This window comes from Nostoc sp. LEGE 12447, assembly GCF_015206985.1.
In the GTDB taxonomy this organism is placed as follows: domain Bacteria; phylum Cyanobacteriota; class Cyanobacteriia; order Cyanobacteriales; family Nostocaceae; genus Nostoc.
In genome coordinates this window covers 1-57,671 of sequence record NZ_JADEXT010000012.1, presented here as the reverse complement: position 1 = coordinate 57,671, position 57,671 = coordinate 1, and the positions used below count along the sequence as shown (strand labels likewise).

Here is a 57,671-nt window from a genome sequence, read left to right as displayed (position 1 = left end):
CTATGAGTAAGAATAATTACAGCCAAGACTTAAATTTTGGTACATATTTGCAGCAAATAATACTATCAAATTCATTGATAAAAAATGTTAATTTTATCTGCCAGTAACTGCTATTAAATAGAAATAACTAAATAGTAAAAGCATAAAATTTTAATACCTAAGAAATTGCTAATTATATTTGATTCCTCCCGTCACTTTGATAAGTTATTAAAACTTAAGAGTTAATTTTTTGTTTGCTCTCATAGTACTTATCGCTCTTCTCTGGGTTATTTATGCAAAACACCAAAATCCCCAGCAAATAAAATTTGTGAACTACAGCATTAGATGCGATGAGCTACGCCCCGCAAAGAAGCGCGGGTACGCCATCGCTATTCCTTAGAGGTTGTTTGAAAAGTTCTCGTCTTGGTAACAAAAGTTTTAGATCCCCCTAAATCCCCCTTAAAAAGGGGGACTTTAATTCCGTTTCTCCCCTTAAAAAGGGGGGATCTCAAAGACCTAAAGTCACAGCGAAACACTGTTCAAACAACCTCTTAGTGTGACTCATTTCGAATTATTAATGTTCTAATCTCAAACCTCTTTCCATAAGCATCTGAGGTTCGATATTCTCAACTTTAGGTATCGCTTCTAGCTGAGGAATCTTTGCGATCGCATCTGCAATATTACCTGATTGGGCACGCAACCAAGCAGCGTGAGGCGCATAATCAAGGCTTTTTACTACTTCATAACCCGCTCGATTAATTGCTTCGTGCTGAGACTTTACATCAACGCCTTCAGCAAAGCGGATGAAAACCAGTCCAGTTGGTACTGCTAAAGAACCATTGGGTTCTATTGTGTAAACTGGACTCAGTTTACCCTGCTCTGATTGATTGGGTTCGCCTGGAAAAACTGCGTAGGCGTAGCCCTTCGTAGACATCGCACCATCGTTAAGTTGTAAAATTGCTCCTGGTGCTACCGTCTTGGGTTGATTATTATAATGTATTGCATAGTACCCAGACTTACGAGTATAAGATATAGCAGTGCTATCGCTGCCAACCCGAATTTGTTCAGGATACTCAGAAAAATAGTCGTTTTGAAATTTCACTTCAGCAATCAGGGGTAAAGAGTACACCTGTAGAAAATACTCAGCCGGAAAATAAAACATCTTTCTCAAGTTCTAATGATGTTATAGCGTTTTCAGTGGTACAGAATACAAATCTTTTATCGGGATGCAAGCTATATATCCCTAGTGATAGTGAAGATTCGTAAAACAGCCTGACTTTGAATTCCTCTTTTCTGGAAAGACGAATTGAAGGCTTGTATGAACTTTAGAGAGATTAAATTCTGTTGCAGCTGGATCTTTTTAATGTCGTAATACACATATAACACATGAAATAAAAACCATCCATAAACGCACACTGCGTATAGCAAGCTTTACAAGTAGTGCATAATACGATTTCCCAATGCCCAATTTTTAAGACAAATATCCCAGGAGATTAAGCTATGGTTCAGGTTCGCTATGGTGGACAGAACGGTCAACAGTATGAACTTGCTATCAGTGACGAACACGTTGTAGTGCGTACCGAAAGCCGCAGTACTCTAATTGGTGCAAGACCGTTTGAAGTCGCACCTGTGTCACCCACAGCTCGTAGCATCCTCAATCAATTCGAGTTAACAATGCGGTTTCGGCAAGCGGGTGTAGAAATTTTGCGTGCGAAAGTTCCGACTCAGGGTGTTGCTTTGCGCGATCGCGCCCGTGAAATTCTCAACCAAGAGTCTCAAGTCCAATTTGCCGGACGTGTCTTGATCGATCCAGCCTCCAGCCAACCGATAATTTACACCGAAAACCTCTTTGTTAAATTCGATAATGAAGAAGAATCAAGGGTCTGCCAAGAGATATTGGGACGTTACGGCTTAACAATTAAACGTCAACTTGAATATGCGCGAAATGCTTATTTTGTCAATGCACCTACAAATACTGGTATAGCTATCTTTGACATCGCCGAGAGACTTCTGAATGAGGAATCAGTCGAACTGTGCCATCCTGAACTAGTGCGTGAATCACGCCAACGTCAGGTTTTCCCGCAGCAGTGGCACTTAAAGCAAACAACAATTAACGGTAAGGTAATTAACGCCCATGCCAACGTTGAAGCAGCTTGGAAATTAAGCGATGGCACAGGAACAATTATTGCAATTATCGATGACGGTGTGGATCTCGATCATGAAGAATTCCGTTCCTCTGGAAAGATTGTTGCCCCGCGCGATGTCACACGTAAAAATGACAATCCCAGACCAGGAAACGACAATAACCACGGGACAGCTTGTGCAGGAGTAGCTTGTGGCAACGGGAAATTTGGTGCATCAGGTGTAGCACCAGGTGCAAAACTGATGCCGATTCGTTTAGCTTCGTCGTTGGGATCACAGGATGAAGCAGATGCTTTTATTTGGGCGGCTCAAAATGGTGCTGATGTGATTTCTTGTAGTTGGGGCCCAGCAGATGGGACTTGGTTTGAGCCAAACGATCCTCTACACAAGCAAAAAGTACCTTTGCCTGACTCCACAAGATTGGCTATGGACTTTGCAATCAATAAAGGACGTAACAGCAAGGGATGTGTAATTTTATTCGCGGCTGGCAATGGTAACGAAAGTGTGGATAACGACGGCTACGCCAGCTACCAAAAGGTAATTGCGATCGCAGCTTGTAACGACTTTGGCACAAGAAGCGCTTACAGTGACTTTGGTCAAGCGGTGTGGTGTGCCTTTCCCAGTAACAATGGTGATAGTTCTCAAACCCCTGGAATTTGGACAACCGATCGCGTTGGTGTACTTGGTTATAATTCCGGTAATGTAAATCTGGGTGATGCCGGAGGTAACTACACGAACGAATTCGGCGGGACTTCTAGTGCTTGTCCTGGTGCAGCTGGTGTTGCAGCATTGATTATTGCCAGAAACCCAAATCTGCGTTGGGACGAAGTACGAGACATTATTAAACGCTCTTGCGATCGCATCGATCAAGCTGGAGGTAAATATGATGCTAATGGTCGCAGCCCATTCTACGGTTACGGTAGAATCAATGCTCTCAAAGCTGTAGAATTGGCCAAGCCGGCGCAAACATCGCCCATTAGCATATTCAAGGCAGTACAAGATATCCCAATTAACGATTTGCAAACATCAACATTGTCGTTGGCGATCGCTAATACCAGCCTGATGAAATCCATCAAAGTTAATGTAGACATCGAGCATACTTATATTGGGGATCTTGTAGTTACTCTCCTTCCCCCAGTGCAAATAGGCATACTTCCCATTATTCTGCATGATCGCCAGGGCGGAGCTACAGATAATATCAAAACAACCTATGACGAGGTAAATACCCCAAAACTTGCTGCCTTTAAAGGTAAAAGTCCCCAAGGAACCTGGACTCTGGAAGTTGCAGATAAAGCTACCACAGATACCGGAAAGATTCGCAGCTTGACCATTGAAATTGGGTTTTAAGTCAATACGTTTGAGTTAGGGAGTGTAGGGATGAGGGAGGAGGGGGAGCAGGGGAGGCAGGGGGAGCAGGGGAAGAAAAATTATTGACCAATGCCCATTCCCCATTCCCCCATGTCTGTTAGCTTTGAGTCACAGGCTCTTTCGCCAAGAACTTCTCTAATTCTGTCAGCGCATCAGCATCAACCTTAGTTTGCATTGGGCAGAACTTAGGCCCACACATCGAACAAAACTCAGCAGTTTTATAGATATCTGCTGGTAAAGTTTCATCGTGATATTCCTTAGCTCTTTCTGGATCGAGTGATAATTCAAACTGACGGTTCCAATCGAAGTTGTAACGCGCCTTGGAAAGTTCATCATCTCTATCCCTTGCACCAGGGCGATGTCTAGCAATATCAGCCGCGTGAGCTGCTATTTTATAGGCAATCAACCCATTCCGCACATCTTCGGCATTTGGTAGACCTAAATGTTCTTTGGGTGTTACATAGCACAGCATTGCAGTACCGTACCATCCAGCCATCGCTGCTCCAATGGCTGAAGTAATATGGTCATAACCGGGAGCAATGTCTGTCACCAATGGCCCCAAAACATAGAAAGGTGCTTCAGAACACTCTTCCATCTGCTTACGGACGTTGAACTCAATTTGATCCATTGGCACGTGTCCTGGCCCTTCCACCATTACCTGGACATCATCTTCCCAAGCTTTGCGAGTTAGCTGTCCCAGGGTTTTCAATTCAGCTAATTGTGCTTCATCTGAGGCATCATGAGTGCAGCCGGGACGTAGAGAATCTCCTAAACTAAAGGAGACATCGTACCTTTTGAAAATCTCAATAATGTCTTGGAAGTGGGTATAAAGTGGGTTTTGTTTATGGTGATGTAGCATCCACCGCGCCAAAATACCGCCGCCGCGAGAGACAATACCGGTGATGCGGTTTCTCACCAAGGGCAAATGCTCAATCAAAATCCCTGCGTGGATAGTTTGATAATCTACCCCCTGCTGGGCGTGCTTTTCGATGATATGGAGAAAATCATCAGCAGTCAGATTCTCGATTGTGCCGTGGACGCTTTCTAAAGCTTGGTATACTGGCACCGTACCAATGGGAACTGGCGAAGCCTTAATGATGGCGGTACGAATTTCATCCAAATTACCGCCGCCTGTAGACAAATCCATCACGGTATCAGCACCGTACTTCACCGCCAGATTCAGCTTATCAACTTCTTCTTGAAGATTAGAAGAGTTGGGAGAAGCGCCGATATTAGCATTAACCTTACATTTAGAGGCGATACCAATAGCCATCGGCTCTAGATTAGTGTGATTAATATTAGCGGGGATAATCATTCGCCCCCGCGCCACTTCATCACGAATGAGATCGGCAGGGAGATTTTCCCGTTGGGCGACGTAGTGCATTTCTTCGGTGATGACACCTTGGCGGGCGTAGTGCATTTGAGATACATTACCCTGCCCACGCCGTTTAGCAACCCATTCTGTCCGCATATTATGATTCCTCAATAAACAGCTTCCCTCCGCTGGTATTACCCAGACTCAGGTGTTAAGGGTGTGATCTCAGCCTGGTTATGTAGGCACCCCTAGCATGGATGTAGTGTATCACTTTCGTTATGTCTGGGAGCAAGGGTGTTAACAATTTATGAGGAGAGGGCGGTGTTAAGCTCTTTTTTCGGAGTCTGGTGTAGGTGCAGCCCGTCGTAGATATCACTGTTTCTGTTGAATAATGTCTAATACGTTTCAGACATGGTGGATGATAATCACTTTACACACCACTACTTTTGTAAGTTTAAGCATATCCACTGAGAGTTAACGAATTAGACAAGTTACATAATAGCTGTAATTATAGTTATTAGGAGACTTTTCAATGGTTAATTCAGTATCTGATAATTCGGATGAGCAAGAGTTTTGGGAAAATGTAAATACTCAATTTGAGGAAAAAGTTCAAGATTTTTCTAAAACTTTAAATATGGCTGTCATTGGAAAAGTTAGTTCTGGCAAAAGCTCATTAATTAATGCTTTACTCAAAAGGAGTCGTAAAAAAGCCATAGCCGAAGTGGGTGCTGAAGCTGGTGTAACCACAAAATTAAAAATATTGCGCCTTGATGATAAAGTTAGGCTAATCGATTCACCAGGGCTTGATGATGTCCGTTCTGAAAATAGTGATATTACACGAGAATTTCTCAAACATATTGATGTAGGTATTTTAGTTGTAACCGGAGCCGCAGATGCGTCTCAGAAAAGATATTTAGATGACCTTCTAGCACACTGTCAATCTGTATTTGTTGTTTTGAATAAAATTGATGAGTGGGATAAGCATTCTCCTTTGGCTTTAGAAAAGGTTATTACTCAGTGGAAAGAGGTGCTTAAGATAGAAAAAATTTACCCAGTGTGTGCATTCGGGTATGATGCTGATTGTCTCCCTGGCACTCCACTAGATATTCGTGGTGTATATGGGCTTCGGGAGGATATAGAAAATTTTTTAGTCTCAAAGGGAAAGGATCTACTACTCGCTCGTCACATGGGTGAGAAAAAATCTTATGCGGTAGGTATCATAGCAACAGCATTAGTTGCAGTTGCTATTCAAGCATTTATTCCTGGCAGTGCAGCTTATATAGCAGCTACACAAGCTGCCGCGATTGTCTCCTTATCCTATTTGTATACTGGTGAAATTCTTTCATCAAAAGCAGCCTTTGCTTTACTTGGTGCATTTGCAAGGGAGGCAGTTACAACAACGGTGTTTTTGTTCTTTAAATCCTTCCTACCACCAACTGGAGTTATTGATATTGCAGCAGCAGTTATTGCTGTAAGTATTACCCTTGCAATTTTAGCGACTGTCAACTCTGTACTTGAAAGTGGAGCAAAATTAGAGGAAGAAGAACTTCTTAAGTCAAAGTTCCCAACTAAGCGCAAACAGGCAGAGTCGGCTTTAAAAGGTTTAGCCGTGGCAGATTTAAAAGATTTACTATTTTTGAAAGGAATTATCGAGAAACTTTTATAACAAATGTTCATTAATCCAAAAAAGGCGATCGCATCCTTTACACCCTTCAACTAAAAACTTTTAACCACAAGGTACTATGGAGCGATCGCTTTGACTTTGTAAAATTAAACAACAACAAAATTAGTTGCACTTAGTGACAATCCATCGCTGAGTTGCGCGAATTGTACCTGAGTAAACGCGCCACCGCTACCATCTTGGTCAAAGAACAGCGCACCTGTACCATTGTCGTAGATAAATCGTTGAGCGTCTGTTGTCGCGGCTGAACCGATGGTAAACTCACTAGTCGAGAGTGCGCCTGTTACTAAAGATCCGCCGAAACCAGCAGAGGATACCTGAATAACTTCAGCAATCGGGTCGAAGTCATAAAGACTATCAACACCTTCATTATAATTATTGAAGGCAAATGTATCAGTGCCCTCTCCTCCAAATAGATAATCATTGCCTCTCCCTCCAGCCAGTAGATCGTTGCCATCATTTCCGAAAAGGAAATCGTTACCATCACTGCCTAGAATAGTGTCAGTGTTAGCTGTACCAGAAATATCTAATTGTTCAATATTCTTATAGCTAACTTGATACGTCCCAGCTGTAATTGAACCTTGGTTAGTGACTGTATCGAAAGTTGAGGTGATTCCCTCAGTAGTAAAACTGCCATAATCGATAGACAAATAGTCGTCGCCCGTACCTCCATCTACCGTTTGAGTCACTAAAACATCAGGGGTAACAGATGGGGCGCTCAAATGGAATGAGTCGTTGTCACTCCCTCCTTTAAGGGTGTTGTTGCCAGTAGCACTGTAAGCATAAAGTTGATCGTTCCCCAAGCCACCGTCTAAAAGGTTATTTCCAGAAGAGGAAGAAATATCCAACACATCATCCCCAGTTCCTCCCTTAAGGGTGTTGTCGCCACTGGTGTTAGAAGCATAAAGTCGATCGTCCTCAGAGCCACCCCTTAAAAGGTTATTTCCAGAAGAATGATAAATGTATAGATAATCACTTCCTTCTCCCCCATTAAGGGTGTTGTTGCCAGTGGTATAGGAAGCAGAAAATGCATCATTCTCAGAGCCACCGTCTAAAAAATTTTTCCCAGAAGAATTGTTAATATTAAAATAATCACCTCCAGATCCCCCCTTAAGGGTGTTGTTGCCAGTGGTATAGGAAGCATAAAGTTGATCGTTCCCCAAGCCACCGTCTAGGCTATTATCTCCTTCACCACTATATAAGATGTAATTACCATCTCCTCCAGAGAGGCTATTATTGTTAGTTGTACTGTTCATAATGACATCATTAGCATCAGTACCATTAATATTTGCCATAACTTCTATTGACCTAAATTGACTTTTCAGAGGCTTGCTGTTTTAATGCACATAAACTATACCAAGAGTTGACACTTTCGGTATAGTTTATGTCGCGATTGAGAAACACAACTTTTGACTTTGACCAGCCTTTTGACAGGCTGAAAAGGACTTTTTGGCTAACTTACTGACACAATACAGTTGATTAATCTAATCACTATAGTGTTTGTTTAGTTGAGTGTCACTACTTGGAATAGCATTTTTTTACTGTTTATATTTAGTATAAAAATCTTATAAGAATTACGTATTTATATCTTGAAAATCGAAATAAGTTACTGATAATAAAGGATAAATAAGAAAAAAGATTTTATCATACGTTGTGTACCCGGATGAATCATAAATCTTGGCACAGCCTACATTCTAGTCTAATACAAAGTTAATGGGTGTCTCTTGGATAAGTCAAAATTATGCCCTCAGACTGGTAGGTTGAGGGCTACTTACAAAAGTGAAAGATCCTAGCGGAAATTACTTAAATGAGCTATCTATGCGTTAATTGAACCGAATTCGGATTTGATATTACAAATTAGACAACAAAAAAATTAGTTGCGCTTAGTGATTATCCACTGCTGAGTTGCGCGAATTGTACCTGAGTAAAAGTACCACCGCTATCATCTTGGTCAAAAGCCGCACCTGAACTAATGCTAAGTTATCAATATCCTATTATTTAGTACATCTGTTTCAGCAAGTAGGCACAGCTAATTTGGCGTGTTTGTTAACGTAGTCCACAAATAATTGCCTCAGTCGGGGACTCACGCCAGCGTGTTCAAAGAATCCAAAACCCAGATTCTTAGCTCTTGCTAAGGTTTCTTCTGGTGTTAATCCTTCCTGGATAGCGATACTTAAGAGTGCGATTCCAGTCGAGCGCATTCCGGCTGCACAATGCACAACTGCTGGTTTAGGAATTTCTTCGAGTGTTGTGAGGATTTTGGTAATGGCCTCTTCATTCAAGTTTTTTAAATCTACCTTGAGTGGAACATTCTTATAATGCAGCCCTAATGCTTCAGCTACTTTTTGCTCATCCTTGGAAAATCCTAGCTCATCAGGCGATCGCAAATTTAGAACGGACTTAAAACCTTCTTGGATAGCTTGCTCAAGCTGTTTTGGTATAACTTGTCCTGTTGTCGTTAAGTTTTCGTTAATCTGTATGGCGTTAATCACATTTACTCCTTTTGACTTTCTAATGGCTTCCAGCTTGGTAAATAGTCGAATCAGCAAGCTTTGAGAAGTTATTTAAGTAAGCAGTGCAAAATTAGCTAAATATCAAAAGATATTGCTTGATTACTTCAAAATATGCTTTTTGAAGTTGGTTATTTTATTGCTTTATCCATAATATACGGTTTGTCGATAGATTTAGTGGTAATTGGAGCTTATTATGATTTTCACCGATAAAATTATCAGAGCTTATATATCAGCAGTCTGTATTGGTTCTCTGTTACTGGCAGAGGGCAGGTATTGATTTTGGGCTGGCGATTTGCGGAAGCGATGTCTACGACGGACTACGGATGCGAGTCACACAGAAAATTAGACGACAAATTGTTCAGCGAGTTGTGACTCAATTGGAAACTGCTAATATCAGTAAAGCAATTGAAAATTTGGCTAGTTGATCTTGATCTGTTGCGATATCTACGACGGGTGGTTCCTGAGCGCGGTCGTAAAGCCTGCGGCATAGCTACGCTTAGCGCGCAGCGTCTCCGACAGGAGAAGGGCTACGCCTACGCAACTAAAATGTCCATAACATGCCAAAAAGTCAAACAGACATGTAATCTGAATGTCAGTCATGAACCTATGAGCGCTAACGAAATATCTCTTCGACCTGCTCTAGAAACAGATGCGTGGGTGCTGAGTGCAATTCATATTGCTGCTATCAAAGCTCTGCCTGCAACTTTCTACACCGAAAAAGAACTTTTAGCTTGGCGTAATTACCGCGACAAACCGGATGGTTCAAATATCTTGAAGACCATGAAAGTGGAAACTTGCAAAGTTGCAATTAAAGGAGATGTTGTTATAGGTTTTACTAGCTTCATTGTTGATGAACTCATCGGGCTGTATGTCCATCCTAAACATCAAGGGAAAGGGATTGGACGTGCTTTAGTTCAACATTTTTGTGACGAAGCAACCGATCAAGGTATAGATAAGGTAATTACAACTGCTAGTCTTTATGCTGAAGGATTTTATTTACGACTGGGATTTACTGCCATCCAAAAAGCACCTCATTATTTAAGAAAGGGGATAGTTGTCCCAGTTACGAAAATGAGTAAAACATTAGCTACCGCACCGAGATAAATTTAAGTCGATACCAGATTTTCAATAACTTTAAAAGTACTGGTATCAAGATTATTTTTATTTAATTTGCAACAACTTTGGAGACATAACTTATGATGAAAATAAGTACTTGCCAGTATAAATGAATAAAAGCATCCGTTCACCAACTCTCACCCGTATACGTTTGATAGAAGCCGCCTCGCAAGTATTTGCCAGTTTAGGTGTTCAAGGAGCGACTACCCGTGAAATAGCTCGTGTTGCTGGTGTGAATGAGGTGACTTTATTTCGTCACTTTGCTAGCAAAGAACAACTTCTGGGAGCAGTGATCAAAAATGCTTTGGCACTCCAGACTGAAGCCCTTGCATACCCCGAAGCGTGGACACAGGATCTAAAAATTGATTTAAGGCAGTATGCCCATCTTTATAATACTATGCTAGAAGCACAGGAGGACTTAATTCGTACATTTATTGGAGAAGCTAAACGTCATCCTGAAGCAGCTAAACAAGTGATTCAAGAAGCCGCCAAGCCTTTAGGAGAAAAACTGGTCGCTTATTTGCAATCGAGTCAAAAACTAGGCACTGTGAGAGTAGACCTCGATCCATTTCCAGCAGTCGATATGTTTACAGGAATGCTGTTAGCTGGAATGCTATGTCGCAGTGCAAAATTCAACCAAGGTAGCTATAGCTGTGAGGACTATATCGAAACCTGTGTAGATATTTTTGTGCGTGGTATCAGTACCTCTAACAGTTCTCAATGCGGCTGTAAGTTCTGAGCTAAAGTAGATAATTTATGCCAATAGTATTGATTAAAAATGTTTAAAATTAACGTTTGGGGATAATTATTTTTCACAATTTAAAATCTGTTCCCAACTCAATTATTTTATTTAACTTGAAGTTCACAACAGTTATTTATAATTAGTAGTTTCAGTAGAGCCGCCATTAACTAAAAGTGCTTGTTGTTTTGCCAGCACTTGTTTGCGTAACAAGAGCAATTTTCTATCTTTTATACCTTCTGCGATTAATCCATCGACAGTTTTCATGAGATAATCAGCGCAGGAACCCAATTTTCCAGATGCGGTGGCAATGCTATTAACAGTAGTTGTTAATGGTACTTGATGAGCATACCTGGGATGCTGACGGTTAGCAACAAAGGCGATCGCTTTAAATTCTTGCGTACCATCAAATACTCTTACCCAACGGGCAACGTAGACACCAGCTAACATTTCCCGTCGCCAAATCAGCAATAATTCGGATGCTACATCAGCAGCAGCAATTCGATAAACAATACCACGACAACTACCCCCGCGATCGAGTCCCAAGAGTAATCCGGGATTCTCTGGAGTACCGCGACCGAGAACCATCCATGTACAGAAGCGCCGATGCCAACCATAAATGATCCCAGCACGGCGCTCGACGTATGTGATTAGGGGATTCCAAATCAAGGAACCGTAAGCAAATATCCAGATATCAGAATTTGGTAGTTGGTGTTGTAGTATTTTATGGAGCGATCGCTGTAACTCATCTTCGCTCAGGGTAGTTAACTTGATTCCAGAGTGTGATGCTTCTAAGAGTCTCGTCTGTGCATTTCCGGCTTCGAGGTCGCTACGACTGAGTGACATAATGTAGATTATTTCCTTTTCTGCAAATATTCAGTAATTTTACTATATCCTTAAGATAAATTAATCATGTATCGCCTCCTTCTCCGTAGGATTATAGAGTAAGCCTACGGAAAAGGAAGCAGTATCTTGATGACGCTAATCCACGAAATAAGGAGCAACCTTTGTGGCATCTGCGACATGGTATAACAGAGCTTTAATGCATACAGTTCAGATAAGACCAAAACACTTGTAGAGACGGCGATTTATCGCGTCTCAAAACCCACGATTTTGTACAAGTAGCGCTTTGAACCGTATTGAGCTTTAATGTTCTTGTCCTGTTGGCCGGATAAGAATTTCGTTGACATTAACGCGCGACGGTTGCGTGACGGCATAAACGATCGCAGCAGCAACGTCTTCGCTATGCAGAGGTGTAATTGCCTTGCGCCGCTCCTCAATACGTTGTTTGGCAACTGGATCGGTAATTTGGTTGTCAATTTCCGTATCCACTAAACCAGGTTCAATAATGGTGACGCGAATGTTGTCCTTGTGGACTTCTTGGCGTAAAGCTTCTGAGAGGGCATTAACGCCCCATTTGGTAGCATTATAAACACCAACACCCGCCCGTGCTGTCCGACCTGCCACTGAGGATATATTGACTATGTGCCCTGATTTTTGCGCCTTCAACAGAGGTAAAACAGCGTGGGTAGCATATAGCAGTCCTAGTACGTTGATGTCGAACGATCGCCGCCAGTCTGAGCTATTTCCCGCTTCAATGGTTCCGAGTAAGGCAATGCCTGCATTATTCACCAGGATATCGACCCTTCCCAATTCTGCATTGGCCTTTGCCACCAAGTTATTTACCTGGTTTTCATCAGTCACATCAGTGACAATGGGCAATGCCTTGCCACCACTAGCTTTAATACGTTCTGCTAATGCCTGAATGCGATCGCCACGCCTAGCAGCCAGTACTACTGTTGCTCCTTCTGCCGCCAATGCGATCGCAGTTGCTTCTCCAATTCCTGCTGAAGCCCCAGTGATAATTGCTACTTGTTCTTTTAATTTACCTGTCATTTATTTAATTCCTTAGTGATTAGTAATTGGTAATTATTAATTGAGATTAGTTATTCTCCCCCTGCTCCCTACGCCCTTCCCCCTGCCTCTTCCCGATCCTCAATACGGATGCGACTGCTGCCCCACAAAGTATTAGGGCTGCGAAGCGAAAAGTTCCTTGGAACCCCGCAACGATCGCATCAGGAGGGGCAACAGAAACATCTGCACCCGCAGACATGCTAGCGATTAATGCTCCAAATACTGCCCCGATTAAAGAAACTCCTACTGTATTCCCTGATGTCCGTGACAAAGATAGCAGCCCAGAAGCAATCCCTAGCCGCTCCCTTGGTACTGCTCCCATAACAGTGCTGTTGTTGGGCGATTGGAATAAACCCAGTCCAATACCGTAAATAAAATAGCGTGACACATAGCCTAGCTCAGTAATTTGGGCATCAAAGGTGCTAATGCCCAAACAACCACCTATCATTAACCCCAGTCCAATTGGGCTGATTAGTCGAGCGCCAAAACGGTCTGAAAGTATTCCCCCTAATGGAGCAATTAACCCACTAAGTACAGGTGACACAGCTAGTAGCAGCCCTACTTTTACCGTCGAATAATGCTTGACGCTCTCTAGAAAGAAAGGGACGATGAGTAGCGAACCGCCGATAACAATGAATGCTAGCCAGCCACTTAGCAAACCCATACTCAACTGAAGATTGCGAAACAGGTGTAGTTCTAGTAGCGGCTCTTTTATAACTGTTTCAACTACCAAAAAAATTATGAAACTTAAGGTAGCGATCGCTAATAATACTAGTGCATTGGTACTGCCAAAGCCCTGACTTTGCCCTAGCGTCATACCCAGACCAAAACTACCCAGAGTCAACAAAGCCAATACAGCTCCAAAAAAGTCAAATTTCTGTTTACCCTGAATGCGTACAGAAGGTGGCACTACCCGAGCTATCAAGAAACTAGCGATAATCCCTAACGGTACATTGATGAAGAATATACTATGCCAGCCTGATAAGCTTAGGAGCAGCCCCCCTGCGGAAGGGCCAAAAGCAATTCCCAGTGATACAACACTACCGATAACGCCAACAGCGCGACCTCGCTCCGAAGATGGAAAAACTTCTGTAATGATTGCCAAACCAAGCCCAGAGATGAACACAGCACCCAGTCCTTGAAGTGCGCGAAAGGCAATCAACCACTCAATACTAGGTGCAAAACCACACAACAGCGAACTAAAAGTAAACAGAACAAGTCCCCCCTGATATAAGGACTTCTTGCCCCACATATCTCCCAAGCGGGTTGCCCCCAAAACTAAACCGGAACTGACCAACTGGTAACTCAATACAGCCCATTGGGTCGTCGGAAAACTGGTGCCAAAGGCTTGCACTAATGTGGGTAAAGCAACATTGATGATGCCCACATCAAGGGTAGACATGAACACCCCAAGTCCGACACCGAGTAAAACCCAATTTTTCTGAGCGTCTGACAAAGCCAGAGGTTGTGTTTCCAATTCTGCCAAGGTTTAGCCTCCGCCTTTGACTTTACGGTTATGAATAGTTTGCATACGTATATTCATTATCCTCACTATCTGTTCGCTGCGATCGCTTTGTTGCTCAAAAATACTCTGGATAAATTGCCAAATTCAGGTTTATTTCAGGCATTATCTTCTCAATCAGCAACACTGGCTTTTCTAGTCATATATTTTGGTAAAGTACTTAGATAGTCTTAACCCCAAGCTCCTTCGGCTATATCAACAATAGTATTTAGTAAAATACGGTAACTCGATAAATTCACTGTATTTTATACTAGTTAGCAAACTATCATAGACACCTCTAAGAATCAAGTCCTAGAGATTTTCGTATAAGCAATGACTCAAAAAGCTGCCTTATCTCGATTTGCCCTAGCATTTATTGCAGGCTTTGTGTCTGTTTTGCTATTTCACCAAGGTATGTTGGCGTTGCTACATACACTGAATTTCACGCCTCGCACTCCTTATCCAACTGCACCAACACAACCATTTGGAATCCCGCAAATTTGGTCAAGTGCATTCTGGGGAGGAATTTGGGGAATGATTTGGGTAGCAATCGCGCCTCGTTTTCAAAATAATAAAAGCTATTGGTTAGCAGCATTGGTATTTGGTGCAATTGTCCCAACGCTAGTAGCTTGGTTTGTGGTCGCACCAATCAAGGGTCAGCCCATAGCTGGAGGCTGGAAACTTGTGGGAATAGTCACAGGTTTATTGGTTAATGGTGCTTGGGGGATAGGAACCGCCGGGTTGCTGAGATTATTCTCTAGAAGGCAATTGTTCAACAGCTAGATTTTTTAAGACTTCTACCAGTTTCTGAAGAGACTCGCCATTTATTCAGTCAGCCAGTAAAGTTATTCCCCAGACTTCCCGGCTCAATCCGCGCCCCAAGCTGAAGAACTCGTCCGAGATCATCAGCGTTTCGCCAAGTTTCAACTATCTTCCCGTCAACAATCCAATGAATGAACATAGCCGTGAACGTCTGCTCTCGACCATGACTAGGTATTCCAAAGAAACTTTCCTGAGCGCAGGTATTAGTTGCACGCACCACAACTTTGTCACCTTCAGCAATTACGTCTTCAATTGTCCATTTCTGCTCGATAGCCCCAAATGAGCCAAAGAGTTTACGTACTCCATCCGGCCCTGGAGGAAGCCCAGGTAAAGCACCGTGCATCCTCCAAGTTGGGGCGGTCATCTCGCAGATATCTTCAATTCGATGCTCGCTAATGAGTTCAATCCAGCGTCGAGCAATTAATTTATTGTCTTCAACATTAGACATTGCTACTCCTTTTTGCTTAAAACTAAAAATAATATTTACTTATCAGTGATTAATTCTGGGCTGATGCAAGTTCAAAAATAAATTTTTGCTCCGTGCATTATTGCTAATTTTTTGAAAGACAGGCACTCCCGCTTTGGGCAGCCCCAAATATTATTGCATTTTAGACAGCATCCCAAACGCTCTCATTACTGGTACACTGCCACCTACTTTAATCGAATGTCTTAACGCACAGGACATTTTTGGGAAAAAGCAAGTCTACAGCATGGGTTTTGACGATGCAGACAAACAACGAGTAATATTAGTATCATCCAAACTAAGCAAAATCCCTTGCTCCTTGCCCCAGTATAAAGTGTAAAGATGTGTATACTAATAATGATTCGAGAATAATAGCTCAGAAAATAACGAGAATATTATTTGCGTTACTCAGTCATTGCAAGAGACAAAGGATTTATCAAAATGGATTCCTTCGGTATCTACACCCTGGCTAATGATGTGGTGTTTGACCAACTAGTAGCTTTGCTAAACAGTATTGAGGTGAATGTTAGCGCAGATATTCCTATTTGTATAATTCCATATAATGATCAAATAGATTTAGTTAGGAAAGAAATTAATAATCGAAAAAATGTAATCTTATTTGATGATTGGGACGTAATTCAATACTGGGAAGAATTTGCTCATCAGATTTGGGCAGCACATCCAAGGGAAAAAGAGACAAAATTATCACGTCCTAGTTGGTACAAAAGTCATTTACAAAGAAAGTTTGTTGCCTTTGAGGGTATTTTTGATAAATTCGTATTTTATGATGGTGATAGTTTGGCAATGAAGCCACTCAATAATGTAATTGACAAGCTAGAAACATCAGATTTTGTTTTTGATGATTGGGAACACCTTAAGGATAGGTCTGTTGCAGCGTTAAATATTTCAGTTATAGAGAAAACTGGGCTGTATACAGAAGCAGATATACGTCCTCAACTGCATTGTTCTAGTTTCTTTGGCTCTAAACGAGGATTGTTTACTGTTAAAGATATTGAGATAATGAAGGAGCGATTAATTACCCAAAAAGAAGTTGAGTGGATTAATGGACATGGATGGTGGGATGATTCTTTTTTGTTTAACTATATGACCTTGCGCTGCGATCGCCCACTTTTTAACTTTACACTTAGCCCCAATGGTGAAGATAGAACAGGTAACTGTGCTAATGCAGATCCCTTTGTCAATATTAATAACGTTCTTTATAATCAAGATGGCTTAAAACCAATTCATCGTATCCATTATATGAGCTATTCTTCTCGTGATTTTGCCCAGTTATCTCAAGGACAAGATGTCAATATATGTTATGGAGATGAATTTTTGCACTATCGCTTTCTTAAAGAACCAGAACAAAGACCAAAACAGCTTAAACCAGCAAGTATAATTACTAAAACTAATAATCTCTTTAACAAAACAATGAATAAAATTCAAAGAACTCTCCGTTAAATATAGCTTTATTGGTGACGCGTTAAATTAGTATTCTATTTTCTATATTTTCTAGTTACTAGTATAAAATATGCCTAAAATTACTGTTTGCGTTCCTACTTTTAATCGTGTTCATCTTCTTCCTTATGCCATTGACAGTGTACTGAATCAGTCTGAGCAAGACTTTGAGCTAATTGTTTGTGATGATGGTTCTAGCGATCGCACACCTGAGTTAATGTCACAGTATACAGACCACCGGATTAAATATATCCGTCATCTGCAAAATATTGGTAAAAGTAATAATATGCGCTCTGGCTTTGATGCAGCCAGTGGTGAATATTTTATTAAATTTGATGATGACGATCGGCTCACACCCGATTTTCTCGCAAGTACCGCAGCGATTCTCGCTCAAGACTCGAGCATTGATTTTGTTGGTACAGACCATTGGATAATTGATATTAACAATGTGCGGGATGAGGCAAAAACTCAAGAAAATACTCATTGCTGGGGTAGGAAGAATTTACCAGCAGGTGTTGTAGATAATTTGTTGGAAGTTGTATTTGTTAACCAAAGCTTTCAAGTTGGCGCAACATTATTTCGCCGCAAAACCTTGCAAGATTTAGGATTTATGCAGCCAAATATGCAAAATTGTGAGGATAATGATTTATTTGTGCGTTTAGCTTTGGCGGGAAAAAAGGGTTATTATTTACCAAAATTATTGATGGAATATCGCACTCATGCAGAACAGCAAGGTATAAATAGAGCCATTCCTTATTTATTTGATAAAATGCGGTATTTAGAAAGTTATAAGTTTGATTCTGAAAAAATAGAGACAATCAGGAAAAATCGTTTAACTGAAACGCAGTTATTATTAGGTTTGCGTTTAATTGAAAAGGGTGAAACGCAAAAAGGCAGAGAGCTAGTTTTGGCAGGACAGTCTTTTTCAACTCCTAAAGCTTGGACTGGTTTAGGATTATCATTGTTACCCGTTGGGTTGCGAGGTAAAGCGTTTAATGCACTGCGACAGGTGCGGGGTTAAACATTGACATATTGCAATACGGTTCAGTTAGAGCCAAAAATATTAACCTGCGTAGGTTGGGTTGAGGAACGAAACCCAACATTAAGCTTTAATTGTTGGGTTTCACTTCGCTCAACCCAACCTACGATTCTAATAACTTCTTGACCACTCATCAATAATAGTCAAAATTGTTTTATCACCCAAGTTTTTAACAGATTTTACTACATCACGGTAATCTTCAAATTTTTGCTTTGGCTTTTTATGTCGAGCATCTTCTATAGCTTTAGCAAGTTTTTCTGCTCCAGAAATTCTAGAGCGTTGTAATTTTATAGATAATTCATCTTTATCCAAAGAATTCAATAAACTAAGTGGATTATTTTGTTCACCCTTTTGGGGAATAAGGTTTTCAAGTTGCTTGAACTGATTCTCTATTCTCTGTCTTTCTTGTATAAATTCTGACTTAAATTCATTGAATTGCTTCTCAAGACGTAATTCTAAATTTGTCAGACGTGGTTCTAACTTTGTTGTTTCTGGCTGTGGTGCTACAGGTTTAGTAGAAGAATCAATTCCTTTGAGAGATGCAACTTGCTTTAAAACTAAATTTTCTAATTTTGGGGCAATGACAAAGGCATTAACCATTTCAGCTTGCCGAGGATTTTTTTCTCGTGCCCTGACAGCAGCATAGTATTCAAAATGTCCATCAATTACCGTATAACTCTCTACTCCTGTCACTTTCACAACTAATGGTCTGATAATTCCTCCTGTTTCTATAATTATGTCTGCGAGATTTTCCAAATCAGTCTCTGAAAAATTTGATCGAGGTTCATTAGAAGTAATACTTTTTACATCTACTAAAGAGAAATTCATCATTTATTTAACCCTATTCCTGTTAATACTTCGTCTGCTAGGATTTCAAATTCCATAGCAGATTTTTGAGCATCTGATTTTAATTCTTCTGCATATTTCATAACAGATTTTGGATCAGGATATTCTAAATCTCCAACTGTTATAGTCTGATTCATACATTCTGATAGCACAGTTCTATCATAAATTACTGCTTCCATCAAAGGCAGATTGTAACGTTCTAAAATTACGCTTCTTTGCTTAGGAAAAGTATATTGTAAAAATTTAGAATTAGTAGAGATTTTTGAAGCCAAGATACCCATTAATATAATGTCTTGTTTTCCTATCATTTCTCTAAATTCATTAACTTCTATAATAAAGTTTTTAACACTTAACAACCCCTGGTTTGCAAATGGCTTTAAATCTGAAGGTATTATCAGGTAATCAGCAGCTACAAGTGCAACTTTCGCATATAAATCTCTGGATGGAGGCGTATCGATAATAACAATGTCATATTCTTGCTCTACTTTTTTTAATTTCGTAACTAATCTAGTTTTACTAGCATCAATTTGATTAAGTTTATACTGACCTTCTATTAAATTAATATGTGCAGGAATAACATCCAATTCAGGGTTGTTAAAGTAATGTGATTTTCGAGTAACATCGGGTATTAAGTAAAAATCCCCTGATTCTAATAAATGATAAATGTTAGAATCTCGTAAGTCATCTTCTTCGTCAAATTGAAATTTTATTAATCCTGTAGCAAAAGTAGTATTTGCTTGAGAATCTATATCAATCAAAAGAACCCTTTTACCTTTTTTACGTAATGCTGCTGCCAGGTTGACTGCAACAGTAGTCTTTCCAACGCCGCCTTTATTGTGGTAGATTGCAATCGTTTTCATTGAATGTTGCCTGTTTGTTTCAAAATTTGAATTATTTTCTATCTGAATTTTTGATTTATCTACTAGCTGTCCTTCTTTCAAGCTTTCTCTACCAATTAGAGTTTTAATTTCATCTATCTTTATCTCAACTTCTTTCCCAGAGCATTGAAATATTAACTGAATATCAGCCTGTAATTTTTGATAAATTCTAATCTCTTTGCCATTAGTCAGCAATCCATACCTGACATTCAAGCTGGTCAAATAATGCCTGAGTCGGGGAACATGATTATTTAAGTTTTGTTTGGGATGCTTTGCCTCCATGACGACACTCAAGGGTGAGTTGGCATCTAAGACAAAGGGAATCACCTGTGCAGCAAATGCTAAGAAATCTAAGCGGATGCTACCAACTGCAACTTCTTGATGCCAGGTGTCAGGAGTATAACCTAGCTGTGGTAGCAAATATTGCACTATGAGTTTGCTTTCAACTTCGCTTTCGTTACGGCACAGCTCAGGATTAAAAGGCAATATTTCTCTACCTCTAAATAATTATTGGACTTCGGGCAAAACCTCATATTTGCTAGATTATGGCATAGCCTTAATTATATTGAGTAATAGAAATCACTTAGAAAAATATAAATAATCTCATAAAATTAGTACTTCTACTGTTAAAATAACCATTTCTGAGAGCTAGCTATATTCAAAATTAACAGGCTACCTATGTATTTACCCATTACCCTTGTAAATGGGTAGAATCAAAGTGTTTACCTATTTGCCCTAAAGGTTTTGGCTACTGTATCTTGTCCCCACTGCCATCAACTCGTTGATAGTCAAGCTATTAGTTGTCCCTATTGCCGGACTACACTCAAAGCTTACGGTCATCCCGGTATTCCATTGCACCGCGCTACTGGGGATGGGTATCTGTGCGACACCTGCACCTATCACGCTGATGATACTTGCAATTTTCCTCAGCGTCCCTACGCCAAAGACTGTACCCTCTACCAAAATATTGAACAGACAAAGTTAGAGTTGGAACAGCAGCGTTACACTAACAGTTTTGCTGTAACTGTGAAAACTTGGGTAAAACGCAATCAGGCTTTGCTGTTGCTATTAGGTTTATTATTGCTCTGTTTGTTGCTCGTGATATTAAGGTCTTGATTGGTGTTTACTGGGGATTGGGAATAGGAAATGGTCGAAATTAACAACAATGCCCAATCCCTAAACTTTAGACAGTGGTGATTGTGGATGCTTCAGTAATAGCTTCAACTTGTATCGGTGGCGCTTTTTCCTCAAAGGCGGCTAAGTCAAACCAGAAAGTTGTGCCAATGCCAACTTCACTCACTAGATGGACTTTACTACGATGTCTGTCGATGATATTTCTGACAATCGATAATCCTAAACCCGTGCCTTCTAAGGTGTGAACTCGGTTTTCTACGCGAAAGAAGCGTTCAAAAATTGAGTGCTGGTCTTCTGTAGCAATCCCAATTCCAGTATCGGAAATTTCAATCCGCACTGGAGAAGATTGGCTGTAATTGGGTTTGAAATCTAGTTGGTAAGCGCGGATTGCTACTTTACCACCAGCTTTGGTAAATTTGAGGGCATTACCAATTAGGTTGCCAAAAACTTGTACTAACAGATCGTAATTACCCATTACCAGGGGTAAATTAGCAGCAACTTCCTGAAGAAGTTCAACACCTTTATCTTTTGCATTGAGTTGGTAAGTACGCAATGTTTGCTCGATCGCTTGGGCTAGATCCACTCCATCGAAGTTATACTGACGACCAGATTCGAGTTTTGATAAATCTAAAACATCGTTAACTAGGCGGGTCAGGCGATCGGTTTCATGGTTAACTGTTTGCAAGAACTCTTGCCGTTCTTCTAATCCTAAGTCTTCGCCGTAGTCATGCAGGGTTTCAATATAGGTTTTGATGTTAAATAAAGGCGTTCGCAGTTCGTGAGAAACGTTGCTGATAAATTGGCTTTTTGCGTCGTTTAATTCCACCTCACGGGTTATGTCTTGGACGGTAATCGCAATGCCTTTGATGCTTTCTCTTTGCAGGTTGAGTACTGTCGTCAAAAGAATACGGATCGTCCGAGGGGTGGGTTGGTTAAGAAAAATGCGGAATTCGGCACTTTCACATTCGCCTGCTGCCATTTCATACAATGGGCCACTGATTTCCATTTGTACTGCTGACGGTAAGTGATGCAACACATTGCAGCCGACCACATCAGCCGTTTCCCAACCAAAAATTCGCCGCGCTGTGGGGTTGACTAATATCACCTGCATGTTGTTATCAATCAACACAGCGCCATCTGCGATCGTGGAAACTAGGGTTTCTAGCTTGGCTTTTTCGGCTGTCAGTTCTTCAATATTCTGTTCTTCATAGCGTTCTAATCGCTCTGCCATCTCATTAAAGCTTAAAATTAACTCCCCTAGTTCGCCCCCTAAAGGTAAATCAATGCGCTGCTTGAAATTCCCGGTAGCAATTTCCTTTACCCCAACTAGGAGTTCTTTTATTGGTTTAGTGATGGTCAAAGCGTTTATTACTCCTGCCAAAATCACCATTACCCAAATCGTGATAAAAACGGCAATGGTGACATCGCGGGTAAAATTGGTGGAGATAACAGCAGTCTGATTGGGGTTGATACCGATCGCTAATACACCTAAGTATTTCTTATTAACGATCAGAGGAATAAATACATCGGTAACAACTCCATCTGGGGTCATGTGTTGCCGCACCATCGGCTTTTCCCCATCACCAGGGTAATCTTCTGGCAGTTGTATTCGCCGTTTAATGGTGAGGGAATTTTCTACCTCGGATTCCCAAAAAGGTATACCAAAGAAGATTTCCCCGGTTTCATCAGCGTAAAGCATATAACGCACGCTAGAGGTGCTGCTGTAGAAGCGTTGAGAAAATTGGGCAACCTCCGTGAGATTATTGTCAGCAACCAAGGGGGCAACATTGGCAGCAAGCAGCAAACCCAAGTCACGCCCGAAGCGGGTGTCATTCATCCGCGCGTCCTGCTGGATTGTATTCACAGCCCAGAAGGTCAAACCACTCATCACCAAGGAAACCACCAATGTAGCCACAGCCAGCAGCTTAGTCTGGAGGGTAAACTCAGACCACCAACTTGCGATCGCATGTCGAATTGTTTTTAACAGAGTTAGCATCTTAAATAAAGTTGTTAGTAGTCTTTGTTATAAAGCCCAACAACTAAAAAATTAACAGTTAATTTGACAAACATGTTAGGGAAGGGGGAATAGGGGAGTTTCAGAGGATATCCCTGTTAAGCTTGTCTTAACGAATTTACCTCATTTGGGCGATCGCAGTTGATATCCAATTGAGGATTAAGGCGTTAAACCCCATTTTTTTATATTGGTTACGCACAGGTGAGTAGTCTAACAAAAATCCCACCTGTTGGGATTTTGAGCGAGTTGCCCGACTGAAGTTAGCGGCGGCTAGGAAACTGCTCGCACTTTTTTATAGCTATCAAAAGCCTCTGTTTCTATCCCCTGGATATAATATTGGTTAGAATCAAAGGCTCCATGCGTGGCGATCATCATGGCATGAATCAATGCCTTTGCTTTCAGGAGTGTTTCTTGAAACTCCATTTCAGGATCGGAAAGCGCCACAATGCCGCCGCCAATGCCAATTGAGGTTTGTTCTGGAGTCAGCACAGCAGTACGAATGACAATATTCAAATCAGCCGAACCATTCAATCCCAAAAAGCCGATCGCTCCTGAGTAAACTCCCCGTGCTTCTTGCTCTAATCGATCGATAATCTCAAGGGTTCTGAGTTTGGGAGCGCCTGTCATCGAACCGCCGGGAAAAGCGTTGCGAATGCAGTCTGTGGCGTTCATATCAGCGCGTAAATGACCGCGAATAGTCGTCACCAGTTGATGCACAGTCGCATAGGTTTCTACATCCATCAATTTGGGAACATGGACAGTGCCGACTGCACAAACCCGTCCTAAATCATTGCGAAGCAAATCCACAATCATCAGATTTTCAGCCCGATCTTTTTCACTGTTCCGCAATTTTTCACGCAGGATAAAATCTTCGTTGGGTGTTTTTCCTCGTGGTAGCGTTCCCTTAATAGGCTTTGTTTCCACCCAGCCTTGGCAATCAATGTGCAGAAATCGCTCTGGAGATGAGCAGGCGATCGCCACATCGCCAAAGCGCAAAAATGCAGAGTATGGAGCAGGATTAATGCGGCGTAATGAACGATAGAACACTAGGGGATCGGGTGTTGTGTCTGTGTGAATCTTGTTTGTTAAACAAACTTGATAAGTTTCTCCTTCGTGAATTTCTTGCAAACACATCTGAATATTATCAAGATAAGTCCTTTCAGACCGACTTAATCGGAAAATAACAGGTGTCTGAACTTCTGGTGGAACAATAGGCGATAGGGGAAGAAGATGGTCAAGCTGGTGTTTTATCCATTCAAACCAGGCTTCTGCTAAGTCGTATTGTCCCTGCTGAATTAGGCAAAGCAGATAGAGTGTTTGCTCCTGGTGATCGATTGCAATCATCCGATCGGCTAACAGAAACATAGCATCAGGTAAGCTAGAGGCGTGATTTAATTTAGACCCGCACTCTGCTTTTAGTTCATAGCCAAAATAACCCACAAACCCGCAGTTGAAATCGAAGGGTAAATCATCAGATGGGCAATGTCGCCGTTCAATTTCATGCTGGAGATATTCAAAAATCCCCTTTGTCTTACAGCTTATGGTATCGGACTGTGTAATTGTAAGTTCCTGCGTTAGCGAAGCGCTGCCGCCTACGGCAGATCGCGTCTGATAGCGAATTAGCAGACTGTTTTCGCCACCGCTATCTCCCATAAAGGAAAAGCGCGAAAGACCAGATTCAACCAGACTGCTATCTAGCCAAAAGGTATTTGGTGATTTGCCAAACAAATGCACAAACATTTGTTCGGTATCGGGATACAGATTCAACTTCTGCGTACAAAGTTGAAATTCCTGTTGCTGTTTTTGGGAAGAAGAACTTGGAGGTATGGGAGCAGCACCACTATCTCCTACCCAATAGTGTTTTCTCGGACTATTGCCTCGCTCTTGGGCAAATTTTAGGGTAATCTCTCTAAAATTCTCGAATAAGGTTTGTCCATACTGAGTACAGATTGACTCTGGATGAAACTGCACACCCCATAGCGGCAAAGATTGATGGCGCATTCCCATCACCAGATTGTCCTCTGTCCACGCTACTTTTTCTAAACAGTCTGGTAGGTCATTTGCAACCAGCAAAGAATGGTAGCGCACAACAGAGAAAGGGGAAGGAATTCCCGCAAATAAATCAGTACCACTGTGATAAACTTCACTGATCCGACCATGCTGAACTTCGGGTGCATGAATAACTTTTCCTCCATACTCGTTACCAAGTCCTTGATGTCCAAGACAAACACCTAGAAGTGGCACTTGGGTATTTTGAATAGCTTGACGACAGATCCCAAAATCTTTTAGATTTTCAGGACGACCTGGCCCTGGTGAAATCACAATGTTGTCAAATTCCCAATTTTGCAGTTCATCCCATGCAAATTGATCGTTGTAAATCACAGTGGGATACTCTGCATTTACTTCTGCAATTAATTGGTAAAGATTAAAAGTATAAGAGTCATAATTGTCAATAATTAGGGTTTTCATCTTGGAAGTTTCGGTGTTGTTATGCTTGTTGGTCTATACACTGGCACAAAGACAAATACAAGCAGCTTTATTCAAGTCTAAATCAACGTTAAAAATCAGTTTATTTACCTAACTGAGTGACCGGGTTTTTGCTGGATATTTCAATGCTTTTAGTCGATTTATTTAATGTTATTTAATACCCAAATCCAGATTTTAATTTCAATTAAATAAAAGTTTTATATTGAAATTTTGCTGAAATATTACTTACCTTATATAACTATGTCACCTAAATATTTTCTATATTTCTTATACGATTAATTAATTGGACTTTTTATTCATTGGCTAATCAATTTAATTGTTCTGCTATTTTATTCCATTACAATTGTAGACAATTTTAGCATTGTAAAGTGATGCTCTCTCTAACCTACGTAAGATTAAAACCCCTAGCCAATAGCTGAATTAGACAGCGATTAACTAGGGGTTTTGATCGTTGGGAAACTGGCAAAAGTCTAAATTGAATAAGACACAGGGAAGGATTTCGCATCCTTTGGCTTGACATATATACGCTGTTTCGGTTCTAACTCTAAGTCATTAAAGCGATCGCGCGTTAAATGGGCCATCACCACTTGCCCATCATCGAAAGTTAATTCTACCTGAATTTCCCAACCTAAATGTATCAATCGGCTCACTGTTGCAGGTGTAGTGGCACCGTTAGCAGCCTTTTCTAAAATCACATCTTGCGGGCGCAAAAATACTTGTGGATGTGGCGCATCAAACCCGCTACTTTGAAAAATCTTCGAGTTGCTGGGTAATACATTTACCGGGCCGATGAAGCTCATCACAAATGCGGTGGCAGGATTATCATAAATTTCCGATGGTGTCCCCACCTGTTCCACGCGCCCTTTATTCATGACCACAACTTCATCGGAAACTTCCATTGCTTCCTCTTGGTCGTGGGTGACAAAAACCGTGGTAACATGAACCTCATCATGGAGGCGGCGTAACCATGCCCGTAAATCTTTGCGGACTTTAGCATCAAGTGCGCCAAAGGGTTCATCTAGAAGTAATACTTCAGGTTCTACTGCTAATGCCCTTGCTAAGGCTACCCGTTGTCTTTGACCACCAGAAAGTTGTGATGGGTAGCGATCGCCTAATCCACTCAATTGCACCAACTCTAGTAACTGTTCTACCTTTCCCTTAATCTTCTTTGGCTGTGCCTTACGAATTTCTAAGCCAAAAGCAATATTCTGCCTGACAGTCAAATGCTTAAATAGGGCATAGTGCTGAAATACAAAGCCAATATTGCGCTGCTGTACGCTTTGGTATGTAGCATCCTTACCGGTAAGCAGGATTTTGCCGCTATCTGGCATTTCTAAACCTGAAATTAACCGTAGTAGCGTAGATTTACCCGACCCCGACGGTCCAAGTAACGCAACTAGCGAACCACTCTTAATTTCCAGGCTAACCTCATCAACTGCCTTGAAACTCCCGAATTGTTTGGAGACATTTTCAACTACTATGCCCACTGCTGCTATACCTCTGCAACTAAATCTACAGATCCTTGGTAGGATTACTGTGTCTTACATATACCATATATCGTTATTTATGGATGAACAAGATTTAGCTACCGCAACTGCCACAGTCGAGGAAGCTACAATCAGCGCCACTGCAATCTAAGAAACTACAATCTGGCGAACCACAATCAGGGGGACTACAATCAGGAGCAATATTAAGTATCTCGGCACAATTGCAGCCCAAATCGGCACAATCAAAACATTCAGTATTGTTGCTGTTAATAAATGAGGATGTTTGACCAACTTTACCAGATGCTTGTTTTCGTTGCTGTGTTTCTGCTTCTTCCTCTGTGGATTCTTCGGAATTTTCGATTGACATAGAAGTTACGTAGCGGAAAGCTACTACGCGTTTACGCAAAATATGGTTAGCTTCTTTGCAAGCTTGAAATCGTTCACGACTATTGACAAATACTACTTTTAACCCTTCATTAACAATTACCCGCTTGATATATTGAGAGCAAGATTCGCCGCCATATAATATTCTGTGGGCACAAGCAAAACCTTTGTGTGGGGAAATGTGCTTTTGATATCCGGTAATTACGGCGACACTAACTTGTCTAGTAAAAGAATCGAACAAAGAAATCTGCATATTTTGGGATTGGGGACTAGGCAATATTCTTCATTCTTCCCAATACCTAATCCCTAATTCCCAATCCCCAATGCCCCATTCCCAATCCTCAATTCGTATCGAAACATTAAGGAATATTGCATTTAAGCATAAACCTGGAGGAAAACCGCCAAATCACTAGAAAGACCGTGGTAGTATGCTCTCGGTAAATGTGAAGATTTGGGAGAAAGACCTTTGACACTACGGGTTGCTGTTATTGGGTCAGGCCCTGCTGGTTCATCTGCCGCTGAAACACTGGCAGCCTCTGGGATTGAAACCTACCTATTTGAGCGGAAGCTAGACAATGCAAAGCCTTGTGGGGGCGCAATTCCCCTATGTATGGTGAGTGAATTTGACTTACCACCAGAGATTATCGATCGCCGGGTACGGAAGATGAAAATGATTTCACCTTCTAATCGGGAAGTTGATATCAATCTGGTAAATGAAGATGAATATATAGGAATGTGCCGCCGGGAAGTGCTGGATGGCTTTTTGCGCGATCGCGCGGCAAAATTAGGCGCAAATTTAATTAATGCCACTGTTCATAAACTTGATATACCAGGAAACAATACTGATCCCTATACCATCCATTACGTTGACCATACAGAAGGTATTTCACAGGGGATTGCTAAAACCCTGAAGGTGGATTTAATCATTGGGGCAGATGGGGCTAATTCTCGCGTTGCCAAAGAAATGGACGCTGGGGATTACAATTATGCGATCGCTTTCCAAGAGCGAATTCGCTTACCCGAAGACAAAATGGCCTACTATAACGACCTCGCCGAAATGTATGTCGGTGATGACGTTTCGACCGATTTCTACGCTTGGGTTTTCCCCAAATATGACCACGTAGCTGTCGGTACTGGCACAATGCACATCAACAAAGCCAGCATCAAACAGTTACAAGCTGGTATCCGCGCCCGTGCTTCCGAAAAATTGGCAGGCGGTAAAATCATCAAAGTCGAAGCCCACCCCATTCCTGAACATCCCCGTCCCCGTCGTGTCGTTGGTCGCATCGCTTTGGTGGGAGATGCTGCTGGTTACGTTACCAAATCCTCTGGCGAAGGTATTTATTTTGCCGCTAAATCTGGGCGGATGTGTGCCGAAACCATTGTAGAAGCATCTAACAGTGGTAGCCGTATTCCTACAGAAGGCGACCTCAAGGTTTACCTGAAGCGTTGGGATAAAAGATACGGACTCACCTACAAGGTGCTGGACATTCTGCAAAGCGTGTTCTATCGTTCCGACGCTACCCGCGAAGCGTTTGTGGAAATGTGTGATGACCTCGATGTACAACGGCTAACATTCGATAGCTATCTGTATAAAACGGTTGTCCCAGCTAATCCCATCACCCAATTGAAGATTACTGCCAAAACCATTGGTAGTCTAATTCGGGGTAATGCCCTTGCACCTTAATTGAGGGCAAAGGACTGGGAATTCCAACAAATAAATTACTCAATTTTGTGGGGTGGATATCTTGCACGCTGATTAATCAGGGAGAGCAAGATGCTTACCCCACAATATATATTTTTATCCATGTCGTAGGGGCAATTGATGAATTGCCCCTACGACATAGTTTTTCAAATAGGTCTTTCAATGTGACTTATAAAATCTCTTATTTTTTCTCAGCGATCTCTGTGCCTCTGCGGTTTAAAAGTTTTTTAACCACAGAGGCAAGGCAGCTCGGTCTTCTCCCAAAGGGAGAGGCTAGCGCCTTTCCTTTGGAACGCTACGCGAACGCGGAGCGTCTCGTAGAGAAGGGGGTTTCCCCCATGAGCGACTGCCGCGCAGAGGACACAGAGTAAAGAGCTTAAAATCATCAGATACACTTCATTTAGCGACTTGCAAAAAATAAATTATCCCAAATTATTGACCACTCATAGTATGGCGTGAACCTGCGATCGCTACCTTCTTACCTTGACGTAAAGCATCTCTAAGTACAGACTGTAGTAGCACCTCAGCAACTCCAGGCTGACTCTTAACCTGCTTAATTGTCACCTGTGTCTGATGTCAGGTGACTGGCATCATCAACCGTGCCAGGAGGCAGAGGTTGACGATCATTGCGATCGCTCCAAGCTTTTAAAGTCAGGTGAGTAACAGGTCTGGCGATTATTGTTAGGGCAATTGTGATAGTTGCCACAAGCACAAGCAGGATAATCTTGAGCCTATTTTTTAACAATTTACACCGTAGGAACGCTGCATAACCAGGATTGAAGGGGCAAAATAGAAAACATGACGATTGAATCCGATTCCTCTAATCTACCAACCCCAGAACCAGTCCCCGAAAACGACTTGCAACCGGATGACTTTGACGGTAGTTCAACTGAGAGAAACCTAACCTCAGAAGTACTCGCGGTGATTGGGTCTTTACAATCTCCGCAACATACAATTGCTTTACAACAAGCCCGTTCTGACTTCAAGCAACCCATTACCAGCCAATTCACAGTTAAGCCAAGGGCATTGCTAATTACTCTAATAGCGATCGCCATCACATTCATCGGAATTATCCTCAATAACTGGATGGTTGGCATTATCGGAACGCTGATAACTTTGCTGTTATCCTTAGCCATATTATTGCCTTGGTTCCGAGAAGTTTTAAACGAGTGGTTTTCACCCCAAGAGCGCACCCTTTTTGTGGCCTTTTTGGGGCTAATAGTAGCAATCATCGGCTTGATCCGGTTTACAGGTGTGAGCGATCGCTTACTTGCTTTAGGACGCAAAATTAACTGGGATATTGCTGGTAGCCTAGCAGAATGGTTTGGCGCTTTGGGACAAATTCTGATCGCCATCATTGCCGTTTATGTAGCGTGGCGGCAATATGTTATTTCCAAAGACTTGACAATTCAGCAAAACATGCTGACGATTCAGCAAAATATTATTACCCAGCAACAGACAATTGATTCCTATTTCCAAGGCATTTCAGACTTGGTGTTAGATGAAGAAGGATTATTAGAAGATTGGCCTCAAGAAAGAGCGATCGCTGAAGGACGCACTGCGGCAATTTTAAGTAGCGTTGATGGTAGTGGTAAAGCGAAAATTCTCCGCTTTCTCTCACGTTCCAAGTTGTTATCACCCCTAAAACGCGATCGCCTATTAGGTCGAGCCATTCTCGATGGGACTGGCGGATATGCAGAAGACCGTCTGGAAGGTTTGCGTGTCATCGATTTAGGTGTAATGCTAGCCGCAGCAGACCTTTCTGGCACTGATTTACGTTGGACTGACCTCAGCGAAGCGAATCTTGTCCGCGCTAATTTGACCGGTTGTGACTTAGTAAAAGCCAACCTCTCCCGCACAATTTTATATAATGCTAATCTCACTGGTGCCGACATCAACGGCATTCGCCTATTCTACGGTGTAGTAGATAAAGCATCACCCCGCAGTCGAACTGAACCCCCAGATTATGAAACCGGCGAACAAACTGGCGCTGTAGTGGAAAATGCCGATTTCAGTAATGTGCAACGGATGTCTGAGTCTGCACGTTGCTACTGTTGTACTTGGGGTGGCGAAAAAACTAGAGCTACTATTCCTGGTGGTTGTGAAGGTATTCCTAATAAGTTGGGAAGATAGTTATAAGACAATACAGTTCAGATCAGCCCAAAACATTCATTTAGAGACGCGATTTAGCGTGTCTTGAAAGACTATATAAAAAATTAGTTAGCCGCATTAAAAATCTGTTGTGCAGTTAAATTTAATTGGGGAAAGGTAGGTGATACAATCGCTGTGTCGCCTTGAAAAGGTGTCATTTGATATTCGCCATCAACTAATTCGCATACAAAAATAGTTGGTTGTTTGGGATTCCCGATGAACTTTCTTGCACCCAATGCAGCATAATCAGCAATCCAATATTCGGGAATTCCCATTTCTTCTCTTCGAGACGCTACGCGAGCATAATCTCTAAGTTTATTGTAGTAATCATCTCGCCAGTTGCTTGAAACAACTTCTATAACTATTGGAACTGATGCGGCTTGGCTTACTGTTGACTGTTTTTGAAAAAGCGGTTCATTGTCGAGATTATCAAGATTTAGCAGTAACACATCAGGCGAATAAGCGGATTCGGCAGAAGGAGTTTGGATAAATGAAGTTTTGGGGATTCCGTAGGGTAAATTAAGACGATCAAACTCCACGGTTAATTTCCGCGACAAAAACGCAACAACTTTTTCATGCGCTCCGGTTGGGGGTGGCATTTCAATAATTACTCCTTTGTGCAATTCATAGCGTTTAGCGTCATTGGGATACCATTCAATAAATTCATTGAAGGTGAGTAATTTGGGCAACGCTTGAGTCATAATCTTACCTCCATATATGTTTTACTTTATTAGCTTTAAAAAGTGTAAATGTTTATTCCCAAAGAATACGACGTTTTCCTCAATCTCTAACTCTAGCGACCCGCAATAAATATCTGTTCTGCGGTCAGATTCAGGTCTGGAAACGTTTGGGAGATGAGGCGTTCTGTTCCTCTAAACTGTTGTGCTTGATAAATTCCATCTAATAACTGATAAATCGTGATTGTAGGTTCTTTGGATAAGCCAATGTAGCGTTTGCCTCCTAGCCCTAGATAATCCGCGATCCAGTACTCACCAATACCTAAAGCTTCGTAGTCTTCCACTTTCCGGGCATAGTCATTCTGCCAATTAGTACTGACAACCTCTACTACTAACTTTACAGACTTGCCTAGTGTAATAACTTGCTCAGTTTTCCATAATGGTTCATTTGCCAAACTAGTCTGATCGAGAATCACAACATCTGGTCTAAAGGCTGAATTTTGACCTAATGGCTTAATTAGGCATTTCATGGGAATAAACCAAGGCAAGTTGAGCAGATCAATTGCTACGTTAAGCTTACGATTAATTAACCCAGCAACCTGTTCATGAAGTCCAGTAGGTTCCAAGTCGATTATTTCTCCGTCAATTAACTCGTAGCGTATATCATCTAGATAGCCAGCAACGAATTCCTCAGAGCCAATATTACCTGTATTAATAGTGGCTGATACCATAGACATTTGTCCTTCCAGGTTCAGTACAAGAGCAGGTATTGCTGCTCTTGATTATTCTAACTATCTTTGATTAGGCAATTGACTAATATGCTTCAAAATCTGAAGTACACTATACAACTCATTGCTCCGGTTATAGACATCAAAAAAACTCTAATCCATAGAACAATATTACTTGCTCTAGTGTGACATTTTCCGCAGCAACAGTTAGAGCCATTATGTTAATTCAATAGTAGAAAAACCTACCAGTTTAGTAATTCTCGCCTTCAGGTAGGGTGAGAATTTCAACGCCATCTTCAGTTACGGCTAAGGTATGTTCACATTGAGCAGAAAGCTTGCGATCGCGCGTTACCGCAGTCCACTTGTCGCTGAGAACTTCGACTTCGTAAGTACCTTCATTAATCATTGGCTCAATAGTAAAAACCATCCCCGGTCTCAGGCGCTTGCCTTTGCCGCGAGTACCATAATGGGGAACATCCGGCGCAGTGTGAAAAATGTTACTGATGCCGTGTCCAACAAAATCTCGCACTACAGAAAAGCCTTGCCCTTCAGCATACTCTTGAATCGCTGCACCAATATCGCCAATGCGTGCCCCAGGTTTTACTTCAGCAATACCCAGGCGCAAACACTCCTCTGTCACCTCTACCAGCTTTCTCGTTTTTGGGGAAGGAGTGCCAACAAAGAATGTCTTGGATGTATCGCCGTGATACCCTTCAACAATGGGCGTTACATCGATATTAATAATGTCACCATCTTTGAGAATCTGCTTGGCGTTGGGAATGCCATGACAAATTACCTCATTGACACTGGTACAAATCGATTTTGGATAACCCTTATAGCCAAGAGGTGCGCTTTTTGCTCCATGCGCTTGCGTCCAACGTTCGGCTTCATCATTTAGTTCTAGAGTGCTAACCCCTGGCTTCACAAACGGTTCGAGATGCTGGAGAAGTTTGGCTGCTAAACGCCCAGCTTGACGCATTTTCTCTATTTCTCGTTGGGATAAAATGACAATTAGTTCAGTTTTCATTAACTTTTATCTAGACAAATTTACATAAACATAGTGAACCCTGTCTGTGCAGCTCTTTGAGCAGCATCAGCAACCTTTAAGGTATACAAACTCTGCTCTGGGGTAACGTACAAAGGAGTGCCATCAAAAAGATGGTCTAACACCATAGCTGTGTCTTTGGCAAACAAACCCCGACGAGGGCCAACCTCTATAGATGTTGTTTCCCCTGGCTGGATGAAAATTCCTGTGTCGCCATCAAAGACTAAACCACCTTTTTCTCCGTGAACTTCAAACTTGCGTTCTGATTGCCAAATACTTTCGCCTTTGCCATATACTACTTGGGCTAAAAGTCCACTGTTAAAGCACAGTTCACTAGTACAAAAACAGGTTTGGTAATATTCCGGTTCTATTTCCCAATATCGCTGATGACAGTTAACAGTAAATACTGTACCAAATAAATCGATGAGGCGATGTAGGCGAGACAGGGCCCCAATTAAGGGAAAACCGAACAACTCGTGGTTATAAGTCCATTTACGGGGTGCAGGATTTTGGGGATTGATGGTGCTGTAGCGAGCATAAAACACTTCACCGACTTTGGCTAAGTTTTGCTTCAAGGCTTGATGCAAACCACCCAAAAGTTCTAAGTGTTCCACGTGCAAGAGTTTTTTTTGTGCTTTGGCTAGGGCAATAAGTTCGTCTGCTTCGACTACATCCAACGAAAGGGGATACTCTATAATTACATGTTTGCCATTGGTAAGTGCTGCACGAGCGATCGCACCATGATCTCGATTAACAGTACAAATCACCACTAGGTCTACATCTTCACGCTCTACTAGCTCTTGCCAAGCACTTAATGCTTTAATCTGGTACTCTCTGACAAAGGCTTCTGTTTTTTCTGCGGTATGACCAACAACCGCTATCAACTGCGATCGCTCATCATGGAGCAATGCTTCAGCCCGGAACTTTGCCGCATACCCAGTACCTACCAAACCTACACGCACTCTTGCTTTTTCCAAAGCTGCTCCTGAATTAGACATAATCATTTTATATAAAAACTTGGCACAAACTCATTATGTAACCTGCTTAAAAATCGGTTTTTGTTAGTCTTAAAATTTTCCGAGTTGTTGCAGGAAGTTTCTTGGTTTCAAACAACCTCTCAAGTTTCTTGATTGTCTTGACAAAAATCCGATCTTATGGATTAAAAATCCTTGCTGCAAATTTAAATAACATCAAATTTAATCATGTTTTCTTAGCTAGAACATAGTTTTTTATTATCACAGCTCAACTAGGGCAGTAAATACATAAATAAAACTTATCGGGATTAAGCAACTAAATTTCATTACTAATCGGGTTCAATTTCGAGTTACATAGTTTAATTTTTCTCGTAGTATCAGAATTGAAGCAAATATAAACTAGCGGCTAATTCTCAAGAACAGCCGCGACCTTTGCCTTAAGATAACTTATACTGCCGTTCACAAAAGAGAGGATTACTCAATGCCAACCTATAAAGTGACACTAATTAACGAGGCTGAAGGGCTGAACACAACTCTTGATGTTGAGGACGATACCTATATTCTAGACGCAGCTGAAGAAGCTGGTATTGACCTGCCCTACTCTTGTCGTGCCGGTGCTTGCTCTACCTGTGCAGGTAAACTCGTATCAGGTACTGTCGATCAAGGCGATCAATCATTCTTAGATGACGATCAAATAGAAGCTGGATATGTACTGACCTGTGTTGCTTACCCAACTTCTAATGTCACAATCGAAACTCACAAAGAAGAAGAACTCTATTAAGAGCAAAACTAAATAGCCAAAAACCTATTTCTATTGGTGATTATAGTTGCTCGAACATTTGGACTGAGTGATCGTCCAAGGTCTCAATGCTGCAAGACTAAGCATCAATTTGTGTGTGCCTCTTAAAGCCACTTTGAAAAAAAGACTGATTTCATGTTGAGCAGGAACACAGTAAATTTAGTGTTCCTGCTTAATTTTTTTAGTATAGAGTTCCACCTCAGCAATTTTGCCTTTTGTTGACTCCTTATTCCTACCTCTATCTAGAGGTAGGAATAAGGAGGTAGAAACTTTTTCTATCTAATTTTGAGTCCTGTATTTTGTACCTCACTCAAAAAGCAAACTGCTGTAAAAAGCGATTAGCTTAGAATTTAATCTCTTTGTTGAGAACTTGAATCTGAGTACCAGGATAATAAAATTGGAGAATTTTAGGACTTGACCAACCTAGTTTTGCTAGATTTTGAGCGCCAGTTTGACTCAAGCCAACTCCATGTCCTAATCCACCACCAATAAAAGCGTATCCCCACAGTTCTGGTTTGCCTTTATTCAGAGGTTCTAGGTAAAAAAACGTACTTGTAGGAGCAGCAAAGGCACTGCGAACTTCGTCTTTGTGGAGAATAAAGGTGCTTTTATCAGTTTTAACCGCGAGTTCAAGGATGCGTCCACTCTCGCTTCGCTTCACCACTGCCATAGCCTGAATTGTCTTAAATTTGGCATGAGGACTGTTTTTTACCTGCAAAAATTTCTGCAAGTCCTTGATAATATCCTCTAAACGGGTTTCCCTGCGCCAACGAAAAGCATCCCATTTGCTCTCATTAAATCCCTGTTGGATATTAATAAATTTATGGAAGTTCTTTTCATCTGCCAAACTCTGCTTAGATAAGTTCCAAAAATTAGTCGCAGCATCTAGCACAGGGCGCAAATAGGGACGATTATCGCCATTCCAGATATCGCTGAAGGAAGCAGTGACACCACCTGTGGTAGAAGAATACAGGGCATCTACTAGTTCGTTTTTATAAGTTACTACCTTACCCCTGGTGGAGGCGATCGCTTGGTCTGTTTTAGCAGCCGCTCCATTTAGCCCATAATAAACTTGGCAGTGAGTATCGGCACACAACTGATAGTTATCTGCGGCAAACCTGCGTAAATTTCTTAAAGCATAAGTCCGGGCGAGAATTGCTTGGGCTTCTAGCGCTGCTTTTGGTGCATCCGTTCCTATTTCGTAAGGCACAACCCCACGTAAATAAGTTTCTAAAGGGACTTGGTTAACTAAAGTGTATGTGCCGTAAGCATTTGGCTGCAAATTCATCTGTCCAGAATAAAGACGAGCATTTTCTGGCTTTTCGCTTTTATTCACCCGAATCAAGTTTTTATCAGTGCTGATTTCCAAATCATTTGGGCTATAGCGTTTACCATCCACCACCCAACTAACTTGTGGCAATTGTTTTAAAACTTTAGTATCAAGATATACTTTATCTTTGTTAGAAGTTTGGATGTTCTGCAATAGTAAGCGTCGCAATAAAGGAGTGCTATAAACATCTCGTTTAGCCCAAACCTGCCAGCGTTCTGGCTGAGCGATTTCCACTTCTATTCCCTGAGAACGCCATTTGTTAGCACTATCTTCAGCAGTTTCAAAAGTACGGTATGTGCCTAAGACTACCATTTCTTCCACTGCTGGCTGGGGTAAAGCTTGCATAACTGTTTCCAGCTTTACAGGATTCTTTGTCACCAGGATTTGCTGCTTGTTGCCCGCTTTAAATTTTAGCTTTAAGCGATCGCCTTTTGTGGGTTCCAGTTGCAGTTTGACTGTGGGTTGTGAACCAAATCGCTGCACAATCCCAATTTTCAGTTCTATATCCTGGATGTTACTCTCAGGACCTGATGCAGCAGTCAGTCCCAATAGACAAAATGTCGTCAGCACAGTGTGGGAAAAACGCCAAAACAAAAATTTCATGGCTACCTGATAGCGTACCCCTACGGGAAAGCAAGCTACGCGCAGCATATCGAGCTTCTTTTGCCCCCTAATGCGGCGTTGGAGCTTATTTTCCAATTGCTTTGCAGTGCGGTCTTTTTGTCGCATGAGCGCTCCAATGATACCATTACCAGTTTTGCCCCAAATATACGTTGCAAAACGAAGTCATAACGACTATGATTTATTTAGAGACACAAAACAGAACTAGTTGGATAAACTCCTTATGGTTAGAGTCCAAGAAATTCCATTAAATCAGATAAAACGGCCATTGCCCCGTGCAAACGATCCAAATAAAGTGCAAGCCTTAATGGAATCGATTGCGGAGATTGGGCAGCAAGAACCTATTGATGTCCTAGAAGTAGATGGACAATATTATGGCTTTTCTGGTTGCCATCGGTATGAAGCTTGCCAACGTTTAGGCAAAGAAACCGTTTTAGCCAGAGTTCGTAAAGCACCCCGTAGCGTTTTAAAGATGCACTTGGCATAGAGAATGAGATAGGGAGGCAGGGGGAGTAGGGGAGGCAGGGGGAGAGGGGAGAATAATAATATGCTGGCTCCTGACTAATGCCCAATCCCCAATTCCCAATCCCCAATTACATATAACCTAATTAGGAGAAAATTATGTCATCAAAAGTAACAGTCAAAAATGTAAATATCGGCATTGACGAGGCGAGTAGGGCTAAAATTGCCGAGGGTTTATCTCGTCTGTTGGCTGACACTTATACACTTTATCTGAAAACTCATAACTTCCACTGGAATGTAACGGGGCCGATGTTCCAAACCTTACATTTGATGTTTGAAACCCAGTATACAGAATTAGCTTTAGCGGTTGATTTAATAGCCGAGAGAATTAGAGCGCTTGGCTATCCCGCACCAGGAACCTACAGCGAATATGCCAAACTGAGTTCAATTCCAGAAACTCCTGGGGTTCCGAAAGCTGTTGAGATGATCCGCTTATTAGTGGAAGGACAAGAAGCCGTAGTCAGAACTGCACGGTCTATTTTCCCCGTGATAGAGGAAGTTAACGACGAGCCTACTGCCGATTTATTAACTCAACGGATGCAAGTACACGAAAAAACCGCTTGGATGTTGAGAAGTTTACTGGAAGAATAGGAATTAGGGAATAGGGAATAGGGCATTGGGAATTGAGAAAAAACTTAATCACCAATACCCATGCCCAATGCCCAATGCCCACTTGCCCTGAGCGGAGCCGAAGGGATGCCCAATACCCAATGCCCAATGCCCAATACCCACCTGTTGCAAGATTTAATGCAACAGGTGGGTATTTCTAGTTTTAAAGCGCTGAGTCGAGCTGCTGGTGTTTCAGAACGGCAACTTTTGCGGTTACGCCAAGGAAAGCTAGAGCAAATGCGGTTAGATGTGCTGCTGAAGCTGTCACCAGTGCTACAGATGCCATTGAATGAATTAATTGCAACTTTTTCAACCGTAGAGTTATTACAAGAGAAAGCAGCGCACAATCAGGAATTGTTACAAGAGATTACAGATTTAAGAAAAGAGTATCAGCGATCGCAGCTTCAACTAGAACAGCAGCGAGAAATATTACTACAAGAACTCCAGCAGTCGAGTTTGCAATTGCTGGAGTCTTTATTATTGCAATGGCCAACAGCAGCACAGAAAGCCCAAGAGAATCCACAGCTAGCAGCGGTGAAAATAGTACCGTTAGTGCAAAAACCTCTGGAAAAGCTTTTACAGGCGTGGGGAGTGGAAGCGATCGCACCAGTGGGAGCAGAATTACCTTATAATCCCCAACTACACCAACTGATGGAGGGAACTTCATTACCTGGAGAAATAGTCAAGGTGCGCTACACTGGATATCTTCAAGGTGAGAAGCTGCTTTACAGAGCTAAAGTCAGTCCTGTTTGAGGGAGTTAGGGGTTAGGAGTTATAAATTCATAACTCTTTACTTTTTATGCTGTCTGTTGAAAAATGACAGATATTGGGAATACTAAAATTGTAGATGCGATCGCCTCTGAGAAGTTCTGTTAAAGCGTTGGTGTAGGTTTAAGCTTACTTGGCGCTGTTGAAACCGAAATTTTTAGCTCTAGAGCGGCATTCCAGAGATAAATTATTTCCATAATGTAAGTAATCGGACATAAATAAAAAAATATTTAGGAAATAATCTGAAAAGTCATAACTTCAGCTTGTAGATCAGTAGATAGCTACATCAATGAGATGAAAGTAAGTTGGCGTTAAAAATCAACATCTGTGATAAAACATAAAATCAGCGAATAGCTTGAAAATTGGTTATTCCAATATTTTTACACAACTAAACATACATGGGTTTTATCATGCCAATTTACTAATTTTGTTATTTATAGTTAGTCTGTTAGTAGTAGAAAAAATATACTTAATTAAGCTAGTATTTTTTTTATAATTACAAAAACATCATATTTAAATATTTATAATGAATCTTCGTCGATACAGATTAATTATCAATTATTATTCAATTTTTAATGCTAGATTTAATTTTGAAAGCATTTTTAAATGCTCTATGATGGGTATATAATAGCGAAAATAGCGGCATCAGAGCATCATTTACACAAATAAGCGTGACATAATTATGAGAGAACAAGTAAAAGTTATTCAGCTCAGTGGTAATTTAAATGCCACAACTTCACAAGAATTTCGACAAAATATCACTGATATTTTAGAAAGTGGTGCGAAAATTGTGTTAGTGGATTTTAAAGATGTAATATTTATGGATAGTTCAGGTTTAGGAGCTTTAGTGTTAGCTTTTAAAACCTTGCGGGCAGCAGATACTAAGCTTGTTCTTTGCTCAATTAATGAGCAAGTAAGGATATTATTTGAACTTACTAATATGGATAAAGTATTTGAAATATTCCCTAGCCAAGACGCATTTAATCAGGTTTTAGTATCCAATACGTAATTAATCAAACTTCATTTGCAAAATAGATAAATCATCATCAAAAGCATCTTTGGAGTTCAGAGCGATTAAATAACTCAGTACATGATCGAGTTGGCAATCAACAGGATTTTGTAAGCTAACTAGTAGCTGAATAAAAGCATCCAAACTCCAAAGAGTGCCATCTGATTTAGTGATTTCATAAGCGCCATCACTAAAAATGTAAAGGCTACTAAATTTTTCAATATTGTAAACCCCGTCAACATATTTTGCTTCTGGAAACATCCCAACTGGCATACCGGGAGTTTTCAAGAGTTGAACGTCAGACTTTCTCGGGGATAAACCAGTTATTAAAACTGCTGGCGGATGACCTGCACTAGCATAAACTAATTGGCGGTTGATTCGATTGTAAACTCCGTACCAAATCGTAAAGTATTTGTCATTTTGATAATTCATCTGGAAGGTATCATTCAAAGCCTTCAACACATCACTAGGTTGATAGTAATTCAGACTTTTGAGCGCACGAGAACGCAGCAGATTCAGCACTGAAACTGAGGGAAGAGTAGCTTTGAGTCCATGTCCCGCAGTATCGAGTAAATAAATTGCTAGATAATCGTCATCAAGCCAATAGTAATCGAAACAGTCACCACCGAGTTGCCGCGAGGGAATAAACCGGAAATTTATATTGAAAGGTTCAGTCATAGGAAAAGGCAGCAGCGATCGCACATATTCTGCTGCTTCTGACATTTCTGATTCTAAAAGCAACTTTTGAGCCTGCAAATCTCTACTCAACTGATGCAGGCGTAACCCCGCTCTTACCCGCGCTTGTAATTCATTATGCTCGATAGGTTTGGAAATAAAATCATCAGCACCAGCATCTAGACCTTTGACACAATCGGCAACTGAATCTAAGGATGTTAATAAAATAAAGAATGTGGTAAAAAATTTGGGATCTGTTTTAATACGGTGGCAGACTTCCAGACCAGTCAACCCCGGCATAATCCAATCACAAATAATTAGTGCTGGACGGCAAGCTAGCGCTTTTTCTATTCCTTCCTCGCCACTACTAGCAGTAACTACTTCATAACCCTGTTTTTCTAACATCCTTTTCAAAAGTGTTTTTATGGAATAATCATCATCAATTATTAGTATTTGAAACATAGGTATTTCTCAGAAAAACTCATTAATAATTTACTAGCAAAGATAGAAAATCAAAATATTATAATGTGAGTTAATTAGTTACTAATAAAACAGTTTTCTTTTTCATAAAGTACAAAGATACGGGTTTTAATGTGGAAGGCAGAAACTCTTTATATCTAAATTTTTATTCCTAAATTATGTACTTAGTTGCAACCTGCTGTATTTCTGTATTAACAAGTAGGACAGCGTAAATAATTCAAAGTTTGCTGTAAGGGTTTTAGACCTACTTTGTTCGCATAGCCTCTTGTAAAGAAGAAAAAGCTGAAAGCCCCTACTATTAACTAATGTCAATATTATTACATTAGTTAATTTATCTGGAATTTTTCTATATTTCCCAGTCGAATTTATAACTTTTTGACAGTCATAAAACATTATGGAGGTGCAAGAGGATTCATCCACAACAGGATAGAACTTCTTAACTGGTTCAAGTCGCGGTATGCTTCTTGCTTGAACCATTGACCTAATGCATCAAAGGGGGTAAAAGACGTTCCAGTTTGCCATTTAATATCTTGACCTAAAGGCGTTGTATGATTTCCTGGTAATGTTTGTGCTGTCACCATGTCATCAAAGCGTTCTTGTAAGATTTTGGTTAAAGCTGCTGATTGATCAATGGTGTCATTACTAAACTTTATTAATAAATTACGTCGGATAGTGTAACGCTCTTGGACAAGCTTGTTAGTTTCCAACGGTGAAGGAGTAAACTCGATTCTCAAAGTAGAATTGAACTGTTCTACTAGGGGAATAGCTTCTTTGGCGGCGTAGTTGTTGAAGGATAGTAAAATATTGCCTGCACGTTCTACTTTAAAGAGGCTACCAATTAGCAAGTGAAGTTTACAGCCCATACTGTGTCCAAGACCATAGATGGGGAAGTAAAGCTTGCGTAATGCTCCAGAATCATGTAATCGTTCCAGGGTGCGGTCAAAGTTTAACAGCACGGATTTTGCGATCGCTGTATGATCCAATGTATTGACAAAAGGCGTAGCAATTACGACATAGCCTTTACTTGCCAGTTGTTCGAGTAACCAGCGATAAGTGATGTGTGGTGCAGTGGCGACAAATGCACCTCCTAAAAAATGGATGATACCTATGGGATTTCGGGGAATGATTACCCAGTTACCTCTGACTTCTTTCCAGTCCATGCCGATAAGCGATCACTTTCTTGATATTCTTTATGTTAGACCGGGGATCGCTACCGTGGGAAGGATTATGGAAAAAGCTACGAACGATTGGTAATTACGTTACAGTTGAAGTCTAAATCTCTAGCCATAACTGGTCTATCAGAAGAGGTTTTTTAGTCTGACCTATTTTTCGATTACGAATTACGTTACTGAGTCTTGTCTGCGATATGCTGTTCGCAAACGAACGTGATACACGTTAACATAGCATCTTGTAGAGAAAGTCATTACAAAAATTATTTTAACCCTGAGTCTGTAATCGTTTCATTTCGTGTTGCACATCTAATGCAATCTGTAAGGCTTCATTAAGCAACCTTCCATGCTCAGTAGCCTGTTCATTTACTTGCATGGCTGTTAAAGTTGCTAAATTGTTGACGAATAGTTCTGTATTACTAAGGATAAAGCTCTTATTTTCTCTCAAAATCCTTTCTGTCTTCAAAGCGCGAACTAAATCAGCTTTGGTAAGATTAAGCGCTGCGAGAACACTCTCTCTTTCTTTTATCAGCACTTCTGGATTACCAGCTTCTTCTATTTGGTCATTGATATGTATTGCTCTAATTACAGTATTATATCTTTCAACATCGTTTAACAGGATTTGGAGAGAGTTTGTCATGTTGAGCTTGACAATTTTACTTCTCTTTTTCCATATTAAATATAAGATGGTTTGCGTAAGACCGCCAACCCAAAGACCTAATATAATTAATACTATCCAGGATGGAATTGCTATCCATGATACAAATATTTTGAGAATTATATCAAATAAAAGATAGCCAAAAACAAATGTAGCAAACCCAATAAAAACTACAGTAGCTCCTTCCGAACTTTTAATTTTTTGGATGTATATTTTTGCAAAATTTTTGAGAGGATTTGTAATGATTAAAAGTTGATCATTGACAGGTAAATTAGTCAGCTTTTGCAGTTCATCCTGACTAATTTCCAAGCCCTGTAAATCATCCCGCACAGCTTTTTAATCCTTGCCAGAATAGTTATTTAATCTAATATAGCAATCAAATTTCTAGAATGCTGGCATTTTGTCTAAACTTTTTTAAGCAAGTTAATACTTCTAGGCAATGCCAAGAGTTTTTGTACAATATGATACTCTTTTGCCCAGATAGAAATCCTATTTGAGTTGTGAAAATGAACGAACCGCCAACGTGTAGCGTCTCGTAGAGAAGAACGCCAAGAAAAAACGAGATCGAAAATAAATCAATTGCTTGTAAATGTAATGATAATGCAACGGGTTATTTTCCTGTTAAACAGCTATTTCTAGCTATAAAAAGAATAATAGAAAAGTCCGCAAAAACGGACTTTATTGTTTAGTTATAAATAATTGTGTCTCACTCGTTACATTAACTTCCCTTCGGAGAAGATTGTTTCTGTTTTGAAATGCCACGTTGAGGGTTTAAAAATGGAGGGATGGGACAGTCTAACGTCATAGCGATCGCTCTGAGCAAATCTGCTTCTGATTGTGTAACTTTGTTATCTAATAGTACCGTGTGAGCGCAGGCATCTACAATAGCTTGCTTGAGTTTGGGACTGGCAAGGCGGAGGCGTTCAATACTTTTCTTAAGTTCAGTAAAATTACAGCTTGGTGGCGTGTCTGGTTTTTCTTGTTCTGCGGCTTTGGGAAGCCGAAAAACTCCAGAACGAAAAGCATAGGCGATGTCTTCAGTGGATGCATTGGGTTGAGAGTGTCCAACGCGGGCAATTACGGACAGTACTAACAGGCTATCTGGCCAAATCTGTTCTATGGAGGTGTATTCTACTGTTGTTGTAGATGTAGGATTTATACTAGGTTGGAGGCGATGCCACAGTATTAACTGCAACACAAAATGCCACAGTGATAAACTTCCGGTGGCTACAGCTAAACCGTGGACACATTTGCATAGTCTTTGGCATTCTTTGGCAGAATTTTGGCGTAATACGGGTACTGCCAAATCCACAAGTGGTAAGCGAATTTTGGGATCTAACTGGTTAATTTCGCTACTCAATTCCAAGGTTTTGTCTACCAACTCAGCAGGCTGCACCTCTCGTAACCAAGCAATTTGACGTTCTTGGATCTCGATATTTTCAGTATCTAATGCTAGAGCAAAAGCGATCGCCATTGCACTTTCTTGCTCTCGCACACCCAAGCGCAGGGATTCTGGTAACTGCGATAACAGTGCTTGAGCATGGGCAAAATGCTCTGGTGTAACGCTTCCAACTTGGTTGACAACCTGTTCTGGTGTCGCGTTGGAACCACCAGCAAAGCCCATTGTTAGAGATTCCTGGGAGGGGGAACGCATTTGATTGCGAGATGGCATTGCTGGCAAATTGCTGACTTTCAAACCCCCAACGCGACGGATACGTTCTGCCAGAGGTGGGTGGGTAGAAAACATATTGTCCCAGAAAGAGGGGTTGAGCGCATTACCAAAAAACATGTGGCTAGCCGCTTCTGCGCCAGGCGAAATCAAGCGTGAATCCATCTGTTGGAGTTTTTGGAAGACTCCGTTAAGTCCGTTGGGGTTGCGAGTGAACTGTACAGCCGAAGCATCGGCAAGAAATTCACGTTGGCGAGAGACGGCGGCTTTAATCAGCCGTCCACACAGTAATCCGATACCGCCAATTGCCATTAGTGCCAAACCAAAAGCCCAGATAGGTAAACCCTTATCTTCCTTTCCTAAACGGAAGCTATCGCGAATGCGCCAGAGCAATTCCCCGGTTAAATAAATGAACAAAATCCCGTGCAAGAGTCCTACTAAACGCAAATTTAGCCGCATATCTCCATTAAGAATGTGGCTGAATTCGTGGCCGATAACTCCTTGTAACTCATCTCGGTTTAGATGTTGTAAAGTCCCACGGGTAACACCAATTACAGCATCATTGGGCGTAAATCCGGCAGCAAAGGCATTAATACTGGTTTCTCTTTCTAGGAGATAAACTTCTGGGACAGAAATACCAGAAGCGATCGCCATTTCCTCGACTATATTTAATAGTTGTTGCCCTTGTTCATCTGCCATATCTGGGAGTAAGAGTTGTCCCCCCAACTCCTGAGCAATGACGCTTCCTCCTTGACGGAGACAGGCAATTTTATAGAGACTTCCCACTGCGATCGCAATTATTGTAATCCCAGCCACGTAGAGAAATATCCCTGGATGCCACCAAACACGGGGAGCCATGCGGAGCAGAAATAAAGTGGCAATGTAAATCGCAATAATCATGACTGCGATCGACAGGGAAAATAACCCAATTAATTGTTGCGTGTTTTGGCGTGCCCGATCCTGATGTTCAAAGAAATTCATAGATATTTAAAAAGACACGCGTGGAGCATTTCTCATTTCTGGAGTCGCTTCGGCGAGCAATTCTGCAACAGTAAAGTTAAAAGTATTTGCCACAAGATTGCTGGGGAAAGATTCGCTCTTGGTGTTGTAAAGTGTTACCGCATCATTAAAAGCCTGACGTGCAAAAGCAATCCGGTTTTCAGTAGAAGATAATTCTTCCATCACCTGAGTCATGGCGCGATCGGCTTTCAATTCTGGATAAGATTCTGAAAGTACCATCAACCGACTTAACGCACCCGTCAGCGCTCCTTCAGCATTGCCCAACTGTTGCATCGCTTGCGGATCGCCGGGATTTTGTGCGGCACGACTACTAGCATTAATTGCAGAATTCCGAGCTGCAATAACTGCTTCTAAGGTTTCTCGTTCATGTTTCATGTACCCTTTGGCAGTTTCCACCAAGTTGGGAATTAAGTCATAGCGACGCTGTAATTGAACATCGATTTGAGAGTAAGCATTTTTGTAACGGTTGCGATACTTGACTAAATCGTTGTAGGCATTAATGATAATTAGAGCAACAATGGCAACTAAAGCAACAGAAAATATTAAAAGCCCCATATTTTTAGATTATTTCAATCAGGTACTTACTTTATATCCAGCAAAATTTGTGTGGATATAAAGATGAGTCTACTTTTAACAAGTTGGCTTCGTCGCCTGTAAAATTAGTTACGCAATTGCACTGAGCTAGATAGGTTGCCCAAAGCCCAATGCAGTTGAAGGGCTTTGGCGTTAACCCAAAGTGTATTGCTATATAAATAGAGACGCAATAACTATAATTGCGTCTCTACGAACTGTCTATTTAGCCTTTTTACGTGTAATTGCACCCACCAAAAGGATAGTTGTTAATTAAATTATTCCTGGGCCTCTACCGCGTTTGTCACCCTTTTCGGTCAACTTGCCTTCTTCATCCTGATTAACTTCTCCAAGTTCTTCAACACGTTGTGCAGTGTCTTCTGCTGCTTGTTTGCGTGCATCACCTGGTTCTTCGTAGTACATTTCCGGCTCAACTGCATAGTTGTTCAACAAACCTTCTTTGTCTACGGTGTATCCGTCAGTAGTGCGTACACTTTCTGGATCGGTTTGGTCATCTGTAGCTGCATCTGCCTCCCTTTCTTCTGTAGGGAGTGTTTTGTAGTTGCCGCCTTCTCTTTCGATTCGAGCAGCAGTTTCGGCTGGAATAATGCCGCGATCATAAGTATCTACTTCAGCGCGATCGGATGAATCTGTATCTCTCTTAACTGCTTCATTAGCCATAATTTATGTCCTCGTAAAAGAATCTATTAAATAACTTCAAAAACTAGATTAAGCTTTTTTTTATCTCCGAACTACTATCTTTAGAAGTGATTTAAAATTAAAAAGAGGATTATATCCTCTATCTTACGATGTATCAAAAGATTAATATTAATTCAGGTTAAATACTAATAATTTACATTTACTATTTAAGACAAGGAGTTTAAGCCCCTTGTCTTAAAGGTAGATAAACTTCTACCATAATGTAGTTTACTAGTTGAATGGTTAGAAAGTTTATTCGCCCACAAACTGATTTTTTAGGGATTGAATTTCATCAGCTAATTCTTGCCGAGTTGAAGCTTTTAGTAGATAACGGAAAATAAACCAACTGGCATAACCAATTCCCACTAATTCAAAGAGTGGTGATAGTAATGGAATATCATTGATTGCATCCAGTAGTGCTAGCACTAACTTTGCTGTAACAATGGCAGCTAAAATTAAACCAACAGTGATTAAAGGCTGCTTATAGTCCTGAAAAAAGCTACCTAAGTATTTGGGTAGTTTCTCCAAAAATTGAGAAACTTGTCTGCTAATTTGCTGCCATTGAGATTCCGGTTCCGATGCTGGCGGTAACTTTGGCAAGTTTGCATCTACACCTTCAAGTGCTAGCGCACCTTGTGATATTGAAGTATTGATAGATTCACGTTGCTGTTGTTCGGTTTCCATAGTTTTCAATGATTACAAAAGTTTCTGTAACTGAACTGAGCATCAATAAATATAATCATTAAAGTCGTCAGTTCTCAATTATTAATGGTCAGTAATAAGTATAACTGACCATTAAGGTTGAGTAGGAAAATATAAATTGATTTTTCTCTACCTACTCACTCGAATTTATTGTTAGTTGCCTCAGTTTGTTGGTGGGGCAACAGTTGCTTTAACAACTACAGTTTTGACACCTTTAATTTCTTTCGCTAAACGTTCAATTTTAGCCAACTCTTGCTGATTGTTAACAGTTCCTCCGATAGTCACAACTCCATCCTTTGTGGCATCAACTGTTAGTTGACCCTTGGGTATGTTTGCCTCTAGCTTAGAGCGAACTTGACTTGATAAGTCACCTTTAGCTCTGTCTGTATCGCCGCCAGTGACATTATTTCGTTGTTCGCGGGCTCGGATATCAGCATCAAGTTGTCTTCTGCGAGTTTCACTTTGTGCGTCTTTTTGAGAAGCTTCTGTTGTTTGTACACTCGGTGATTGTGGAGCTTCATTAGGATTATTGGGTGCAGATTCACTTGTTTTAGAAGCGTTATCACAAGCAGCAACACCAAAAACTAAAAGGGTGCTAATTAAGAAGGGGGTTAGCTTTTTCATAGATTTAATTCGCAATCGGAAAGTGAAATTTGTTGATTTTTACGGTGAAGTGAGGAGCAAGTTTTTGAATTCTTGCTCTTGCAATTGTGTGTAATTAGTATCAGTGAAAACTACTTTGGATTAAAGTGTTTCATCACGACGGTCAACAATCACTACAGCAGGATCGTGAATATGAGGCTCTCTTGAGTGATTGGGGTGAATGGGATTGGCTACTGTTGTGTCATGATGGATTACTCGGTCGGAACCTGGCCGATGTTCGCCTAAATCAGTGGCATCATAAATAGCAAATTCTTCAATACCCCGACGCTTGAGAATCGCTTCAGCTTGGTGGATTTCAGCTTCCGTACCATCGATAATTACCAAGTAGTCGCCTCTTTGGAAGCGATCGCTATATACCCGCGCTCTGTCTTCAGGAATTCCCAAGCCAACTAGTGCGCCGACAATACCGCCAGCAGCTGCACCGATCGCACCACCAGCTAAGGTTGTGGCCAAAGCTGTTGCTACTGCGCCACCAGCAATCACAGGCCCAACTCCAGGAATTGCTAGAGTTCCAAGACCAACTAATAAGCCAGTCAAGCCGCCTAGAACACCGCCTGTAGCTGCTCCAGTTTTAGCACCATCGTCTGCTTTATTACCTGTTCCAACATTTCTATCTACATCGACACCAGCGATCCCACGACCGTCTGTATCTTTGGCGATGATGGAGACTCTACTTAAGGGAAAACCCGCATCTCGTAATTCTGTGAGTGCCGCTTCTGCATCTCGGCGATGAGAAAATACTCCTATTGCGCGTCTAGCAACACCACTATGAGCCACATTTACGTTATGGGTTGGAGCGACATAATCAGCATTTCTCGCATCTGGGTTGTCGTAAATACCAAACTCTTCGACACCACGCTGATGGAGAATTGCTTCTGCTCTAGCGATTTCCGTATCTGTGCCATCCAGGATTACTAAATAGTGTCCTCGTCTTACACGTTCGTCATAAACCCTAGCTCGTTCTTCGGGAATTCCTAAACCAATCAATGCACCAAGCAAACTACCAGCTACCGCACCAATCCCTGCACCAGCAAGAGTTGTAGCTAGAGTAGTTGCTGCGGCTCCAGCCAGCATAATTGGCCCAATTCCAGGAATTGCCAAAGTACCAAGACCGACTAATAAACCAGTTAATCCGCCCAAAGCGCCGCCTGTAGCGGCTCCAACTTTAGCACCTTCATCAGATTTATCACCGACGCGATCACGCACTTCAGCACCAGCAATATCTTCTCTGTCTCCATCTTGCGTAATGACAGAGACTCTGTTCATATCAAAGCCGACTTTTTTCAATTCATGTAGCGCATGTTCAACATCTCGACGATTAGAAAATACACCTACAGCACGTTTATGTACACCTACAACCATTATCTTTTTCTCCTCAGCAACAATCAATTATTCACAAATTTATAGCTTGTAATACCCTTATTAATACATGTTTAGATTTATCTTTCATCAATCGCTTGGAAGAATTTTTATCTCTATCATTAGGTATAGGTGTTTTTATCTAAATGAGTAAATATAAAGTCACACTTTTCTAAATACTTATATGTTTTAGTTCTAAAATTTTTGCTAGACATTGACATAAAAAACATCGATTCATTTTGTCTAAAATAGTAACTTCCCCTTTTAATAACTACTGTGTGCTTAGATTAATTTTTATGTATATCACTTTTGTAGTAAAAATATTTATTTTGTAAAAACGTGGCAAAATTAGCAAATCAAAAAAATTCTCTTAACAAAAAAACAATAAGTTTTAAAATACGACTTTTGGCAAATAAACCTATTACCTAAGAAAGTGTTAGCTTATATAGTTGCTAATTAAGCTGATAAATAAGCCATTTTATAAATGGGTATTTAATTGAGTGCAAGTGAGAAAATATTATGTTTCAAAGTGTTGCAACTATTTTAGGATTAGCGCCAATAACTTTAGCTCAGGAAGTACTAACTCCAGAAGAAGCATCAGTGCTTTTTTCTGGCCCTAAATTCTTAGTGGCATTGCTGGCTGGAGTTTCGATGGCATTTGCTTTTCAATTGTTATTCACCAACTTTTCAGTTGCTGTCGGAATTTCATCTTGGGAAATTGATTCAGATTCCGATGATGAATCAGAAAGTTTAGGTAAGACAATTCGTAAGGTTCAAGGCAAAGTTGGCGCTTGGGTGTTAATAACTGCGAGCATTGCATTATTTATTGCTTGCTTTCTAGCTGTAAAACTTAGCTTAATCGAAAGCGCATTCTTAGGATCAATTATTGGTGTAGTCATCTGGTCTACCTATTTCTCACTAGTAATTTGGTTGGGTTCATCAGCAGTAGGTTCTTTAATTGGTTCTATTTCTAATACTGTTACTTCTGGTTTTCAAGCTCTGATGGGTACAGCAACTGCTGGTATCAGTGCTAATACTGCGAAAAAACAGTTAGTTTCGACTGCCGAAGAGATTACAGCCGCAGTTCGGCGGGAATTAACTTCAGGTTTTGATTCTGAAGGGATTAAAAATGCTCTCCAAAGTTCTTTAAGTTCTCTGCAATTGCCAAAGCTGGATGTTAAAGAAATTCGCAACCAATTTGACCAGCTTCTTAAAGATACAGATTTACAATCTGTTGCTAATAGCGATTTATTACAAAATGTTAACCGTCAAACATTTGTTGATTTAATCAGCACTCGCACAGATTTATCTAAAGAAGATATCAATGGCATTGCTGACCAACTTCAAGGTGCTTGGCAACAAGCTTTGAATCGTAAAAATCCTACAGAACAAGTAATTAATTTACTTAAGTCTGCTACTCCTGAAGAACTCAATTCTGAGCAATTGGGTGAACGGCTTCAACAATTGGTTACAGTTGGAAGTGGTAATGGTAATGGTGTAATTAAACAAGCTATTCGATATGGTTTGAGCGCTGCCGCACCAGCAGTTCTCGAACGGATCAACCTTTCTAATATCGATGTGAACAAAATTACAAGTCAGTTGCAAAAGCTGAAAGAAAAAGTTCAAGATGTCGATGTCGAGCAAGTAACAGAACAATTTCAAAAGTTTAAAGAGCAAGCCACTGAGCAAGTATCTGCAAGACTACCAATATCACTTGAAAACACGATTAAATCAGATGTCGAAGATTACATATTGAATTCATTTCCTTGGCATTTTAACCGAATTACGCTAGTAGATGAATTTAAAGAAGTCATCTATGACGTAAACGCAGATCCGACAACTGTGAGACGGGAGTTAGAAGAAATCAATCAAGAATATTTCACCAACTTGCTGAACCAGCGAGGCGATCTCAGTGAACCCAGGGTGAAAGAAATTGCTGAACAAATGGAAAGCGATCGCTTGGAAGTTTTAGAGACTGTAAAACAGGCCGAAGCGCGAGAAAAAGGGCAAAATTTCCGCACGCGCATCGAAGATTATCTCCGTTCCACTGAGAAAGAAGAACTCAATCCTGAAGGTATTGAACGGGACTTTGCCAAGTTAGTAGAAGATCCAGAAGCTGGGTTTGAAGATTTAAGTAGCCGCTTCGGACAATTTGACCGCGATACTTTTGTCCAATTGCTTCAACAGCGTCAAGATGTCAGCGAAGAGGAAGCTAATAATATTGTTGGTCAACTCGAACGCAACCGCGATAATATCTTGAATCGTGCTAGAGAATTGCAAGAACAAGCAAAAGCGAAAGCCGATGAACTGCGTCAAAGAGTTGAAAACTATCTGCGGAATACTAATAAAGACGAACTCAATCCTGAAGGTATCAAACGTGAGTTTAGAATTTTACTAGACGATCCGCAAGCCGGAATTAGCCTATTACGATCGCGCCTATCGCAATTTGACCGCGACACATTGGTACAATTGCTCAGTCAGCGTCAAGATTTGAGCGAAGAACAGGTAAACCAAATTCTCGATCAAATTGAAGCTGTCCGAGATAGTATTTTGCAAGTACCGCAGCAGGCGAAAGAACAGTACGAAAAAACTACAAAAGCGATCGCTGAATATCTCCGCAATACCAACTTGGAAGAACTCGATCCCGAAGGTATTAGAAGCGATTTGGAAAAATTACTCGAAGATCCCAAAGCTGGAGCCTTAGCACTGCGCGATCGCTTATCTCATGTCGATCGAGAAACCTTGGTGCAACTCGTGAGTCAGCGCGGAGACTTGAGCCAAGAGCAAGTTAATCAGATCATCGATCACGTACAAGATGCCATTGGTGATATTCTAAGAGCGCCACGGCGTTTAGCCAAGCGTACCGCTCAACAAGCTTTAGATTTTGAAGCCAATCTTGAAGAATATCTGCGTAATACCAACAAAGACGAACTCAACCCTGAAGGAATCAAACGCGATTTACAATTGCTGTTGTCTTCTCCCCGCGCTGGAATTGGAAGTTTGAGCGATCGCGCCTCAAAATTTGACCGTTCCACAATCGTGGCGCTGTTATCCCAACGTGAGGATATCTCAGAAGAAGAAGCTAACCGGATTGTCGATCAAATTGATTCTGTCCGGAGTTCCATTGTCGAACAATTTCAGCAGATTCAGCAGAAGGTGCAATCAGTGCTGGATGGAATTTTTGCCAAAGTTCGCAACTATCTTAACTCCCTGGATCGTTCTGAACTCAACTATGAAGGCATTAAACAAGACTTTGCCAAAGTATTCGACGATCCGCAAGCTGGATTTGAAGCATTGCGCGATCGCCTCAGTGAATTTGATCGTGACACCTTAGTTGCTGTCATCAGTTCTCGTGAGGATATCTCTGAGGCAGATGCTAACCGGATTATCGACCAAATAGAAGCAGCGCGGGATGGCGTATTGCAACGAGCCGAACGCATCCAGAAAGAAACCCAAAAACGTTTGAAAGCGATCCAACAGCAAGCTAAAAAGCAAGCCGAAGAAAGCAAAAAAACCGTTGCCAATGCTGCCTGGTGGATATTTGGGACAGCGATCACTTCCCTTTGTGCCAGTGCGATCGCAGGTGCGATCGCTGTAACTGGGATAACTCTTCCTGGGTAAAATATCTCTGTCATCGATAATTTTAAGAAATAGAGAGTGGGATTCAGTTTATACAAATGAATGCCACTTTTTTTATAAGAATTTATCAGTAAGGATTAATTTAATTCCTAATGGTCAAAACAGAGTAAAAAACTGTGTTCAAGCCAGATTGATCCCCTTATTTCATTCAATAACTGAACATACATACAGTTATTGTCAGTTGTTGCAAATGATAATTTATGGTGCAATAAAGAAAACATATATTGAATCGGCACACCTCTTAAGGAAGAGCTATAGAAATAACAACTGCCGTAAGATTAATATCCTTGCATTATCAGATAATTTTAACTATATCTATTTCTACAAAGTATGGGCTACAGGCAATAGCACAGAGGCGTAACCAGCAGTCACTACAGATATTGACAACCTAATGGATTAAATCAGGCATATTACAGATGAACAATGATGAATTTAATTCAATGTACCACCTCACAGAATGTCAGCAGGCAGAGGAGGCACTACAACAGCAAATTCAATGGCAGCGATTGGTGATGGCAATTGCCCAGCGCATCCGCCAGAGTTTGAATTTGGACAAGGTTCTCAACACCACTGTTACTGAAGTCCGTCAATTCCTGCAAGTAGATCGAGTGTTCATGTATCAGTTTGAACCAGACTACAGTGGGGTGGTGGTGGTAGAGTCTGTTGATGATCGTTGGATTGCTACCCTGAATACCCAAGTTCAAGACACTTATTTCATGGAAACTCACGGCGAGGAGTACAGACAGGGGCGCATCCAAGCTATTGCAGATATTTATACAGCAGGTCTGACTGAATGCCACTGTGATTTACTTACTCAGTTTCAGGTCAGGGCAAACTTGGCAGTCCCAATTTTGCAAGGAAAAAAATTGTGGGGATTATTAGTTGCTAACCAGTGTGCAGCACCCCGCCAGTGGCAGACGTGGGAAATCGATTTTCTCAAACAATTGGCAGTACAGGTGGGTATTGCCATCCAGCAATCTCAACTTTATGAGCAGGTACATACTGAACTCGCTGAACGCAAGCGGGTCGAAGCTGGTTTAAGAGCGCGTGTGCGCCAGCAGGCAGCTGTGGCTAAATTGGGTCAGTTAGCTCTAGCTAATATCGATCTTTACACATTAATGGACGAAGCCGTTGTCCTAGTTACTCAAAGCCTTGAAGTGGAATACAGTAAAGTTTTAGAACTGCTTCCAGATGAGAACAGCTTATTGTTGCGATCGGGAGTCGGTTGGCAGCCAGGGCTGGTGGGAAATCTTAAATTAGAATTAGGTGGAGGAAATGAGACTCAGGCTTCCTATACACTACTTTCCCATGAGCCAGTAATTGTTTGTGATCTGCGGAAAGAAACACGGTTTCAAGGGCCACCGTTATTGATTAACCACTCAGTGATCAGTGGCATTAGCGTTATCATTCAAGGTCAAAAACAACCTCTGGGTGTCTTAGGGGCACACACAACTAGACATCGAGAGTTTACCCAAAATGATATTCACTTTTTGCAAGCGATCGCTAATGTGTTAGCTACGACCATTGAGCGCAAATGGGCAGAACAGAAAATCCGCGAACAAGCAGCTTTATTAGATATCGCTTCTGATGCGATTATCGTGCGAAATTTCCAAAACCAAATTTTATTTTGGAATCAAGGTGCAGAACGTCTATATGGTTGGGAAGCTCATGAAGCTTTGGGAAAGAACCTGGAGGAGTTGCTGTCCAAAGAAAGCTCACAGCAGTTACAAGTGGCTTTAACAAATGTTACTAACTCTGGCTTATGGCAAGGTGAGCTACATAAAGTAACAAAGGGCGGCAAAGAAATTATCGTGGAAAGCCGATGGACATTGATGCGTGATCAAGCAGAGCAACCCAAATCCATCCTTTCTGTTGATACCGACATCACAGAAAAAAAACAACTCCTGGCCCAATTTCTCCGCGCCCAGCGCCTAGAGAGTCTTGGCACGTTGGCAAGTGGCATTGCCCACGACCTCAACAATATCCTTACGCCCATTCTTTCCTCAGTGGAAATGTTAGCGCTTAAATTTCCCAATCTAGATGCACGCAATCAACAACTGCTGAAGCTTCTTGAACATAACTCTAAACGGGCGGCAGATTTGGTCAAGCAAATTATGACTTTTTCTCGTCGATCTGAAGGCAATGGCATTTCTTTACAAATAGAACACCTACTGTTAGAAATTGAGCAAATTGTCCAAAGCACATTTCCAAAATCGATCACAATTATCAATAATCTACCTAGACATAAACTCTGGACTATTTTGGCAGATCCGACTCAAATTCATCAGGTGTTAATGAATTTGTGCGTCAACGCTCGTGATGCAATGCCCAAAGGCGGTACATTATCTATCTCTGCGGAAAATTTATTCGTTGATGAAAATTTTGCCAAGATGAATCTAAATGCTCAAGTGGGCCCTTATATAGTCATAACTATTTCAGATACAGGATTTGGGATTTCTCCAGTAATTTTGGAGCGAATTTTTGAACCATTTTTCACAACAAAAGAACCAGGCAAAGGCACTGGCTTAGGTTTGTCAACTGTGATTGGGATTGTCAAAAACCACAATGGTTTTGTGAAAGTGTCTAGTGAGGTAAGCAAAGGTTCCCAATTCCAAGTGTACCTACCAGCTTGGAACAAAAGTACAAAGCAACAAGCAGAGAACTTGGAATTGCCCAATGGCAACGGAGAATTAATTCTAGTTGTAGATGATGAAGCCGCTATCCTGGAGATTAGCAAAACTTTGCTAGAAGACCACAACTACAAAACCCTGATAGCTATTAATGGCATCGAGGCAATCTCATTATATGCCCAGTATCAAAATCAAATCAGTATGGTGTTGATGGATATGATGATGCCGTCAATGGATGGGTTAACTGCAATTGGCATAATGAAACAAATGAATCCACAAGTTAAGATTATGGGCATCAGCGGCATGGTGACAGACAGCCAAATAGTTGAGGCTGCTAACGCTGGTATCAATATATTTTTGAAGAAGCCTTACACTTTCCGTCAATTATTACACGCTATTAACGACTTCTTGAGCGAGCCATAGTCTTAAAAATAGGGGTTAGCTTGGGTTAAGGGTAAAAACTAAAACTGGCGTAGATTGGGTTAAGGAACGAAACTCAACATTATCAAGACTTTGTTGGGTAACGCTGACGCTCAACCCAAGCATATTGCAATACGGTTCAGTCAAGAGCTACTGGCAAAAATTTTGGGTTTTCGAGACGCGATAAATCGCCGTCAAGACAAGTGTTTCGGTCTTATCTGAACTGTATTGAAGCATATTGGGTTAGGGGGGATCTCTTGTACGTAAGTCCTGGTTTTAATAGAAAATTACCAATGCTTACTCATGTTCGATCGCGCTGCGTATACATGAGAAAATCAGGTAATACAATCGCAATACAAGCGATCATGCCAGGGAAGGAAAAAAGATGTCGGAGAATTTGAGAAGCCAAGTAGTAACGCAAGGAGTGCAGCGATCGCCAAATCGAGCCATGCTGCGTGCAGTTGGTTTTAAAGATGAAGATTTCAACAAAGCCATTGTCGGTATAGCCAACGGTTACAGCACCATCACCCCCTGCAATATGGGGATCAATCAACTGGCACAAAGGGCAGAAATTGGGATTAAAACCGCCGGAGCAATGCCACAAATGTTTGGCACAATTACCATTAGTGACGGGATTTCGATGGGAACCGAAGGGATGAAATATTCCCTAGTATCGCGGGAAGTCATCGCTGATTCCATTGAAACCGCCTGTACCGGGCAAAGTATGGATGGTGTACTAGCCATTGGCGGTTGTGATAAAAATATGCCAGGAGCAATGCTAGCGATCGCTCGGATGAATATCCCAGCAATATTCGTTTACGGTGGCACAATTAAACCGGGTCACTACAACGGACGCGATTTAACCGTTGTCAGTTCTTTTGAAGCTGTTGGTCAATATAGTGCTGGAAAAATTGACGACAAGGAATTATTAGAAGTCGAAAGTCGCGCTTGTCCGGGCGCTGGTTCCTGCGGGGGAATGTTCACAGCTAATACCATGTCTTCAGCATTTGAAGCGATGGGAATGAGTTTGCCCTATTCTTCAACAATGGCAGCTGAAGATGCCGAAAAAGCCGATAGCACCGAAAAATCAGCGTTTGTTT

At 41.2% G+C, this 57,671-nt stretch carries 50 protein-coding genes and 1 riboswitch; of the genes, 20 read left to right on the top strand and 30 right to left on the bottom strand.

The annotated features are described in order from the left end of the window. Window positions 1-553: 553 nt before the first annotated feature. Complete coding sequence (locus tag IQ274_RS15010) at window positions 554-1,141, bottom strand: hypothetical protein (protein ID WP_194142732.1); 588 nt, start codon at window positions 1,139-1,141, stop codon at window positions 554-556. 338 nt (window positions 1,142-1,479) lie between these two features. Between IQ274_RS15010 and IQ274_RS15005 the strand changes: the two genes are divergently transcribed. After that, window positions 1,480-3,468, top strand: coding sequence for a S8 family serine peptidase (locus IQ274_RS15005; protein WP_194142731.1), 1,989 nt, complete (start codon window positions 1,480-1,482; stop codon window positions 3,466-3,468). A gap of 118 nt (window positions 3,469-3,586) precedes the next feature. Here the strand turns inward: IQ274_RS15005 and thiC are convergent, their stop codons facing one another. Then, a complete protein-coding gene (thiC, locus tag IQ274_RS15000) occupies window positions 3,587-4,960 on the bottom strand; it encodes a phosphomethylpyrimidine synthase (RefSeq protein ID WP_194142730.1) in 1,374 nt (457 codons plus the stop codon). Window positions 4,961-4,967: 7 nt separating this feature from the next. Continuing rightward, window positions 4,968-5,064: riboswitch (TPP riboswitch) on the bottom strand. 272 nt (window positions 5,065-5,336) lie between these two features. On the opposite strand from thiC, the gene IQ274_RS14995 reads away from it, so the two are divergent. After that, window positions 5,337-6,470 carry a GTPase gene (locus IQ274_RS14995; protein WP_194142729.1) on the top strand — a complete coding sequence of 378 codons (1,134 nt, stop codon included), beginning with the start codon at window positions 5,337-5,339 and terminating at the stop codon, window positions 6,468-6,470. Between the two features lie 104 nt (window positions 6,471-6,574). Here IQ274_RS14995 and IQ274_RS14990 read toward each other — a convergent pair whose 3' ends face one another. Further along, the gene (locus IQ274_RS14990) at window positions 6,575-7,780 is read right to left on the bottom strand and encodes a calcium-binding protein (protein WP_194142728.1); all 1,206 of its coding nucleotides are present in this window, start codon (window positions 7,778-7,780) and stop codon (window positions 6,575-6,577) included. A 717-nt stretch (window positions 7,781-8,497) separates the two neighbouring features. Then, a complete protein-coding gene (locus IQ274_RS14985; RefSeq protein WP_012410063.1) occupies window positions 8,498-8,977 on the bottom strand; it encodes a beta-lactamase hydrolase domain-containing protein in 480 nt (159 codons plus the stop codon). A gap of 263 nt (window positions 8,978-9,240) precedes the next feature. Here IQ274_RS14985 and IQ274_RS14980 point away from each other — a divergent pair, with 263 nt between their 5' ends. From IQ274_RS14980 to IQ274_RS14970, 3 genes are all read left to right on the top strand, one after another. After that, entirely contained in the window at window positions 9,241-9,423 is a 183-nt protein-coding gene (locus IQ274_RS14980) for a hypothetical protein (RefSeq protein WP_163928583.1), read from the top strand. 181 nt (window positions 9,424-9,604) lie between these two features. Further along, the gene (locus IQ274_RS14975) at window positions 9,605-10,102 is read left to right on the top strand and encodes a GNAT family N-acetyltransferase (protein WP_163928596.1); all 498 of its coding nucleotides are present in this window, start codon (window positions 9,605-9,607) and stop codon (window positions 10,100-10,102) included. A gap of 121 nt (window positions 10,103-10,223) precedes the next feature. Next, window positions 10,224-10,853 carry a TetR/AcrR family transcriptional regulator gene (locus IQ274_RS14970; protein WP_163928582.1) on the top strand — a complete coding sequence of 210 codons (630 nt, stop codon included), beginning with the start codon at window positions 10,224-10,226 and terminating at the stop codon, window positions 10,851-10,853. A gap of 132 nt (window positions 10,854-10,985) precedes the next feature. Here IQ274_RS14970 and IQ274_RS14965 read toward each other — a convergent pair whose 3' ends face one another. The 3 genes from IQ274_RS14965 to IQ274_RS14955 form a co-directional block, all read right to left on the bottom strand. Then, complete coding sequence (locus IQ274_RS14965; RefSeq protein WP_194142727.1) at window positions 10,986-11,699, bottom strand: gamma-glutamylcyclotransferase; 714 nt, start codon at window positions 11,697-11,699, stop codon at window positions 10,986-10,988. Window positions 11,700-11,999: 300 nt separating this feature from the next. Then, window positions 12,000-12,749 carry an SDR family NAD(P)-dependent oxidoreductase gene (locus IQ274_RS14960; RefSeq protein WP_194142726.1) on the bottom strand — a complete coding sequence of 250 codons (750 nt, stop codon included), beginning with the start codon at window positions 12,747-12,749 and terminating at the stop codon, window positions 12,000-12,002. Between the two features lie 46 nt (window positions 12,750-12,795). After that, complete coding sequence (locus tag IQ274_RS14955; RefSeq protein ID WP_194142725.1) at window positions 12,796-14,253, bottom strand: MFS transporter; 1,458 nt, start codon at window positions 14,251-14,253, stop codon at window positions 12,796-12,798. Between the two features lie 30 nt (window positions 14,254-14,283). Between IQ274_RS14955 and IQ274_RS14950 the strand changes: the two genes are divergently transcribed. Together IQ274_RS14950 and IQ274_RS14945 are read left to right on the top strand one after the other, a co-directional pair. Continuing rightward, complete coding sequence (locus IQ274_RS14950; protein WP_194142724.1) at window positions 14,284-14,457, top strand: hypothetical protein; 174 nt, start codon at window positions 14,284-14,286, stop codon at window positions 14,455-14,457. 144 nt (window positions 14,458-14,601) lie between these two features. Further along, window positions 14,602-15,051 (top strand): hypothetical protein, encoded by a 450-nt coding sequence (locus IQ274_RS14945; RefSeq protein ID WP_194142723.1) that lies wholly within the window; start codon window positions 14,602-14,604, stop codon window positions 15,049-15,051. Window positions 15,052-15,100: 49 nt separating this feature from the next. Here the strand turns inward: IQ274_RS14945 and IQ274_RS14940 are convergent, their stop codons facing one another. Beyond that, on the bottom strand, window positions 15,101-15,538 hold the full coding sequence (locus IQ274_RS14940) for an ester cyclase (RefSeq protein ID WP_194142722.1): 438 nt from the start codon (window positions 15,536-15,538) through the stop codon (window positions 15,101-15,103). Between the two features lie 456 nt (window positions 15,539-15,994). Between IQ274_RS14940 and IQ274_RS14935 the strand changes: the two genes are divergently transcribed. Both IQ274_RS14935 and IQ274_RS14930 read left to right on the top strand, forming a co-directional pair. Next, window positions 15,995-17,014 carry an Npun_R2821/Npun_R2822 family protein gene (locus tag IQ274_RS14935; RefSeq protein ID WP_194142721.1) on the top strand — a complete coding sequence of 340 codons (1,020 nt, stop codon included), beginning with the start codon at window positions 15,995-15,997 and terminating at the stop codon, window positions 17,012-17,014. 70 nt (window positions 17,015-17,084) lie between these two features. Further along, a complete protein-coding gene (locus tag IQ274_RS14930) occupies window positions 17,085-18,032 on the top strand; it encodes a glycosyltransferase family 2 protein (RefSeq protein ID WP_194142720.1) in 948 nt (315 codons plus the stop codon). Window positions 18,033-18,161: 129 nt separating this feature from the next. Here the strand turns inward: IQ274_RS14930 and IQ274_RS14925 are convergent, their stop codons facing one another. Together IQ274_RS14925 and IQ274_RS14920 are read right to left on the bottom strand one after the other, a co-directional pair. Next, a complete protein-coding gene (locus IQ274_RS14925; protein WP_163928572.1) occupies window positions 18,162-18,881 on the bottom strand; it encodes a ParB N-terminal domain-containing protein in 720 nt (239 codons plus the stop codon). Next, window positions 18,878-20,260, bottom strand: coding sequence for an AAA family ATPase (locus IQ274_RS14920; protein ID WP_194142719.1), 1,383 nt, complete (start codon window positions 20,258-20,260; stop codon window positions 18,878-18,880). Before IQ274_RS14920 ends, IQ274_RS14925 begins: the two co-directional genes overlap by 4 nt. A 258-nt stretch (window positions 20,261-20,518) precedes the next feature. On the opposite strand from IQ274_RS14920, the gene IQ274_RS14915 reads away from it, so the two are divergent. After that, a complete protein-coding gene (locus tag IQ274_RS14915) occupies window positions 20,519-20,890 on the top strand; it encodes a zinc ribbon domain-containing protein (RefSeq protein ID WP_194142718.1) in 372 nt (123 codons plus the stop codon). A gap of 67 nt (window positions 20,891-20,957) precedes the next feature. Here IQ274_RS14915 and nblS read toward each other — a convergent pair whose 3' ends face one another. From nblS to yidD, 4 genes are all read right to left on the bottom strand, one after another. Beyond that, window positions 20,958-22,904, bottom strand: coding sequence for a two-component system sensor histidine kinase NblS (gene nblS, locus IQ274_RS14910; protein ID WP_194142717.1), 1,947 nt, complete (start codon window positions 22,902-22,904; stop codon window positions 20,958-20,960). Between the two features lie 288 nt (window positions 22,905-23,192). Beyond that, entirely contained in the window at window positions 23,193-25,391 is a 2,199-nt protein-coding gene (pabB, locus tag IQ274_RS14905; protein ID WP_194142716.1) for an aminodeoxychorismate synthase component I, read from the bottom strand. 488 nt (window positions 25,392-25,879) lie between these two features. After that, window positions 25,880-26,896 carry a sulfate/molybdate ABC transporter ATP-binding protein gene (locus IQ274_RS14900; protein ID WP_012410079.1) on the bottom strand — a complete coding sequence of 339 codons (1,017 nt, stop codon included), beginning with the start codon at window positions 26,894-26,896 and terminating at the stop codon, window positions 25,880-25,882. A 94-nt stretch (window positions 26,897-26,990) separates the two neighbouring features. Further along, window positions 26,991-27,533, bottom strand: a complete 543-nt coding sequence (gene yidD / locus IQ274_RS14895) for a membrane protein insertion efficiency factor YidD (RefSeq protein WP_194142715.1) — start codon at window positions 27,531-27,533, stop codon at window positions 26,991-26,993. 213 nt (window positions 27,534-27,746) lie between these two features. Between yidD and chlP the strand changes: the two genes are divergently transcribed. Then, window positions 27,747-28,967 (top strand): geranylgeranyl reductase, encoded by a 1,221-nt coding sequence (chlP, locus tag IQ274_RS14890; RefSeq protein ID WP_163928566.1) that lies wholly within the window; start codon window positions 27,747-27,749, stop codon window positions 28,965-28,967. Between the two features lie 450 nt (window positions 28,968-29,417). On the opposite strand, the gene IQ274_RS37365 is transcribed toward chlP, so the two are convergent. Together IQ274_RS37365 and IQ274_RS14885 are read right to left on the bottom strand one after the other, a co-directional pair. Further along, window positions 29,418-29,549 carry a hypothetical protein gene (locus IQ274_RS37365; protein ID WP_265578546.1) on the bottom strand — a complete coding sequence of 44 codons (132 nt, stop codon included), beginning with the start codon at window positions 29,547-29,549 and terminating at the stop codon, window positions 29,418-29,420. Continuing rightward, window positions 29,539-29,691 carry a hypothetical protein gene (locus IQ274_RS14885; protein ID WP_163928565.1) on the bottom strand — a complete coding sequence of 51 codons (153 nt, stop codon included), beginning with the start codon at window positions 29,689-29,691 and terminating at the stop codon, window positions 29,539-29,541. Before IQ274_RS14885 ends, IQ274_RS37365 begins: the two co-directional genes overlap by 11 nt. A 92-nt stretch (window positions 29,692-29,783) precedes the next feature. Between IQ274_RS14885 and IQ274_RS14880 the strand changes: the two genes are divergently transcribed. Beyond that, window positions 29,784-31,118, top strand: coding sequence for a pentapeptide repeat-containing protein (locus IQ274_RS14880; protein WP_194142714.1), 1,335 nt, complete (start codon window positions 29,784-29,786; stop codon window positions 31,116-31,118). 83 nt (window positions 31,119-31,201) lie between these two features. Here IQ274_RS14880 and IQ274_RS14875 read toward each other — a convergent pair whose 3' ends face one another. From IQ274_RS14875 to IQ274_RS14860, 4 genes are all read right to left on the bottom strand, one after another. After that, window positions 31,202-31,837: a Uma2 family endonuclease gene (locus IQ274_RS14875; RefSeq protein WP_194142713.1), complete on the bottom strand. Its 636-nt coding sequence runs from the start codon at window positions 31,835-31,837 to the stop codon at window positions 31,202-31,204. 92 nt (window positions 31,838-31,929) lie between these two features. After that, window positions 31,930-32,550, bottom strand: a complete 621-nt coding sequence (locus IQ274_RS14870) for a Uma2 family endonuclease (protein ID WP_194142712.1) — start codon at window positions 32,548-32,550, stop codon at window positions 31,930-31,932. 241 nt (window positions 32,551-32,791) lie between these two features. Next, window positions 32,792-33,568: a type I methionyl aminopeptidase gene (gene map / locus IQ274_RS14865; RefSeq protein WP_163928561.1), complete on the bottom strand. Its 777-nt coding sequence runs from the start codon at window positions 33,566-33,568 to the stop codon at window positions 32,792-32,794. 20 nt (window positions 33,569-33,588) lie between these two features. Further along, window positions 33,589-34,584, bottom strand: coding sequence for a Gfo/Idh/MocA family protein (locus IQ274_RS14860; RefSeq protein WP_194142711.1), 996 nt, complete (start codon window positions 34,582-34,584; stop codon window positions 33,589-33,591). Window positions 34,585-35,041: 457 nt separating this feature from the next. Here IQ274_RS14860 and IQ274_RS14855 point away from each other — a divergent pair, with 457 nt between their 5' ends. Beyond that, window positions 35,042-35,341, top strand: coding sequence for a ferredoxin (locus tag IQ274_RS14855; protein ID WP_012410088.1), 300 nt, complete (start codon window positions 35,042-35,044; stop codon window positions 35,339-35,341). Between the two features lie 361 nt (window positions 35,342-35,702). Here IQ274_RS14855 and IQ274_RS14850 read toward each other — a convergent pair whose 3' ends face one another. Then, entirely contained in the window at window positions 35,703-37,418 is a 1,716-nt protein-coding gene (locus IQ274_RS14850) for a SpoIID/LytB domain-containing protein (protein ID WP_194142710.1), read from the bottom strand. A gap of 115 nt (window positions 37,419-37,533) precedes the next feature. On the opposite strand from IQ274_RS14850, the gene IQ274_RS14845 reads away from it, so the two are divergent. From IQ274_RS14845 to IQ274_RS14830, 4 genes are all read left to right on the top strand, one after another. After that, complete coding sequence (locus IQ274_RS14845) at window positions 37,534-37,797, top strand: ParB N-terminal domain-containing protein (RefSeq protein WP_012410090.1); 264 nt, start codon at window positions 37,534-37,536, stop codon at window positions 37,795-37,797. A gap of 134 nt (window positions 37,798-37,931) precedes the next feature. Beyond that, complete coding sequence (locus IQ274_RS14840) at window positions 37,932-38,423, top strand: Dps family protein (protein ID WP_012410091.1); 492 nt, start codon at window positions 37,932-37,934, stop codon at window positions 38,421-38,423. Window positions 38,424-38,549: 126 nt separating this feature from the next. Then, window positions 38,550-39,194, top strand: coding sequence for a nucleotide exchange factor GrpE (gene grpE / locus IQ274_RS14835; RefSeq protein ID WP_194142775.1), 645 nt, complete (start codon window positions 38,550-38,552; stop codon window positions 39,192-39,194). Between the two features lie 697 nt (window positions 39,195-39,891). Next, a complete protein-coding gene (locus IQ274_RS14830; RefSeq protein ID WP_163937441.1) occupies window positions 39,892-40,218 on the top strand; it encodes an STAS domain-containing protein in 327 nt (108 codons plus the stop codon). Here IQ274_RS14830 and IQ274_RS14825 read toward each other — a convergent pair whose 3' ends face one another. The 9 genes from IQ274_RS14825 to IQ274_RS14785 all read right to left on the bottom strand — a co-directional run bounded on the left by IQ274_RS14825 (window position 40,219) and on the right by IQ274_RS14785 (window position 49,885). After that, a complete protein-coding gene (locus IQ274_RS14825) occupies window positions 40,219-41,355 on the bottom strand; it encodes a SpoIIE family protein phosphatase (protein ID WP_163937438.1) in 1,137 nt (378 codons plus the stop codon). It abuts the gene before it with no gap. A 410-nt stretch (window positions 41,356-41,765) separates the two neighbouring features. Further along, window positions 41,766-42,533, bottom strand: a complete 768-nt coding sequence (locus IQ274_RS14820; protein WP_163937435.1) for a DUF1350 family protein — start codon at window positions 42,531-42,533, stop codon at window positions 41,766-41,768. Between the two features lie 277 nt (window positions 42,534-42,810). Then, a complete protein-coding gene (locus tag IQ274_RS14815) occupies window positions 42,811-43,530 on the bottom strand; it encodes a hypothetical protein (protein ID WP_163937432.1) in 720 nt (239 codons plus the stop codon). A 388-nt stretch (window positions 43,531-43,918) separates the two neighbouring features. After that, on the bottom strand, window positions 43,919-45,850 hold the full coding sequence (locus IQ274_RS14810) for a M48 family metallopeptidase (RefSeq protein ID WP_194142709.1): 1,932 nt from the start codon (window positions 45,848-45,850) through the stop codon (window positions 43,919-43,921). A gap of 6 nt (window positions 45,851-45,856) precedes the next feature. Then, entirely contained in the window at window positions 45,857-46,444 is a 588-nt protein-coding gene (locus tag IQ274_RS14805) for a LemA family protein (protein WP_114084712.1), read from the bottom strand. 288 nt (window positions 46,445-46,732) lie between these two features. After that, the gene (locus IQ274_RS14800; protein ID WP_163937426.1) at window positions 46,733-47,140 is read right to left on the bottom strand and encodes a hypothetical protein; all 408 of its coding nucleotides are present in this window, start codon (window positions 47,138-47,140) and stop codon (window positions 46,733-46,735) included. A 270-nt stretch (window positions 47,141-47,410) separates the two neighbouring features. Continuing rightward, window positions 47,411-47,842, bottom strand: a complete 432-nt coding sequence (locus IQ274_RS14795) for a CAAD domain-containing protein (RefSeq protein WP_194142708.1) — start codon at window positions 47,840-47,842, stop codon at window positions 47,411-47,413. A gap of 180 nt (window positions 47,843-48,022) precedes the next feature. Next, window positions 48,023-48,484, bottom strand: coding sequence for a BON domain-containing protein (locus tag IQ274_RS14790; RefSeq protein WP_163937419.1), 462 nt, complete (start codon window positions 48,482-48,484; stop codon window positions 48,023-48,025). A gap of 120 nt (window positions 48,485-48,604) precedes the next feature. After that, window positions 48,605-49,885 (bottom strand): general stress protein, encoded by a 1,281-nt coding sequence (locus IQ274_RS14785; protein ID WP_163937415.1) that lies wholly within the window; start codon window positions 49,883-49,885, stop codon window positions 48,605-48,607. 516 nt (window positions 49,886-50,401) lie between these two features. Between IQ274_RS14785 and IQ274_RS14780 the strand changes: the two genes are divergently transcribed. The 3 genes from IQ274_RS14780 to IQ274_RS14770 form a co-directional block, all read left to right on the top strand. Further along, window positions 50,402-53,503: an MFS transporter gene (locus tag IQ274_RS14780; RefSeq protein ID WP_194142707.1), complete on the top strand. Its 3,102-nt coding sequence runs from the start codon at window positions 50,402-50,404 to the stop codon at window positions 53,501-53,503. Between the two features lie 434 nt (window positions 53,504-53,937). Continuing rightward, window positions 53,938-56,574: a GAF domain-containing protein gene (locus IQ274_RS14775; RefSeq protein WP_194142706.1), complete on the top strand. Its 2,637-nt coding sequence runs from the start codon at window positions 53,938-53,940 to the stop codon at window positions 56,572-56,574. Between the two features lie 382 nt (window positions 56,575-56,956). Beyond that, window positions 56,957-57,671 (top strand): dihydroxy-acid dehydratase (locus tag IQ274_RS14770; protein ID WP_194142705.1); only part of this gene is annotated, 715 nt, incomplete at its 3' end.

Bases quoted from the DNA above. Each gene is read 5' to 3' on its own strand.
- IQ274_RS15010 (WP_194142732.1), bottom strand. From the start codon at position 1,141: ATGTTTTATTTTCCGGCTGAGTATTTTCTACAGGTGTACTCTTTACCC.
- IQ274_RS15005 (WP_194142731.1), top strand. From the start codon at position 1,480: ATGGTTCAGGTTCGCTATGGTGGACAGAACGGTCAACAGTATGAACTT.
- thiC (WP_194142730.1), bottom strand. From the start codon at position 4,960: ATGCGGACAGAATGGGTTGCTAAACGGCGTGGGCAGGGTAATGTATCT.
- IQ274_RS14995 (WP_194142729.1), top strand. From the start codon at position 5,337: ATGGTTAATTCAGTATCTGATAATTCGGATGAGCAAGAGTTTTGGGAA.
- IQ274_RS14990 (WP_194142728.1), bottom strand. From the start codon at position 7,780: ATGGCAAATATTAATGGTACTGATGCTAATGATGTCATTATGAACAGT.
- IQ274_RS14975 (WP_163928596.1), top strand. From the start codon at position 9,605: ATGAGCGCTAACGAAATATCTCTTCGACCTGCTCTAGAAACAGATGCG.
- IQ274_RS14970 (WP_163928582.1), top strand. From the start codon at position 10,224: ATGAATAAAAGCATCCGTTCACCAACTCTCACCCGTATACGTTTGATA.
- IQ274_RS14965 (WP_194142727.1), bottom strand. From the start codon at position 11,699: ATGTCACTCAGTCGTAGCGACCTCGAAGCCGGAAATGCACAGACGAGA.
- IQ274_RS14960 (WP_194142726.1), bottom strand. From the start codon at position 12,749: ATGACAGGTAAATTAAAAGAACAAGTAGCAATTATCACTGGGGCTTCA.
- IQ274_RS14950 (WP_194142724.1), top strand. From the start codon at position 14,284: ATGAATAGTTTGCATACGTATATTCATTATCCTCACTATCTGTTCGCT.
- IQ274_RS14945 (WP_194142723.1), top strand. From the start codon at position 14,602: ATGACTCAAAAAGCTGCCTTATCTCGATTTGCCCTAGCATTTATTGCA.
- IQ274_RS14940 (WP_194142722.1), bottom strand. From the start codon at position 15,538: ATGTCTAATGTTGAAGACAATAAATTAATTGCTCGACGCTGGATTGAA.
- IQ274_RS14935 (WP_194142721.1), top strand. From the start codon at position 15,995: ATGGATTCCTTCGGTATCTACACCCTGGCTAATGATGTGGTGTTTGAC.
- IQ274_RS14930 (WP_194142720.1), top strand. From the start codon at position 17,085: ATGCCTAAAATTACTGTTTGCGTTCCTACTTTTAATCGTGTTCATCTT.
- IQ274_RS14925 (WP_163928572.1), bottom strand. From the start codon at position 18,881: ATGATGAATTTCTCTTTAGTAGATGTAAAAAGTATTACTTCTAATGAA.
- nblS (WP_194142717.1), bottom strand. From the start codon at position 22,904: ATGCTAACTCTGTTAAAAACAATTCGACATGCGATCGCAAGTTGGTGG.
- pabB (WP_194142716.1), bottom strand. From the start codon at position 25,391: ATGAAAACCCTAATTATTGACAATTATGACTCTTATACTTTTAATCTT.
- yidD (WP_194142715.1), bottom strand. From the start codon at position 27,533: ATGCAGATTTCTTTGTTCGATTCTTTTACTAGACAAGTTAGTGTCGCC.
- IQ274_RS14880 (WP_194142714.1), top strand. From the start codon at position 29,784: ATGACGATTGAATCCGATTCCTCTAATCTACCAACCCCAGAACCAGTC.
- IQ274_RS14875 (WP_194142713.1), bottom strand. From the start codon at position 31,837: ATGACTCAAGCGTTGCCCAAATTACTCACCTTCAATGAATTTATTGAA.
- IQ274_RS14870 (WP_194142712.1), bottom strand. From the start codon at position 32,550: ATGTCTATGGTATCAGCCACTATTAATACAGGTAATATTGGCTCTGAG.
- map (WP_163928561.1), bottom strand. From the start codon at position 33,568: ATGAAAACTGAACTAATTGTCATTTTATCCCAACGAGAAATAGAGAAA.
- IQ274_RS14860 (WP_194142711.1), bottom strand. From the start codon at position 34,584: ATGTCTAATTCAGGAGCAGCTTTGGAAAAAGCAAGAGTGCGTGTAGGT.
- IQ274_RS14855 (WP_012410088.1), top strand. From the start codon at position 35,042: ATGCCAACCTATAAAGTGACACTAATTAACGAGGCTGAAGGGCTGAAC.
- IQ274_RS14850 (WP_194142710.1), bottom strand. From the start codon at position 37,418: ATGCGACAAAAAGACCGCACTGCAAAGCAATTGGAAAATAAGCTCCAA.
- IQ274_RS14845 (WP_012410090.1), top strand. From the start codon at position 37,534: ATGGTTAGAGTCCAAGAAATTCCATTAAATCAGATAAAACGGCCATTG.
- IQ274_RS14840 (WP_012410091.1), top strand. From the start codon at position 37,932: ATGTCATCAAAAGTAACAGTCAAAAATGTAAATATCGGCATTGACGAG.
- grpE (WP_194142775.1), top strand. From the start codon at position 38,550: ATGCCCAATACCCACCTGTTGCAAGATTTAATGCAACAGGTGGGTATT.
- IQ274_RS14830 (WP_163937441.1), top strand. From the start codon at position 39,892: ATGAGAGAACAAGTAAAAGTTATTCAGCTCAGTGGTAATTTAAATGCC.
- IQ274_RS14825 (WP_163937438.1), bottom strand. From the start codon at position 41,355: ATGTTTCAAATACTAATAATTGATGATGATTATTCCATAAAAACACTT.
- IQ274_RS14820 (WP_163937435.1), bottom strand. From the start codon at position 42,533: ATGGACTGGAAAGAAGTCAGAGGTAACTGGGTAATCATTCCCCGAAAT.
- IQ274_RS14810 (WP_194142709.1), bottom strand. From the start codon at position 45,850: ATGAATTTCTTTGAACATCAGGATCGGGCACGCCAAAACACGCAACAA.
- IQ274_RS14805 (WP_114084712.1), bottom strand. From the start codon at position 46,444: ATGGGGCTTTTAATATTTTCTGTTGCTTTAGTTGCCATTGTTGCTCTA.
- IQ274_RS14800 (WP_163937426.1), bottom strand. From the start codon at position 47,140: ATGGCTAATGAAGCAGTTAAGAGAGATACAGATTCATCCGATCGCGCT.
- IQ274_RS14795 (WP_194142708.1), bottom strand. From the start codon at position 47,842: ATGGAAACCGAACAACAGCAACGTGAATCTATCAATACTTCAATATCA.
- IQ274_RS14790 (WP_163937419.1), bottom strand. From the start codon at position 48,484: ATGAAAAAGCTAACCCCCTTCTTAATTAGCACCCTTTTAGTTTTTGGT.
- IQ274_RS14785 (WP_163937415.1), bottom strand. From the start codon at position 49,885: ATGGTTGTAGGTGTACATAAACGTGCTGTAGGTGTATTTTCTAATCGT.
- IQ274_RS14780 (WP_194142707.1), top strand. From the start codon at position 50,402: ATGTTTCAAAGTGTTGCAACTATTTTAGGATTAGCGCCAATAACTTTA.
- IQ274_RS14775 (WP_194142706.1), top strand. From the start codon at position 53,938: ATGAACAATGATGAATTTAATTCAATGTACCACCTCACAGAATGTCAG.